General features: G+C 67.4%; 66 protein-coding genes and 1 pseudogene (1 of these 67 running past the window's edge). 9 read left to right on the plus strand and 58 right to left on the minus strand.

Annotation, left to right across the window (positions count from 1 at the left end; all coding sequences use genetic code 11):
* Positions 1–175 precede the first annotated feature (175 nt).
* The 36 genes and pseudogenes from AB0H82_RS25945 to AB0H82_RS26120 all read right to left on the minus strand — a co-directional run bounded on the left by AB0H82_RS25945 (position 176) and on the right by AB0H82_RS26120 (position 29,146).
* Positions 176–775, minus strand: coding sequence for a hypothetical protein (locus AB0H82_RS25945; RefSeq protein WP_362996656.1), 600 nt, complete (start codon positions 773–775; stop codon positions 176–178).
* Between the two features lie 18 nt (positions 776–793).
* Positions 794–1,075, minus strand: coding sequence for a hypothetical protein (locus tag AB0H82_RS25950; RefSeq protein WP_362996658.1), 282 nt, complete (start codon positions 1,073–1,075; stop codon positions 794–796).
* Between the two features lie 37 nt (positions 1,076–1,112).
* Complete coding sequence (locus AB0H82_RS25955) at positions 1,113–1,460, minus strand: hypothetical protein (protein WP_362996660.1); 348 nt, start codon at positions 1,458–1,460, stop codon at positions 1,113–1,115.
* Between the two features lie 88 nt (positions 1,461–1,548).
* Complete coding sequence (locus AB0H82_RS25960; RefSeq protein ID WP_362996662.1) at positions 1,549–2,052, minus strand: hypothetical protein; 504 nt, start codon at positions 2,050–2,052, stop codon at positions 1,549–1,551.
* A gap of 168 nt (positions 2,053–2,220) precedes the next feature.
* A complete protein-coding gene (locus tag AB0H82_RS25965; protein WP_362996664.1) occupies positions 2,221–2,904 on the minus strand; it encodes a hypothetical protein in 684 nt (227 codons plus the stop codon).
* A complete protein-coding gene (locus AB0H82_RS25970) occupies positions 2,901–3,125 on the minus strand; it encodes a hypothetical protein (protein ID WP_362996666.1) in 225 nt (74 codons plus the stop codon). Before AB0H82_RS25970 ends, AB0H82_RS25965 begins: the two co-directional genes overlap by 4 nt.
* A complete protein-coding gene (locus AB0H82_RS25975) occupies positions 3,122–3,466 on the minus strand; it encodes a hypothetical protein (protein WP_362996668.1) in 345 nt (114 codons plus the stop codon). Before AB0H82_RS25975 ends, AB0H82_RS25970 begins: the two co-directional genes overlap by 4 nt.
* Positions 3,463–3,897 (minus strand): hypothetical protein, encoded by a 435-nt coding sequence (locus tag AB0H82_RS25980; RefSeq protein WP_362996670.1) that lies wholly within the window; start codon positions 3,895–3,897, stop codon positions 3,463–3,465. Before AB0H82_RS25980 ends, AB0H82_RS25975 begins: the two co-directional genes overlap by 4 nt.
* Before the next feature lie 127 nt (positions 3,898–4,024).
* Positions 4,025–4,342 (minus strand): annotated as a pseudogene (locus AB0H82_RS25985) (HU family DNA-binding protein); the annotation flags it as partial.
* 41 nt (positions 4,343–4,383) lie between these two features.
* Positions 4,384–4,749 (minus strand): hypothetical protein, encoded by a 366-nt coding sequence (locus AB0H82_RS25990; RefSeq protein WP_362996672.1) that lies wholly within the window; start codon positions 4,747–4,749, stop codon positions 4,384–4,386.
* 18 nt (positions 4,750–4,767) lie between these two features.
* Positions 4,768–5,226, minus strand: coding sequence for a hypothetical protein (locus AB0H82_RS25995; RefSeq protein ID WP_362996674.1), 459 nt, complete (start codon positions 5,224–5,226; stop codon positions 4,768–4,770).
* A complete protein-coding gene (locus AB0H82_RS26000) occupies positions 5,223–6,722 on the minus strand; it encodes a DNA cytosine methyltransferase (protein ID WP_362996676.1) in 1,500 nt (499 codons plus the stop codon). Before AB0H82_RS26000 ends, AB0H82_RS25995 begins: the two co-directional genes overlap by 4 nt.
* Positions 6,723–6,786: 64 nt before the next feature.
* The gene (locus AB0H82_RS26005; protein ID WP_362996678.1) at positions 6,787–6,942 is read right to left on the minus strand and encodes a hypothetical protein; all 156 of its coding nucleotides are present in this window, start codon (positions 6,940–6,942) and stop codon (positions 6,787–6,789) included.
* Complete coding sequence (locus tag AB0H82_RS26010; RefSeq protein WP_362996680.1) at positions 6,939–7,154, minus strand: hypothetical protein; 216 nt, start codon at positions 7,152–7,154, stop codon at positions 6,939–6,941. The genes AB0H82_RS26005 and AB0H82_RS26010 overlap by 4 nt, the downstream gene beginning before the upstream one ends.
* Positions 7,154–7,807, minus strand: a complete 654-nt coding sequence (locus AB0H82_RS26015) for a hypothetical protein (protein ID WP_362996682.1) — start codon at positions 7,805–7,807, stop codon at positions 7,154–7,156. Before AB0H82_RS26015 ends, AB0H82_RS26010 begins: the two co-directional genes overlap by 1 nt.
* An 80-nt stretch (positions 7,808–7,887) precedes the next feature.
* Positions 7,888–8,316 (minus strand): hypothetical protein, encoded by a 429-nt coding sequence (locus AB0H82_RS26020; protein ID WP_362996684.1) that lies wholly within the window; start codon positions 8,314–8,316, stop codon positions 7,888–7,890.
* A gap of 101 nt (positions 8,317–8,417) precedes the next feature.
* Positions 8,418–9,398: a helix-turn-helix domain-containing protein gene (locus AB0H82_RS26025; protein ID WP_362996686.1), complete on the minus strand. Its 981-nt coding sequence runs from the start codon at positions 9,396–9,398 to the stop codon at positions 8,418–8,420.
* Between the two features lie 90 nt (positions 9,399–9,488).
* The gene (locus AB0H82_RS26030) at positions 9,489–10,619 is read right to left on the minus strand and encodes a PD-(D/E)XK nuclease family protein (RefSeq protein ID WP_362996688.1); all 1,131 of its coding nucleotides are present in this window, start codon (positions 10,617–10,619) and stop codon (positions 9,489–9,491) included.
* 31 nt (positions 10,620–10,650) lie between these two features.
* A complete protein-coding gene (locus AB0H82_RS26035) occupies positions 10,651–11,742 on the minus strand; it encodes an AAA family ATPase (protein WP_362996690.1) in 1,092 nt (363 codons plus the stop codon).
* A gap of 22 nt (positions 11,743–11,764) precedes the next feature.
* Complete coding sequence (locus AB0H82_RS26040; RefSeq protein WP_362996692.1) at positions 11,765–12,109, minus strand: hypothetical protein; 345 nt, start codon at positions 12,107–12,109, stop codon at positions 11,765–11,767.
* Positions 12,110–12,327: 218 nt separating this feature from the next.
* Entirely contained in the window at positions 12,328–12,915 is a 588-nt protein-coding gene (locus tag AB0H82_RS26045; RefSeq protein ID WP_362996694.1) for a hypothetical protein, read from the minus strand.
* An 821-nt stretch (positions 12,916–13,736) separates the two neighbouring features.
* A complete protein-coding gene (locus tag AB0H82_RS26050; RefSeq protein ID WP_362996696.1) occupies positions 13,737–13,991 on the minus strand; it encodes a hypothetical protein in 255 nt (84 codons plus the stop codon).
* Positions 13,992–14,019: 28 nt separating this feature from the next.
* Entirely contained in the window at positions 14,020–14,868 is an 849-nt protein-coding gene (locus AB0H82_RS26055; RefSeq protein WP_362996698.1) for a peptidoglycan-binding protein, read from the minus strand.
* Positions 14,869–14,907: 39 nt separating this feature from the next.
* On the minus strand, positions 14,908–15,228 hold the full coding sequence (locus AB0H82_RS26060) for a hypothetical protein (RefSeq protein ID WP_362996700.1): 321 nt from the start codon (positions 15,226–15,228) through the stop codon (positions 14,908–14,910).
* A gap of 1,006 nt (positions 15,229–16,234) precedes the next feature.
* Positions 16,235–18,160: a hypothetical protein gene (locus AB0H82_RS26065; protein ID WP_362996702.1), complete on the minus strand. Its 1,926-nt coding sequence runs from the start codon at positions 18,158–18,160 to the stop codon at positions 16,235–16,237.
* Positions 18,157–19,245 carry a hypothetical protein gene (locus AB0H82_RS26070; RefSeq protein ID WP_362996704.1) on the minus strand — a complete coding sequence of 363 codons (1,089 nt, stop codon included), beginning with the start codon at positions 19,243–19,245 and terminating at the stop codon, positions 18,157–18,159. The genes AB0H82_RS26065 and AB0H82_RS26070 overlap by 4 nt, the downstream gene beginning before the upstream one ends.
* Complete coding sequence (locus AB0H82_RS26075) at positions 19,245–20,177, minus strand: hypothetical protein (RefSeq protein ID WP_362996706.1); 933 nt, start codon at positions 20,175–20,177, stop codon at positions 19,245–19,247. Before AB0H82_RS26075 ends, AB0H82_RS26070 begins: the two co-directional genes overlap by 1 nt.
* 13 nt (positions 20,178–20,190) lie before the next feature.
* Positions 20,191–21,081: a hypothetical protein gene (locus tag AB0H82_RS26080; RefSeq protein WP_362996708.1), complete on the minus strand. Its 891-nt coding sequence runs from the start codon at positions 21,079–21,081 to the stop codon at positions 20,191–20,193.
* Positions 21,081–25,298 carry a phage tail tape measure protein gene (locus AB0H82_RS26085; RefSeq protein WP_362996710.1) on the minus strand — a complete coding sequence of 1,406 codons (4,218 nt, stop codon included), beginning with the start codon at positions 25,296–25,298 and terminating at the stop codon, positions 21,081–21,083. The genes AB0H82_RS26080 and AB0H82_RS26085 overlap by 1 nt, the downstream gene beginning before the upstream one ends.
* Before the next feature lie 440 nt (positions 25,299–25,738).
* Complete coding sequence (locus tag AB0H82_RS26090) at positions 25,739–26,281, minus strand: hypothetical protein (RefSeq protein WP_362996712.1); 543 nt, start codon at positions 26,279–26,281, stop codon at positions 25,739–25,741.
* Between the two features lie 62 nt (positions 26,282–26,343).
* A complete protein-coding gene (locus AB0H82_RS26095; protein WP_362996714.1) occupies positions 26,344–26,856 on the minus strand; it encodes a hypothetical protein in 513 nt (170 codons plus the stop codon).
* A gap of 132 nt (positions 26,857–26,988) precedes the next feature.
* On the minus strand, positions 26,989–27,303 hold the full coding sequence (locus tag AB0H82_RS26100; protein WP_362996716.1) for a hypothetical protein: 315 nt from the start codon (positions 27,301–27,303) through the stop codon (positions 26,989–26,991).
* A 119-nt stretch (positions 27,304–27,422) separates the two neighbouring features.
* Positions 27,423–27,842, minus strand: coding sequence for an HK97 gp10 family phage protein (locus AB0H82_RS26105; RefSeq protein ID WP_362996718.1), 420 nt, complete (start codon positions 27,840–27,842; stop codon positions 27,423–27,425).
* A complete protein-coding gene (locus tag AB0H82_RS26110) occupies positions 27,842–28,246 on the minus strand; it encodes a hypothetical protein (protein WP_362996720.1) in 405 nt (134 codons plus the stop codon). Before AB0H82_RS26110 ends, AB0H82_RS26105 begins: the two co-directional genes overlap by 1 nt.
* A 40-nt stretch (positions 28,247–28,286) precedes the next feature.
* A complete protein-coding gene (locus AB0H82_RS26115; protein ID WP_362996722.1) occupies positions 28,287–28,712 on the minus strand; it encodes a DUF6093 family protein in 426 nt (141 codons plus the stop codon).
* Entirely contained in the window at positions 28,709–29,146 is a 438-nt protein-coding gene (locus tag AB0H82_RS26120) for a DUF6093 family protein (protein WP_362996724.1), read from the minus strand. Before AB0H82_RS26120 ends, AB0H82_RS26115 begins: the two co-directional genes overlap by 4 nt.
* A 173-nt stretch (positions 29,147–29,319) precedes the next feature.
* On the opposite strand from AB0H82_RS26120, the gene AB0H82_RS26125 reads away from it, so the two are divergent.
* From AB0H82_RS26125 to AB0H82_RS26135, 3 genes are all read left to right on the plus strand, one after another.
* The gene (locus tag AB0H82_RS26125; RefSeq protein ID WP_362996726.1) at positions 29,320–29,754 is read left to right on the plus strand and encodes a hypothetical protein; all 435 of its coding nucleotides are present in this window, start codon (positions 29,320–29,322) and stop codon (positions 29,752–29,754) included.
* A gap of 96 nt (positions 29,755–29,850) precedes the next feature.
* A complete protein-coding gene (locus AB0H82_RS26130; RefSeq protein WP_362996728.1) occupies positions 29,851–30,078 on the plus strand; it encodes a hypothetical protein in 228 nt (75 codons plus the stop codon).
* Positions 30,075–30,290: a hypothetical protein gene (locus AB0H82_RS26135; RefSeq protein ID WP_362996730.1), complete on the plus strand. Its 216-nt coding sequence runs from the start codon at positions 30,075–30,077 to the stop codon at positions 30,288–30,290. Before AB0H82_RS26130 ends, AB0H82_RS26135 begins: the two co-directional genes overlap by 4 nt.
* 21 nt (positions 30,291–30,311) lie before the next feature.
* Here AB0H82_RS26135 and fxlM read toward each other — a convergent pair whose 3' ends face one another.
* From fxlM to AB0H82_RS26180, 9 genes are all read right to left on the minus strand, one after another.
* Positions 30,312–31,532, minus strand: coding sequence for a methyltransferase, FxLD system (gene fxlM, locus AB0H82_RS26140; protein WP_362996732.1), 1,221 nt, complete (start codon positions 31,530–31,532; stop codon positions 30,312–30,314).
* A 19-nt stretch (positions 31,533–31,551) separates the two neighbouring features.
* Positions 31,552–32,697 (minus strand): lanthionine synthetase C family protein, encoded by a 1,146-nt coding sequence (locus AB0H82_RS26145; protein WP_362996734.1) that lies wholly within the window; start codon positions 32,695–32,697, stop codon positions 31,552–31,554.
* Positions 32,694–35,597: a lantibiotic dehydratase gene (locus AB0H82_RS26150; RefSeq protein ID WP_362996736.1), complete on the minus strand. Its 2,904-nt coding sequence runs from the start codon at positions 35,595–35,597 to the stop codon at positions 32,694–32,696. Before AB0H82_RS26150 ends, AB0H82_RS26145 begins: the two co-directional genes overlap by 4 nt.
* Before the next feature lie 161 nt (positions 35,598–35,758).
* Positions 35,759–35,905, minus strand: a complete 147-nt coding sequence (fxlA, locus tag AB0H82_RS26155; RefSeq protein ID WP_362996738.1) for an FxLD family lanthipeptide — start codon at positions 35,903–35,905, stop codon at positions 35,759–35,761.
* Between the two features lie 236 nt (positions 35,906–36,141).
* Entirely contained in the window at positions 36,142–37,098 is a 957-nt protein-coding gene (locus tag AB0H82_RS26160) for an endonuclease/exonuclease/phosphatase family protein (protein ID WP_362996740.1), read from the minus strand.
* The gene (locus AB0H82_RS26165) at positions 37,095–37,688 is read right to left on the minus strand and encodes a DUF6624 domain-containing protein (RefSeq protein ID WP_362996742.1); all 594 of its coding nucleotides are present in this window, start codon (positions 37,686–37,688) and stop codon (positions 37,095–37,097) included. Before AB0H82_RS26165 ends, AB0H82_RS26160 begins: the two co-directional genes overlap by 4 nt.
* A complete protein-coding gene (locus tag AB0H82_RS26170) occupies positions 37,688–38,284 on the minus strand; it encodes a hypothetical protein (RefSeq protein WP_362996744.1) in 597 nt (198 codons plus the stop codon). Before AB0H82_RS26170 ends, AB0H82_RS26165 begins: the two co-directional genes overlap by 1 nt.
* A 436-nt stretch (positions 38,285–38,720) precedes the next feature.
* Positions 38,721–39,137, minus strand: coding sequence for a DUF6415 family natural product biosynthesis protein (locus tag AB0H82_RS26175; RefSeq protein ID WP_362996746.1), 417 nt, complete (start codon positions 39,135–39,137; stop codon positions 38,721–38,723).
* Between the two features lie 62 nt (positions 39,138–39,199).
* Positions 39,200–39,613: an ATP-binding protein gene (locus AB0H82_RS26180; protein WP_362996748.1), complete on the minus strand. Its 414-nt coding sequence runs from the start codon at positions 39,611–39,613 to the stop codon at positions 39,200–39,202.
* 292 nt (positions 39,614–39,905) lie between these two features.
* Here AB0H82_RS26180 and AB0H82_RS26185 point away from each other — a divergent pair, with 292 nt between their 5' ends.
* The 3 genes from AB0H82_RS26185 (at position 39,906) to AB0H82_RS26195 (ending at position 41,622) form a co-directional block, all read left to right on the plus strand.
* Positions 39,906–40,805, plus strand: coding sequence for a helix-turn-helix transcriptional regulator (locus AB0H82_RS26185; protein ID WP_362996750.1), 900 nt, complete (start codon positions 39,906–39,908; stop codon positions 40,803–40,805).
* The gene (locus AB0H82_RS26190) at positions 40,805–41,017 is read left to right on the plus strand and encodes a DUF397 domain-containing protein (RefSeq protein WP_362996752.1); all 213 of its coding nucleotides are present in this window, start codon (positions 40,805–40,807) and stop codon (positions 41,015–41,017) included. The genes AB0H82_RS26185 and AB0H82_RS26190 overlap by 1 nt, the downstream gene beginning before the upstream one ends.
* Before the next feature lie 257 nt (positions 41,018–41,274).
* Complete coding sequence (locus AB0H82_RS26195; protein WP_362996754.1) at positions 41,275–41,622, plus strand: MarR family transcriptional regulator; 348 nt, start codon at positions 41,275–41,277, stop codon at positions 41,620–41,622.
* On the opposite strand, the gene AB0H82_RS26200 is transcribed toward AB0H82_RS26195, so the two are convergent.
* From AB0H82_RS26200 to AB0H82_RS26240, 9 genes are all read right to left on the minus strand, one after another.
* Entirely contained in the window at positions 41,565–41,912 is a 348-nt protein-coding gene (locus tag AB0H82_RS26200; protein WP_362996756.1) for an STAS domain-containing protein, read from the minus strand. The two genes, AB0H82_RS26195 and AB0H82_RS26200, sit on opposite strands and share 58 nt — an antisense overlap.
* A 185-nt stretch (positions 41,913–42,097) precedes the next feature.
* A complete protein-coding gene (locus AB0H82_RS26205) occupies positions 42,098–42,904 on the minus strand; it encodes a hypothetical protein (RefSeq protein WP_362996758.1) in 807 nt (268 codons plus the stop codon).
* Positions 42,905–42,909: 5 nt separating this feature from the next.
* The gene (locus AB0H82_RS26210) at positions 42,910–43,236 is read right to left on the minus strand and encodes a hypothetical protein (protein WP_362996760.1); all 327 of its coding nucleotides are present in this window, start codon (positions 43,234–43,236) and stop codon (positions 42,910–42,912) included.
* Between the two features lie 70 nt (positions 43,237–43,306).
* Positions 43,307–43,594: a hypothetical protein gene (locus AB0H82_RS26215; protein ID WP_362996762.1), complete on the minus strand. Its 288-nt coding sequence runs from the start codon at positions 43,592–43,594 to the stop codon at positions 43,307–43,309.
* A complete protein-coding gene (locus AB0H82_RS26220; protein ID WP_362996764.1) occupies positions 43,594–44,649 on the minus strand; it encodes a major capsid protein in 1,056 nt (351 codons plus the stop codon). Before AB0H82_RS26220 ends, AB0H82_RS26215 begins: the two co-directional genes overlap by 1 nt.
* Before the next feature lie 13 nt (positions 44,650–44,662).
* Complete coding sequence (locus AB0H82_RS26225; protein ID WP_362996765.1) at positions 44,663–45,082, minus strand: head decoration protein; 420 nt, start codon at positions 45,080–45,082, stop codon at positions 44,663–44,665.
* A gap of 149 nt (positions 45,083–45,231) precedes the next feature.
* Entirely contained in the window at positions 45,232–45,918 is a 687-nt protein-coding gene (locus AB0H82_RS26230; protein ID WP_362996767.1) for a hypothetical protein, read from the minus strand.
* 106 nt (positions 45,919–46,024) lie between these two features.
* Positions 46,025–46,924, minus strand: a complete 900-nt coding sequence (locus AB0H82_RS26235; RefSeq protein WP_362996769.1) for a DUF4365 domain-containing protein — start codon at positions 46,922–46,924, stop codon at positions 46,025–46,027.
* A gap of 38 nt (positions 46,925–46,962) precedes the next feature.
* The gene (locus tag AB0H82_RS26240; protein WP_362996771.1) at positions 46,963–48,804 is read right to left on the minus strand and encodes a hypothetical protein; all 1,842 of its coding nucleotides are present in this window, start codon (positions 48,802–48,804) and stop codon (positions 46,963–46,965) included.
* Positions 48,805–48,966: 162 nt separating this feature from the next.
* Here AB0H82_RS26240 and AB0H82_RS26245 point away from each other — a divergent pair, with 162 nt between their 5' ends.
* Positions 48,967–49,899, plus strand: a complete 933-nt coding sequence (locus AB0H82_RS26245) for a hypothetical protein (RefSeq protein WP_362996773.1) — start codon at positions 48,967–48,969, stop codon at positions 49,897–49,899.
* Between the two features lie 17 nt (positions 49,900–49,916).
* Here AB0H82_RS26245 and AB0H82_RS26250 read toward each other — a convergent pair whose 3' ends face one another.
* The 3 genes from AB0H82_RS26250 to AB0H82_RS26260 form a co-directional block, all read right to left on the minus strand.
* Complete coding sequence (locus AB0H82_RS26250) at positions 49,917–50,303, minus strand: hypothetical protein (RefSeq protein WP_362996775.1); 387 nt, start codon at positions 50,301–50,303, stop codon at positions 49,917–49,919.
* Between the two features lie 644 nt (positions 50,304–50,947).
* Positions 50,948–52,486, minus strand: a complete 1,539-nt coding sequence (locus AB0H82_RS26255) for a terminase family protein (RefSeq protein WP_362996777.1) — start codon at positions 52,484–52,486, stop codon at positions 50,948–50,950.
* A complete protein-coding gene (locus AB0H82_RS26260) occupies positions 52,483–53,019 on the minus strand; it encodes a hypothetical protein (RefSeq protein WP_362996779.1) in 537 nt (178 codons plus the stop codon). Before AB0H82_RS26260 ends, AB0H82_RS26255 begins: the two co-directional genes overlap by 4 nt.
* A gap of 377 nt (positions 53,020–53,396) precedes the next feature.
* Here AB0H82_RS26260 and AB0H82_RS26265 point away from each other — a divergent pair, with 377 nt between their 5' ends.
* Positions 53,397–53,564: a hypothetical protein gene (locus AB0H82_RS26265; RefSeq protein ID WP_362996781.1), complete on the plus strand. Its 168-nt coding sequence runs from the start codon at positions 53,397–53,399 to the stop codon at positions 53,562–53,564.
* 414 nt (positions 53,565–53,978) lie between these two features.
* Complete coding sequence (locus AB0H82_RS26270; protein ID WP_362996783.1) at positions 53,979–54,284, plus strand: hypothetical protein; 306 nt, start codon at positions 53,979–53,981, stop codon at positions 54,282–54,284.
* Here the strand turns inward: AB0H82_RS26270 and AB0H82_RS26275 are convergent.
* On the minus strand, positions 54,273–54,518 hold the 3' portion of the coding sequence (locus AB0H82_RS26275; RefSeq protein WP_362996785.1) for a hypothetical protein. The gene runs 192 nt beyond the window's last position; 246 of the gene's 438 nt are visible here — the last part of the coding sequence; its start codon lies beyond the right edge, outside the window; it ends in the stop codon at positions 54,273–54,275. The two genes, AB0H82_RS26270 and AB0H82_RS26275, sit on opposite strands and share 12 nt — an antisense overlap.

Consider the following 54,518-nt stretch of genomic DNA (forward strand, 5'->3'; position numbering starts at 1 on the left):
ACGGGTGACGCGGACGGTGCTCCCGGAGACGGCGCCACCGGGGGTGATGCCGCCGGGCGCGCGCGGCGCGCCGCGCGGGCGGGGGCGGGGGCGGGGCGGGGGCGGCGCGCCCGCCGGGGGGGGGGGGGCGCGGGGGCGGGGGGCGCCCGCCGGGGGGGCCCCGCCACGGACGGGGTCAGCAGCCTGCGCGCCTCGTGCGACGGAGCATCGCGGCGGCTTCTTCGGTGCGCGCGGCGGCGGACAGGGCGGCATGTAGCAGCAGCTCGGCCAGGTCCTCCGCGGTGATCTGCGCGAGGATGTCGGCGAGGCTCAGGTGGCGTTGGTGGCGCGCGCGGAACGGGTATCCGGTGGCCAGCATGAGCACGATGCCCGCCACGAGCTGGTCGGTCTGCTCGTCGCCGAGGCCGAGTTGGCGGCCGATGCGGTGAATCGCGTCGGGGTTGCCCACGAGGACGGTCGCTGGGACGGCCTGGTGGGCGCGCTTCGCCGCTTCCATCTCTCGCTGCATGTGCGCCTCCCAGCTCAGGCGGGCGTCGGTTTCCCGGCCGTCGGCCATCAGGGCGCTGGCTATGAGGGTGGCCCTGAAGCGGGGCGTGGGCAGGGCCGCTTCCATGTATTCGTCGGGCGTGAGTCCGGCCCGGCGGACGGCAGGGTTGTGGGACTGGGTGCGGAAGTGCTCCAGAGTGGCGAGCAGCGCGCTTTCGGCGGCTGCGGGGTGGACGCCCAGTTGGCTGACCAGGCTCGCGCAGAGAATCTGCGATCCGATGGTGTGCATGTCCGTCTCCAAGGGGGTCTAGTTGGTGCGGTGGTTGGCGGCGTTGTGAGCGTTGGCGGCGGCCAGTCGCGCCGGGTTGGCGACGAGTTCTTCCGCCCAGATGCGCAGGGCGATGTCGCTCGCGGCGTCGGCGTCGGGCGCGGTGATGACGTAGGCGTGCTGTCCGGCCGCGGTGAGCTCGGCGCACCGGGCGTCCTGGGCGTCGGCGTCGGTGGGCGCGGGCTCGACGGCCTCGACACGCATCTCGGCAGGGTTGGGCTCTCGGTAGATGACCCACCACGTGGGAATCGGGCTGCTCACGGATCTCTCCTTTGGTTGCGGTGCCGTCGGGCGGGGTTCAGTCCTGCGCCTTCGGCGGGGCGTAGTGGATGAGGAGTTCGGCGATCTCCCGGGCGATGTGATCCATGAGGGTGCGGATCTGCTTCGTGTCGCCGCCCAGGTACAGGGCCAGGTCGAGGACTTGGGGGGCGGCGGCGTAGTCGAGGAGCTGCCGGTACTGGTGTCGGCCGAGCGTGCTGAGGTCGCCGGGGCGCAGCGCCCAGGCCGCGATCGCGGCGCTGTCCACGAGGTGTGCGGCGGCACGGAGGGTTGCGTCGTCGGGTGCGCGGGTGAGGATGACGAGGGACATGGCGCCGAGGTGGTGTTCCGGGGTGTTGATGACCGGCGTCGTGTGGTGGGTGGGCATGGGTGCCTCCGGGTCGGGGCGACCCCCAAATGCTTCTTTTCTATGGGCATTCGGGGTGTGGTGCGCCCTTGGTCAAGACGGGAGCGAACTAGTGGGGGGGCGCGCCAGAGCCGTGGCGCCGCCGAGCCCCCGGCCCGGCCGGACGGCCTTCACGCGCCGCTGATGCAGAGCGCGAGGGTTGCAGCGATCGCTGGAGCGTTCCGATCGTGCGCGGGGCGAGACCCCGCGGGTTGGAGGGCAGCGGTATCGCGATGCCGCGGGGGTCCGGTAGGGGGTGGACGTAGAAGTAACCGGGCGGGTGGGTGCGGAGGTTGGCCAGTCGGGCGAGGAAGGACACGTCCCCGGAGAGGGAGTCCCATGCCGCGCCCGGCTTCTTGAGCGGGTCGAACTGGAGGAGGAGTCGCCCGTCGTCGCCGTGCAGTCGCCACAGGGTGCACTTCCCGCTGTCAGTCTGCGTGGCGACGATCGTCCTGATGCGCGGCTCGATCCCGGCTGCGGTCACGCTGAGGCGTCTCAGAACCGCCCGCGAGAGGTCGCGGGTGGCCAGGCAGACCTGGCGGTCCGCGAGCGGACAGGGGTCGACCGGTGTCACGTGTGTCCTCCTTGGCGTAGGACCGCCCGGCGGCCGGGGTGTGATGTCACCGGCTGCCGGGCGGAGTTCGGGTGGGGGCTTCGACTTCCCCCTCTTTCGCGGTTCTATTCTATATGCATTATGGGGGTTTGCAATATTTCGGGTGAATTTTCTTTCTGGGGCGGTGAGCTATTTCCTCAGCTCAGGTGCCGATTCGCCCGGTGGCAGCTCTCGTACGTGAAGGACGAGGCGCGACCCGCTCACCACGTGTCCGATCCTCATATCCGGCCCGACGACCCGCGTGTGGTCGTCGTCCTCCAGGACACCCTGGTCCACGAGGCCGTCGACGCACGCCTTGAAGCTGGGGTACCAGTTCGCCGGGTCGCGGCGCTGCCGGTCCTCGGGGTGCAGTACGCCGATGATGTGGGCTCGCTCCAGCGACGGGAGTCCTCGCGACGCCGCCCAGGCCGCTCGCCTCAGAACCCTGGTGATGTCGGCGCGACGGTGGTGGAGCCGTTGGTTGGAGTTCAGCAGCAGCAGCCGCGGGGGCAGGGCCACTCGGAACCGTCGCCCCGGCATCCCGTCGAACCAGTCCGTCACCTCGGCGGCGGGTTCCTGGAGCTGGGGCGGCGCCGGCGGGCCGGTGGCCGGGGGTGCGTCCTCGGGCGCGTATCCGCTCTTGCGCCTGTTTCCCGTCCCGGTCACGGCTGTGGGGTGCAGGCTGGAGACGAGGATGAGGCGCTGGTGAGCTCCGGTGGCCGCGTCAGCGACCAGGGCGCGCATGTCCCCTTCCTCGTACCGAACGATGCGGATGCGGGCAGGGTCCTGCGGGTGGCAGGCCGCGAAGATGCGGCCGTTGCGTATGTGGTTCATAGGCGTTCCCGGTTGACCAGGGTGTCGAGCGTCCTGGCGGCGACGGCTGCGGGCCAGAAGACGATGACGACAGCGAAGAAGAGCGCGGCAGCAACGGGCCTCCGCTCGGCGGCCATGCGCAGCAGTGGTTCGTCAGCGACCACCGCGGTGACGCAGGCGGCCAAGAAGATGATCCCGACGAGCCAGGTGACGAGCACGAGCGCGCAGAGCAGTCCGGTCACGACCCGCTCTCCTCGTCCGGCCGTACGGGGACGATCCTCAGCACGCCAGCTCGGGCGAGGCGGAGCGCGAGGGAAGCCACCCGTCCTCTCGGGTGGGCGGCGAAACCCGCGCAGATCGCGGGAGCCTGGGTCCCCAGTGTCTGGTGGCAGACGATGTGTCCTTCCTCTGCCACGGCCTTCTTGAGCATGCTCGCGACGCGGCCCGGTTCCAGGTGCATGAGGTTGCCCGGCCGGAAGATGCACGTCGTACAGCGGTCGCCGCACACTCGGACGCTCCAGGTCTCCGGGTCGGCGACGTCATGGCGTAGCCCGTCGGCCGAGTACGTGTCGGCACGGTTCACCGGTCGGCTCCGCCGGTAGCAGCGATCACGGCTTCGCCGGTCGCCGCGAGGAGCGTGTGCATGCACACGGGCCACAACTCCGGGTCGCTGGAGGTGTAGGCGGCCTGGAAGAGCGCCAGGGCGGTGTCCGTGTCGTTGTTGAGGTAGGCGGCGATGAAGCGCGCCGCGAACAGATGGTGCGGCGGGACGACGTCCTCCGGCCGCAAGCCGCCGACGGTCCGGATGCCCCAGAAGCAGTCGTGGCAGTGGGAGCCGTGCATCTTCGTCAGAGCCGCCTTGGCGACGGTGGCGATGCCGCAGGCAACCCCGTACATCATCGACGGCGTCTGCGTGGCCGCCAGTCTGGCGAGGATCTGCGCGGACTCCTCGTGGCTCCCCTCCACCCAGCGTCCGACCGCTTCCCAGACTTCGTCCGCTATCTCGTCGTGCATCTGCGCACCTCTTCGTTCGTCTTCTCGTCGCGGTCGGCCGCGGTCGTCTCTCGTTCGTCGGGCAGCATGGGGGCCGCCCCGGGTCGTTCCCGGGGCGGCTGCGGCGGACAGGTCAGGCACGGGGCGTCTTCGGGGCCTTCTTGATGGCGCTGCCCTCTTCCGGGAGCGCCTTGGTGCCGTCGACCAGGGCCTTGAAGGACGCTCCGGGGCGGAAGCGGACCGCGCGGGTGGCGTCCACCTTCACGAGCATGCCCGTCTGCGGGTTGCGCGCGATTCGCGCCGGACGGTCCACGGGCTCTATCGAGCCGAAGCCGGTCACACGGACCCGCTTGCCCTCGGTCACCGCGCGGACGATGGAGTCGAAGACCGCCTCCACCGCTTCTGCGGCCAGAGTGCGGGAGCCGATCTTGGCGGCGACGTCCTCGATGAGAAGGTTCTTGTTCATGACTTCCTTGCTGCGAGTTGGGAGATGTGTTCGGTCGGAGGTCAGGCGGCGGGCTCACCGAGCGCCAGGGCCCAGTGGTGGGCGGCCTGCGGCACGTAGGCGACGGCCTCCACAGGGATGTCCGCGTACGAGCCGTAGGTGCGACGGCACAGGTAGCCCTGGGCCGTCGTGGCCGGACTGGTGTGCGAGTCCGGGTCGCTGCTGCCGATCAGGTGCGCCCACCGCTCGTAGACGCCTTCCTGTGGCTGGTGCATGTGCAGCCGCACGCCCATGCCGTACTCCACGCCGTCGTGGAAGATGGCGGCGAACTCGATGCTGGGCGCGGGCAGATCGGGGTTGAGCTGCGCGATGAGCGCCACGGCCGCGACCGGGCCGAGCAGTTCGCGCATTGATCGGTTCTGGGGCATGTGTCCTACTCCTGCAGATCAGGCGACGTCGGGGAATTCGAGCTGCTGAGCGTCGGAGTCGTCCTCGTCGTCCAGCGGGTTGGGCCCGGGGCGGTAGAAGGGCTCGCACTGCGGGCACTGCTGCTCGACGGCGCGGCGGTGTGCGCGCGACCCGGCAGCGGTACCGCACGACTTGCGGATGACCGCCGGCGGCAGCTCAGACAGGTCGGCGTCGGGGAGTGCGTGGATGATCACTCCGTTGAGCCAGATTCGGCCGCCGCACACGCCGTCGAAGTCGTTCTTGGCCGGCAGGACCTGCCGAATGCAGGCGGCTCGGTAGTGGCAGCCGCCGCAGACGTAAAGGACGGGTTCGCAGATGGCCACCAGGTCCTTGCCCGTCTTCCAGCGGTTGTCGGCCACGGCGAAGTCGGGATCGCCCCAGCAGGGGGCGTGGTCGGTGACGTGCGTCCCGGGCAGGGCGCTGCGAGATCCGGTCACAGGACGGGCTCCAATCGCTGGCCTATCCACCGCGCGACGTTGACGGAGACCGCGTTGCCTGCCTGCATGGTCTGTTCCGCCTGGTTGCCGTAGACGACGTACTTCGCGGGGAACCGCTGCCCTTCGAGCTGTTCGCGGGGCTTGAGCATGCGGAAGAAGCAGTCGTTGATGTCCGGGGCGGAGCGGACCAGTGCGGCTGAGTCACGGGTGGACAGGGTGTGGACAGGTTCGGCGGCCGTCTTCACCGCGCTCTTGCGGTACGGCACGACGAGGGTGTTCCGCGCCCGCTCGGGCACCCGGCCCGCGTGAGTGACCAGGCCGTGGTGGTTGCCCTGGGCGGTCACTCCGCTCAGCGGGTTGCTCGCTGGGCTGGCGGTGGCGTGGTTGCGGAATTCGACGATGAACGGGTCCACGGTCAGGAGGGCTTCGCTCTCGCGGGTGGTGCGGGTGCGCAGCGGCACGTCGACGGGAACCGCGTCGGTGTTCCATGAGCCGCCGGTCGGCACCAGGAGGGCGTCCCCCTGCTTGGCCGTGCGGGTCGGAAGCGGCCGGTCCTCGACGGCGTAGGCGCGGTCGCCGCCGTCCTTGCCGTGGGTGAGGGTGATCGAGCTGGGGCGGTAGGGGTATTTGGCGAGTCCCGCGCGGATGCGGTCCATCGTGGTGTCCACGAGGGGCTTCTTGCGGTCGCCGATGCGAGTGCCGAGGTCGTCCCAGTTGATGATGTCGCTGGCCGGGCGGACGTACGGCTCGACCATGGCGTGACGGCAGCGGCTGTTGGGGCAGCGATAGATGTAGTCCCGCCGGTACTTCCCGATCCGTACGCCCTCGACGTTCCACGACTGGACGGCGTACACGTCCTCTCCGCAGTCCACGCAGGGCGCGAGCGGCCTGGGCTCCAGGTCCGGCTTGCGCATGGTCTTGCGAGTGAAGACCACGTACATCCGGTCGCGCCACTGCGGGGCGCGCAGGTTGACGTCGTCACCGATGTGGGCGCTGCTGACGCACACGATCTGGTACTGGTATCCGAGCAGTTCCATCGCTTCGAGCCACTTCGGGAACAGGATCCAGTCCAGACCGAACTCGACCACGTTTTCCACGACGATGGCCTTGAACCGCTTGGCCTCGGCTGCCCGGACGACGCACCAGCCGGTGACCCTGGTCCGTTCGAAGGCGTCCTTGGTCAGGGCCTCCCAGTCCTCTCCGCCGTCCTCGATGAGGTCGAGCAGATCCATCTGGTTGGTCTCACGCCGCCGCCCGCCCGCGGGGCTGATCTCGGTGCAGATGACCGATGCCCACAGGACATCGGCGTTGGGCAGGTAGCGCATCGGGAAGCCTGAGATGTCGATGCAGGCGTGGTCGGCGGTGCGGTGGTTGGCGGCGTGTGTGTCGATGGCGAGCTGCCAGTGGTTGATCCCGAGGATCAGTTCGTAGCCGGCTTCCACGAGTCCGGTGCTGCTGCCTCCTGCGCCGCACAGCAGGTCGATGACTTTGGCCATGGTGTTGGTCGTTCTCCCAAGAGGTCTGCGAATGTCCGGCCCGGGGTGAGCGGGCCGGACAGGTTCAGCGGTGGGCGGCGTGGCGGTGGTGTTGCTCGCCGCAGGTGGTGCACCTGGGAAGCCGATTGCGGGCCTCCCAGCGCAGGTCGTCGACGACGAGCACGGCGAGGCCGGCGGCGGTGCCGATGGCGAACGCGAGCAGCGCGAGGAGGACTGTCATCGCGTCACCAGCTCGTCGCGGGCCGGGCAGGGCTGCATGAGCTGCAAGCAGGCGACCAGCACGGCGTGGGCGTCGTTGTTCTTCAGCGCGTTGTCCAGACCGGCTTGTACGCGGACTCGCTCCTCGTCGTTCTGCACGTGGGCGATCACGCAGGCGCAGGAAGGCTTGGAGGTGTCGGCCGCGCTCGGCTGGGTCGCCTCCGCACCGGGCATCAGGCGCTCACCTGGCCGACGTGGGCGAGGTAGAGGGTGATGATCTCGCCGTTCAGCTCCCAGACGGTCAGCGGCCAGTCGGTTCCGCCCTGCTCATGGATGCGCCGCCAGCCGCGCTTCGACAGCTCGTGGGTGAAGTAGCCGTACTCCTTGACTGCCGCGTTCCGGTCATCGAAGGGTCCGTTCACGAGCTTGCTGATACGCCTGTGCTTCGCCGTCACGCCGTCGAGCTGGACGGACATGAGGTCGATCAGCGTGGGGGCAAGACGGCGCTCGGTGACGAAGTTGGTGATCGCCTGGATGAGGGGGGCGACGTTGTTGCCGTGCTGGGAGTGCTCGCCGTCGACGGTGGAGTCGTAGACCTGCTCGTCGACGGTCGGGGTGTCCTCGTGGGCGCGCCTGACCTGCCAGCCCTCGACCTCCGTGGGGTCGAGAGGCAGTTCCTCCACCGAGGAGATCCACAGGTGCGATCCGTCGGTGAGCTGCGCGGTGATACCGAACATGCCGCCGCTGATCTCGACGTCGGCGACGAGCGGAATCCGCCGCAGCGCGGTGATGACCGGCTCGTAGGCGTTCCACAGCTTGCGCCACAGCGGGTCGTCGGTGTTGCCGTGCACGGGCATCGGGGCCATCTGCGCGAGGTCGTTGCTCACGGGGTTTCTCTCCAAGAGGTCTAGTGCGGCCCAACAGTACAGAGTTGGGATCTATTTCGGAACCGATTGAAACGCCTGCTTTAGCAGACGGGGGGCCTCCTGCGCTGCTCGCGCGCACCGCGGGCGACGGCGGTCAGGATCGCCAGCTCGTCGGCGCGCTGCTGGGCCGCGTCGGCGATGCACCGGGCCTGGTAGGCGAGGCTGCGCGCCTGCATGAGGGCGTGGTGGTTGTCGCGGGGGTCGAGGTGGATCTCCGCGCCGCCGATCTCGTTGAGGAGTTCTGTGATGATGTCGTCCCGCATGTGCTCGGCGTGCCCGAGTCCGTCGAGGTCGCGCTCCCGCTCAGCCTGGTCCTTGAGGTCGGCGATCTGGATGAGCATGTCACCGACGCCTTCGGGGTCGTCGCGATAGAGGTCGGCGAGGATGCGGATCTGCTCCTGCGCGGCGGCGCTGCTGTCGAGCACGATCGCGCCCTTGCGTGCGCGGCGGAGGGTGGGCAGGTAGCTCATGTCGTCCTTTCGGCCGGAGGGGCTTTCCCCCTCGTTCTGGTTCTATTCTATATGCAATACCAGGGATGTCCAGATTCCTGGCGAAATAATTGTTCGGGAGCCTAAGTTTTCTGCTGCCTGCGCGCCTTGGACCCGCGCAAGGCTTCACGCGCGGCCCTTCGCGCTGCCTCCACCGACTCCGGGCGCTCCTCGACCCGTTGACGGCGGCTGGCTGCCTCCTCGCGCCACTCGTCCCAGAAGCGCCCATGCTCCTGGTGCTCAGCAGCCTTGGCCTCCTCCCGCTCTCTCTCGCGCCCTGCGCGCGGGTTGGTGCCGCATCCACGGCAGGAAGCAGCAGGACAGCCACGGTGGCGTGCGCAGCCCTTCTGCGGCACCTCGCGGTCAGGCGTCGGGGTCTCTGCCGGAGCGTTCGCGGACTCCCCTACGGCGTCAGCCGTGGGGGCAGGGGGGAAAGGAAGGACAGAGGAAGGACCAGGAAAGGAAGGGGTTCCACCGCTGGAACCCAGTGGGTTCCCCCCGTGAAACTCATCGGGTTCCACCGGTGGAACCCGGCCCTCTTCTGCCTTCGGGTTCCCCCCGTGGAACCCTGCCTCTCCCTCTGGGTTCCCCTGGTGGAACCCTGCCTCCACCTGCGGCTTCTCAGCCCTTTGTTGCCGTTCTGCCTCACGCGCTTCGACGTCCTGGTACGTCATGGCGGGTTTGGCCGGAGCCGAACGCACCAAACCGGAGCGGGCCTTACGGGGGTTCTTGGGAGCTGCCTTACGGGCCTCCGCAGCCGCCTTGAGATCCGGCGTGGTCGGCGTGGGAGGTACACCGAGCGGGAAGACGCGGTAGACGGCGGTCCGACCCGCCTTGCCGGTCTCGACTCGTTCGACGAGGCCCTTGGCTATCAGCTCCGTGACGATGGTGATGGCGCGCTTGTCGGTCACGCCGACCCAGGCGGCAAGGCGGGTCAGGCCGGGACGCGCGAGACGCGTCTCATCGTCGGCGCTGTCCGCGATCTTCATAAGGGCGAGTTTCTGGCTCTGGCTGAGCACGTCAGGCGGCAGATACGCCGCGGCGATCATCAGTTGGATGGACACGGTTCCCCTTGGGCGGTACGGGCATGGCGGCAGGACGGGGCGCCCCGCCCGTGGTTCACGGGCGGGGCTGAGGAGTCAGGGGGTTCCGGGTCAGGCCGGCCCGACGTTGATGACCGGGGCCGTCTTCTTCCCGGTCTTGCGTCGAGGGACGGGCAGCCCGGCCGCCTTGAGGTTCTTCACCATGCGATCCGCGTCCGGCTTCATCGGCACGGGGATGCCAGCGACCTCATGAAGGTCGACCATCGCCTCCACGTCGTCCTTCTCCTCGTCGTTCCCGCCGCGCCAGGAGAGCTTGTTGGGCCCGTAGATCCCGGCTGGGGACTGGTCCAGCTTCTTGCGTGCGAAGGTCTTGATCCGGTTGCCTTCGCTCGCGAGTTCGTGACCCTTCACGTAGTCGATCAGCGCCTGTTCGCGGTCGGCGTCGTTGTGGATGAGCGCCGTCTGCTCCGGTACGCCTGGGGCCGTCCCAGGCCAGCACAGGGAGCGGAAGGGGCAGTAGTCGCAGATGGCGTCGAGGCCCGGCCCGTTGAAGTCACGCGGCATCTCTTCGGGGTCGCTGGTCTCGCGCACGCGCTCCACCCACCACTGGGCCTCAGCGGCCCGCTGGGGGTCGAAGTCGATCTCCTGAATGTGCTCTGCGCCGCTGTCGCGGTTGATGAACCGGAAGCGGATGCGCCCGATGTCCAGCGGTCCGAGTCGGGACAGGTACCGCTGGCCCGGCACGTTCTCGAATCCGACCTCGTGCAGCGCGCCCGCGTACAGGTGGACCTGGCGCAGCTCGGCGGCCGTGGCACCGTAGCGCAGGACGCGGTCCCACATGTACGTGGACTTCGTCTTCACGTCCTCCACGGTGAGCACGTCGGCGGGTATCACCGGTCTGTGTCGCGCAGGCAGGCGGGCGGCGGTTGCCGCGTCGAGCTGGACGACGTCGACGTGCCCCCTGATCAGGTCGTCCTGGACGCTGCGCTCGACCAGCCATCCGAATTCCGTGCGCGCCGACTCCAGCAGGCCGTAGTGGATGAACGTGCCCAGGATCGCGGCGCGCTTGTCGGCGTGGTCGGTCGGGGTGACGCCGTGGAGGATGTAGGCGGCCCGTCGGCCGCATACGGTGTCGGATGCCCCGAGCTGGGTCTGAAGAGAGCGGGGGCGACGGGCGTCGACGTCGTGGGCCGCGTTCCAGATGGACGGCGCGATGCCGTCGGCGATGGTGGCTACGGACATGGGAATGCTCCAAGAGGTGAGTGTGGGCCGGTCACTGCTCGGCGTCCGAGTCCTGCTCGGCGGCCTTCCGCTTGGCGGCGGCGCGGAGCTTGTCGGCGTCGGTCAGTGGGCCTTCGCCCATCTCCGAGCGGGGGTTGTCCAGCTCGGCCGCCCTTTGCTCGGCGGCGGCCCGAACGGTGGCGATCTCCTCCCGGCCGAGGCGGTTGGCCGGGTCCGGGACGGAGCGCCACAGCGCGCCGAGGGCTTCTTTGTCCTTGAGTTCGGCGATGCGGTTCAGCCACGGCTGGACCAGGTCACCGGTGAGCGCGGGCATGATGCGCGGCTGGGATTCGACGGAGCAGCCGAGCTTGTTGAAGACCAGGTCCTCGATGCTGAAGTCCCGCAGGCTCAGCGGCTTCCTCTGCTCGACGCGCATCCGCAGGGACCGGACCTTGATGATCTGCGGGTCGGCGTTGCGCTTCATCCGCACCCAGCAGGTGGAGTCGAAGCCCAGGTCCTTCTGGGCCGACACCTTCCACTCGCTCTTTCCCTGGATCGGCTGGCCGTTGTCGTCCGTGGCACTGACCTGCTTACCGCGGGCCAGCACGATGGAGATGCCGGGCAGGGTGCGCAGCAGGTAGACGATCCGGTTCCACCGTTCCAGCGCGTCGTTCCACAGGTTCCGGCCGATGTCGTATGCAGCGTCCGGGTCCTCCTGGAGCAGCGCACGGTTCTTCCGTGTCCTGCGGCCCCGCTCGTACGTCCAGTTGGTGAGCATCCTCCACAGGGCTGACCCCGAGTCGATGGTCAGGACGACCGGCGGCTCTCCGGCTGCCGCCGCGCGCCGCGCCTCTGCGTGCACGGCCTCGACCTGTTCGAGGATGTCCCGGTAGGTCCCGTCGTGTTCGATGATCAGGTAGTTCGCGCCCTCGATGGCCGCGTACTCGTCGGCCGATCCCTCATCGAGGTCGATCCAGTACATCTGGCCGATGCGCTCACTGCTGGAGAACTGGGCCGCCGAGTAGGTCTTGCCGGCCCCCTCCTCCCCCTCGATCAGGAGGAGAGGCCACGGGACGATGCCCGTGGGCTTGCGAGTCTTGAGTTTGATGACGGGCGGCTTGGTAGCGCCCGCTGCTGCGTTCACGATCTGGCTCCAAGAGGTCGTGTCAGTCCGTGCGCAGAGCCCGGACTTCAAAAAGCGGTGCCCACTCCGGGTGTTCGGCCAAGAGGAGCCGGACGTACCGGGAGCGGTAGTCGTTGTTCAGCGCGAACTCGTCGCCTCGGGTCGCCGCGCCGTACTGGTAGCGCAGGAGCTCGAACAACATCCCGATGCCGATGCGGCCGAACCCCTTCTCCGCGCAGTCGGCGGTCATCCGGACCAGCGACCGGAGCACCCAGGGGTTGAGTGCGTGGAACGCCTCGAACCGCTGCTGGATGGTCAGGTTGCCGACGTTGGCGGGGTGGCGAACGGGCTGGATGGTGCCGAACAACGGCGATTGTTCGATCAGCAAGGCTCTCCCCCTCAGAGATAGCACACTCACTCTGGAGTGTTGGAATCTATCTCTGGCCAAGAGGAATGTCGATCGACAACCTCCCCGATCCCACACCCGGCGGCCCCCTGGAAACCGGCATCCTTACCCCCAACAAGTAGAAGCGCACCCCAACGAGTGCGCTTCTATTCTATATGCAAATAGGGCTTAGAACAAGAACAAGTCGCCCCGTAGCGGGCTCAGTTGGTGGACTTACCGGCGGCCCTTCCTCGCGGCACGATCCTCGCGCCGGGGCCCTCGTAGGTCCCGTCGCGCAGCGCGGCGAGGACCGTTTCATCAACCGCCCAGTCCACGTTGCGGGCACCCGCCTGGAGCGCGGGCACATCCGCCATCACCGGCTCCAGGAGCCAGATCGGCGATCCGGAGAGGGTGTAGTCGGCGGCGCGAAAGCGACTCGTGCTCACCGCCTTCCTCAGCAGGGCGCCGGACGGCAGGCCGAACAACGCCACCAGCTCGGCTTGGCCCACCAGCGGCGGAAGCTGACTGACCTCGCCGACCCAGTAGCCCGGACTCTGCTCCTTCACCAGCCGCGCGAGGACCGTCTCATTGAGGTGCTTGGGACGCGGAGTGGTCTCACCGAAGCCTTTCGCGAACTGGAGTAGCCAGTAGGGTGATCCGCTGATGATCTTCGCGTACCGGTAGTCGAGCGTGTGGTCACGACTGATCCACTGACTGACCTGGAGGCGCTTGACGTCATACAGCTCGGCGAACTCAGCCCCGCCGGCCAGGTACGGCTTCCTCACCGATGGCCTCTGATCCTCGGTCACTCCATCGCCTCTCGCTCACGGTACGTCTGCATATAGATTGTAACCAGTGTGCGAGCGGAGTCTGTATCCCCAGGGGACCAGGTAGTGTGGGTGCTTCCAAGAGGTCGAAGGCCCCCGTCGCGAGACGGGGGCCTTCTTCCATGTTTGCTCAAGTGCCCGTCGGCGTCAGGAGCGGGTGAGGGCTGGGCGGGAGCGTGCTTGGCGTAGGGGAAATGCGCTCTCCCGGACCGTTCTGCCCCCTGTCCGGGGAGGAGGGTAGGGAGTAGGACGTTCCGGCTGTGTCGAGCTCCCCTCCGCGGCCGGTGCAGTCCGACCGTGGGTGTCGGCGTTGCGGGAATGCGTCGGCACCCACGGGAACTGGCGGCCCGAACCTGGCATCGCGCGTACAAGGGGCAGCGGCGGTGGGACGCTTATGTGTCCGGCCGCCGCCAGGTGCGGCGGCGGCCGGGTGCGCGAGGCACCGAGGCTCCCCCTCGGTCGGGCCTCGCGCGAGGTGCCCTCCGGGTGGCGGGGCCGCGGGAGTGCCCCGCCGCCGCCTGGAGGGCAGGGGCTGGAGCCGCGTCGTCGGCGATGCGGCTCCAGCTGGCCTCACAATGACGGTCACGGCCCGGGGTCCGGGAGCCTGGGCCGGGCGTTAGCCCGGTCCTCTGGATCGAGAGTAGACGGGCGACCAGCGTGATCGGTAGCGCAGTCCTGGTCAGGCCGTCTGGAGAGCCGTCACTGGGCGGAGAGCGGCCAACCAAAGCCCCGCGCCCCAGAGCCACACGCAGCCTCAACAACCCACGGCTGGGGCTCAAGTACACGTTTTCACGCCGGTCCGGTCAGGTCCTCGGCAGCGAGAACTGCGAGTTCTCGTACTTCGGCGGCCGGGCGTAGCCCAGCAGCCAGCCGAAGCGGGGCGACACGTGCTCCTCGGCGAAGCGGAAAGCTCCGTAGTAGACGAAGATCACGACCGGAGTGAGGACGCCGGATACGGCGGTCGCGTCCAGGTCGAGGCCGTGCCGCAGGGCCACCGCAACGAGCCAGCCGACCACGGCCGGCACCCCAGTGCGCAGAAGGGATGCGTACAGGTTCATGGGTTCTGCTCCTTGATGGGATCGTGGGTCAGCCGAAGAGGCGGGCCCAGGTCTGAGGGCCGGGGAGGCCGTCGGCGTCTGACCCGCTCCACTTCTGTGCGAGCTGGAAGTCCCTGACGTTCAGGCGGTCGGCCTCGCCCCAATCGCGGGTCGGGCCCACGCGGTAGTGCTTGCCGAACCCACGCCGGACGAGCTGCTGACCCAGGAGGAGGATCGAGGCGTTCGACTTGCCGGGGCCGAAGGCACTGCGGCCGGGGAACGGCGGCGGTCCCGGCTTGGGCCCCGGGTCCGTCCCGCCGGGCCACCTAGGCATCGGGCCCGGGTCGGTATGCCGGTTCTCGGGCACCTGGCTGTGACCGTAGTGCCCGCCCCGCGTCTCCCACGTGCGCTCGCTGCGGTTCGCGTTCCAGGTGGGCGTGCCCATCGGCCATACGTCGGGGACTCCCCAACTCCTGGCCCAGGCCAGGATCTTGTCGAGCCCCTGGGCCGGGGTGTCCCGGACGGTCGCGTACGTCTTCCCGCGCACTCGGCAGTAGGGGAAGAACAGCGTCTCGATCTGGAGGCACACCTTCCCGGTCCGGTTCGTACGGGTGCCGCCAGCGGCGTCGACGACCGACTTGGAACGGCTGTTGGCTGGGTAGAACTGGGCGGTCCGTCCGGTGAATGGGTCCCACAGGAGGTGGGGAGCGGCCCCGCTGCCGCCGCCCGTGAAGTACCGGACGAGCTGGCCGAAGGGGACGAGGTCGGCGGGCTTGGTCGCCGTGCCGTTCTTGTCCCAGGTGATGTGCCAGATCACGCGGGGCGCGTACTGCTTATCGGTAGGTGCGGTGTCGCCGAGCGGGTGTCGCTCGGCACCGGGGAGCCAGAGCTCCGGCATGGCGCGTCCTGCTTCTCCCCCGCGCCGTGGTGTGTTGGCCTACAGTTCGAGCACGCTGACGAGGATGGCGACAACGACGCCGACGACCACTGGGGCGACGAGGGCGGTGAGCGCCAGGCGGCGGGCACCGCGGGCTGCCTCCCGCTCCGTTTCCCAAGCACGACCCAGGCCCTCGACGTCATCTTCGAGGCTCTTGATCCGGATCTCGTCTGCGCGGCGGTCAGCGTCGTACTGGATCTTCGTAACCATCTCTGCAAGCCGGGCGCCGAGTTCAGCGAAGTCGGAGCGCAGGTCATCGCGCATCTGCTGCATGGCACGCAGCAGCTCCCAAGGAGTGGGGTCTTGGTTCGGCGCGGTCACGGAGGTCCTCCATCGTGGCCCCACGCCGTGCCTCAGTTTAGGCGCTTGCGACAACGCTCAAAACCCGAGTCTCCACCGAGGCGCGTGTACGAGATCAGCAGGGGTTCAAACAACCCGCCGCGAATCTGCCTGAGTAGAGCCGCCAACCAATGGTTGACGGCCCTTTCCAGCACCACCGCACCAGTCAGGAGAAGTTCCGCGGTCGAGTGCGTGACGCCGAGAGGCAACGGTCAATGCACATCTGCCGCAGGCCGGCTAGGGCAACTCATGTGCATTCACACGTCAAGATCGGCATTAGCACCTTTCGCTGGCATTTCGCGTTATCGAGTGCGACAGGTAATACTCGGATACCCAGCCGTTAATATCCGTTCCGGCGATTCGAACGTGCCACCAGTGGGGGTTGCCATGCACCGTGTTGCCGGTATCCCAGCAGTGCGCATAGACTTTCCTGTTACTGAAGGCACCGATTATGTCGCACATAATGTGCGGACCTTTACGCATATTGACGCCGGTAGCAGTAATCGTTCCCGAATCTGCACTAGCATTGCGCCAAGAATGACTACAGTCATTGAGTGGGGCAGGTGTTGCAGCTGTGGCCGTTGGCGCTATGGCCAGGGTCCCGACGGCGATGACTGTAGCGGCTGCGCCTGCCAGTAAGCGGTGTGCCACATTCCCTCCCGGGTGAGTACTTTCCGTCCGACAGTAGTTTCCGAAGAGGACAGTAGAGTGCCTCACCTCCGTACCGCAATAGGGCGGCCTCATACGGCAATAACGGCGCGATGCAGTCCACTTAGTGGCAGCCAGAGGCGGAGGATTCCAGCGTCAGTGCAGGTCCTCAATGGGGTGATTGCATCGCCCACATTGCCCCCGGTAGACGGGCGGCTCTTGGTTCTCGTAGTACAGCCCCTGATAGGGGATGCCCTCTGCCGGACAACCCGGAGTCCGGCAAACCGCTGTCAGGACCGCAGAGGGCCAGTCGGCCGGTTCGACGGAGTGCGTCAAGACTTCAGCTCCCGATGATGAGGTAGGCGATGGCGGTTGCTGTGCTGTTGCTGCGCTTCACCCACACCGTCAGACCCGACTCGCTTACGTTGGTGACAGTGCACTCGTCCACTGTGCCCGGGACCGAAGATGTCGCAGTGACGAAGCCTCGGTGATCGGTACCAGCGACATCGAGACCGCTGACAGTCACCGACGTGGGAACGTTCGCGGTCGGCGTGACCGAAGCAGTGCCCGTGACGATGTTGGGAGCGGTTAACACGCCCTCCCTGAAACGCATTTGGCGTGCCCCGCCATGAACGGTGATGCCACTCCCTTTGACGATGATGGAATGGAAACCTCGGCCCGCTCTACTGCCTCGTGCGCCGTACAGCGTGATCTCTGAATCCCCGTTGGGGCCACCGTTCTGCACGGTGATGTGCGCATGCCCGTCGAGCTGGTCGGACGGCTCGATCCTGACCCGTCCCTGGCCGTCCACTTCGGGCGACCTGAGCGTGATATCAGCACGTGAGCCACCGACGAGCGGAGATTCAACGGTGATTTCCGGTTGGAGCCAAGAACCCATGTTGAGGACGTCCGACCTGACACGTCCCGGTGCAACCTCTGCCTGGGAGCCGGAGTGCATCTCCAAAGCGGGTTGACCGTTGCGCGTCGCCGGATTCAGGACCAGGCGCCGACCGGTGCTTGCTGTCTGCACGATGGCGCCGGTGACGGTCTTGCCGTTGATGGCGTCAGCGTCGAGATGCTCAGCTCGGACGGAGCCTGCGGCCAGATGGTCGACCGTGACCAGCCCTGTCTGGACCGCAGTCACTGACACCCAGTCAACCTGCATCGTCCCGGTGCTGTTGCCGTAGTTGAGGCGCACGTACGGGCTGATGAACCGCACGTTGTTGTGCATGGTCCCGGGGGACCTCAGGTCCCGGTTCGGCCCTCCCGTGCCGACGTCGGCCCGGCCGCGCACGTATCCGGTGTACGTCGTCCATCCCGCTGAGGCAGCGACGCCGGCGCCCGCGGCCGCGCAGTAGTTCTGCGTCAGCAGAGACGGTTCACCGTTGCGGTTGACCGGGGTGGAGCCGTCGCCGGCGTAGCCCAGCAAGCCCAGGTACACGGTGTCGGGCGTGGCGGGATCGGCTTGGGCTGTCGTACGCACGCGTACGGACACGCGGTACAGCGTCGACGGCTCGTAGGGGATGCGCACGCGTCCGCCGAGGGAGACGGCGCCCGTGGCCTGCCCTACGGTTCCCCCACTTTGGGCCTCGGCAGATGCGACTACAGTCCATGAGGCGTTGGAACCGAGACCGGTGACGAACCAGCTGGTCGAACCGAACGACGCATCGGCGAAGCCTTGGGCGACGGAGTCAGCCAAGGCGCCCGAGAGGTGCGGCAGTTGAACGGCACCACCGGCAATGTCGCTATGTCCGGTCCGGCGGGGGACGACTGCGCTCGCTGCGGAGGGGCTACCGGGGATGCCGGAGGTGTTCAGGGCGATGAGGCGCACCCACACGGTCTCGTACGCGCTGACTCCGATCGTTACGGCAGCACCTGATGCGGCCTCGATCGTGGCGGTGGGATTGCGGACGTCCGGGGCGGCCGCCGCGTCGGGCAGCACGTGGACCTGGACGCGGGACAGGTCCAAGGGTGCCGACGCCGCGTCGGTGAAGGCCCCGTCCCAGGTGACCTTGATGGCGGCCAGACCTGCTTCGACGAGGGGCGGGCTCGGTCTGGGCGGGGGTGTCCCGTTCACCGCGGTGATGCCGGTCGTTCCGTCCGGTTGCACGCCGACGATGCCCGTGAGGACGCCGTCGCGGTTGTGCACCTCGACGGCCCCGTCCTCGATCGACGAGTAGGCCAGCTTGGCTGTTCGGGACGTGCGGGCGAGCTTCCGTTCCAGTGCGGCGACTCTGGCGGCCAGGTTGGCGATCTCCCTGCTCATGCGGCGCCTCCGTAGGTGAAGCGGTCGGCGCGCCGGAGCTGGATTACGGCACGCTCGCTTTCGTCCGCGCCGGGGCGGATCTGGTAGGAGACGATCCGCGACCACATGTCGTAGTCGGCCCACTCGTCGTGCACGCGCACACGCACCTCGTCGCCGATCTGCCATGATCCGATCGGTGCGGCGGGATGGTCGCGCACCGTGATCTCTGTGACCTCGCCGGTCACCTGTCGTGCGATGCGTTCGGTGCGGGCCCGCGCGGCGAGCCGGTCCTTGCCCTTTTCCGAACTCACCTCGAGTACGTGCTCCAGGCGCAGGCGGCCGTTGCGTACTGCGTTGATGGCCCGCCGCCGGTTGCGGCCCTCCCCCGCGCCGAGCCCGATGACGACCTGGGCGGCTTCGTCGGCGTCGTACTCCACGGAGACGCTTTCGATGATGTTGACACCGGTGGTGAAGGCGAGATCCCTGCGCCTGGTGCCGAGGCGGGGCCAGCCGATTCGGATGCGGTGACGGGGCCTGTTCCCGGCCCATGACACGGCTTCGGTCCATTCCGGGCCGCCTTCGACCTGGACCATGTCCTCGATGATGTCGCCGAGCACTGGCGCTTCCCACCAGTCGATGCTGTAGCGGTCCGCGGGGGTGCCGATCTTGGCCTTGGAGGTGGTGTCGTCCACGACCACGCCGAGGTCGCCGTCGGGCTGCTCCTGGAGGTACGCCCATACGTCGCGGATGACGCGGCAGGGGTCGGCGTTGACGTAAGGGCCGCGGCCGCCCAGGTTGCCGTGCAGATCGTGACGGCGGTGCGGGTAGGAGCCCGGCCCGGCAGCCTCCACCTGGAGTTCGGAGCCTTCCGGGGTCGCCCGCCAGACGAGGCCTCCCCACATCAGGCGCCCGTCGCGCTCCACGTAGAGCCAGGTGTCTCCCGCATCGACCTGGGTTCGTACGAGGGTGGCCAGCCGCGCTGCGACCGAGCCGGAGAACGAGCCCGCGGCCGACAGAGAGGGGCCGAACTCCACGCCGCTCATCGGCAGATCCCAGGCGAGCACGTCGCCCGTCAGTGCCCGCGCGGTGATGTAGCGGTAGGCCATCAGCGCAGGCCTTCGCTGAACTCGATGTCCAGGATGATCGACGTGCCGGCGTCGACCGACAGGTTCCCGGTCTCCTGCTTGTACATGTAGGTCTGCAGGTACAGCGTCTGTGTGGTGCCGCGCTGGCCTGGCGAGATGCTGATGTTGTCGGCGATGACGACGGTCTGGCGGCGGACCGGGGTGCCCTGGTTGTCGTCGATGAGGGTGTCTTGGCCGCGGTCGTCACCGATGACGATCTGCATCTTGGCCCAGATGTCGTTGTCGAACATGCGCAGTCCGGCGATCGTGACGATCGCCTTCGCCGATGTCGCCCACGGGGGAATCGGTATCTGCCAGGAGGCGGCGGTGGGCCACTTGTGCCACTTTCCGTCCTGGTAGGTCAGCTTGGACAGCGCCGACGGGAAGGAGGTGTGCAGCCGTCGGTCTCTGCGAGCGTTGGCTATGCGACGCAGATCGGTGATCATGCTGTCGGTGACGGTGGCCGTATTCGGCGGGAGGCTGATGCGGGCCAGCGGGATCGCCGTATGGCCGGACGGAGCGGAGGTCTCGGTGGAGGACACTCCGGACACCACCTCGTAGTGGCCGATCGCGTCGATCATCGGGTCCAGAGTTCCCTCGTACTCCGGGTCCTCCACCCGCAGGATGACCAGATCGGTGCGTGCGTTGCTGCCGGTGGGCGCGATGGGCACAGTGGTGTCGCCGACGTTGAACAGGGTGTAGGAGCCCTGGGACCTGGAAGTGGCGCCGGTGATGATCGCGGCGCCGTCCCCCACACGCACACCGTCGCCAGGCGTGACCAGTTGCCGCACCCGCAGATCGTCGCCCTCGACAACGCCTTGTGAGGCGCGGGCCAGGTTGCGGGCCATCATGCGCATCACGCGTGCTGAGTGGGTGGCCCCGTTGACCATCAGGGGCGGCTGGATGAGAGCCATTGCCGTGCTTCTCCTAAAGGGCGGTGTAGGCGTCGCGCCAGGCGACGGTCAGACGGGTGGCGTTCGTGTAGTCGCTGCCGGTCCAGGACATGCGCGACCAGCCGTCGGGGAGCGTGAAACGGTCCAGTCGTGACGTGCGGGTGAGGGCGAAGCTGGCGTTCGCGCCGTCGTGCAGGACCCACCGGGTCCCTGGCCGGGTCTCGATGCGCAGCGTCTCGTCCCTCTTGATCGAGTAGTCGAGGGCGATAGTGCGGCCGGTTGCCTCACAGTCGATGCGTGGGTTGCTCACGGGTCCCTGGATCGTCAGCGAAGGCCAGGCAGGAAGGTCACCGTCGTTGACCGCCCACCCATTGCGCCGCTCGGGTTCCACCACGCCGGTGGTGATCGGCGCAACGAGGGGGGCCGTGAAGCCGACGCGCTCGGTCGAGATCGACAACGGCAGGGAAAGGGTCTTCTCCGGCTCCCCGTGCCAGCGGGGGTCGGTCGCGGCGAACTCCAGCGTGATCGGGATCCACCCGAAGTTGACCTTGCTCATGGTGGCGGTCTCCACCCTGCGCACCCGTCCGTACAGCCGACGGGTGCTGTCCCGGCCCGGCCACCGCACGCGCAGCACCGCCAGGTCCCCCGCGTCGCGACGGATTGACGGGGTTGCTGCGGCACGGTGCAGTTCGGCCAAGGCATCAGTGGCCGCGGCCGGGTCTCCCGGTGTCCTGATGCCTGCCTCGATCGTCACAATTCTCGGCTGGTAGTAGTCAGCGCCTGGGAATGCTCCGTCGTCGCTGGCGAGTTCGACGTCTTGAGTGCGGAGTTCGGGAGTGCCAAGGCCGCTGATCTCCGAAATGAGGTACGGGGTTCCAGGCCCCATGGGGACGCCGGCGAAGTTGATGGCGATCGCGGTGGCCATCAGATACGGCCTCCCCGCTGGGCGTTGCGGAGGCGGCGCATGACTTCCACGCCGACTCTGTCGGCGGCCGAGTGGTCGGCGTTTCCGTTCACGGTGACGGGCATCGAGCCGACGAGCGCGGCGGGCCGCTCGCGCACGACGACGACTTGGGTGCCCCCAGTAGGGCGGGCGTCGATCAGGCGCATCGGGCCACTGACCCCGGTTCGGGTCAGCTCGTAGCCGAAGCGTGTGGCGACGTCGCGCAGGACCGCGGTCGCCGAGTTGCGTTGCGCCCCGCCCAGGGGGATGAACGCCTCTCCTTGCGTCTGGGGCTCGGCGAACTTCACCAGGCCGTTGCTGGTGGCGTAGATGCCGGGAGTGAGGATGCCGCCGTTGAGGTAGGCGAGGCCCTTGGATGCCTTGTCGAGGTCCTTCAGGAAGCGGCCGGCCTTGGTGCCGAGCGCCCCCTTGATGCGTCCTCGCCCCAGGGTCGCGACTTCGATGATGCGGTCCTCGTCCAGTTCGGTGGACTCGGCGACGTCGTGGATGCCGGTCTTGCTGCTCTTGATCGCCCGGATGATGGCCACGAGGTCCGGCAGGTCGTCGTCGGGGATCGCCTTGCCTGCTGCCTTCGCGGCCTTGTTCGCCTTCCGGGCCTTCGACTTGGACTTGACGGCCTCGGCCGCCACATCTTCCGCGTCCTCGTCCGCCTGGTCGGCGAGCATCTCCGCCAGGTCACCGAAGCCCATCGCGGTGAGCTTCGAGAGGTTCTTCTCGAAGGCGCTCTGATCCTTGACCGCTATGCCGAGCTGCCGAGTGAAGTCGCTGAGACTGGCCTTCGCGATCGCGCCCAGCTTCTCCAGATCCTTGGTCATCGACTTGATGTACTTGCTCGACCCGGTGGCCATCTTGCGAGTGAGCTGGACACCGTCCTCACCCATGGCCTCCAGGGCGTCGGCGACATCCTGGCCTGCACGTCTGGCGACCGTCGCAAGGTCCTTGCGCCATCGCGCGGCCTGGCGGGCCGCCCGGTCCAGGTTCTTTTCGAAGAGCCGGAGGTCGAAGATCTCGACATCCTTACGGTTCTTGCCCCTGCCTCGCTTCACCTTCCGCATGGAGTCCGAGTGGATCGAGGAGACATCGGCCAGTTCCGCGCGCCCGGAAGGCGAGTAGGACCATCCGGACAGGCCGCCTTCGGCGTACCACTGGACACCCTTGCCGCCCAAGCGCCGCACGGTCTCCTCGGCGATCGCGCGGGAGCGGCGGCGTTTGCTGTGGGCGAGCGGGATGTAAGCCTCGCCACCGGTGGATTCCTCCGCCCACACCCTCCAGGTGCCCGCTCGGGCGATCTGCGCGACATGGTTCTCGCGCTGCCGGACCCCGCCGTCGGCGTAATAGTCGACCACTCCGCCGTTGGCATGCTTTCGGGCCTGGATGGAGTCCGGGACGAAGTTGGCGTCGCGGTCCCACGAGGTGGGCGTGGCCTTGCCGATGATCGGGATGTGGATTGCGGCAGGCCGGTTGACGCTGAGCGTGATGGTCTTGCTGCCGGGGATCCTGCTCACGGACATGCCGATTCCGTCGAGCTGCGTTTGCACGGCCGCCATGTCGCCTGACAGCAGGGCGCTGGTCAGTGCGGCGGCCGCCGCGGTTCCCTTCTGCTGGGACACGGCGACAATCAGGCTGAGCATGCCGGACCACTCGGCGTTCGACTGCGAGCCAGCCGACCTGAAGGCGCCCACCACAGCCGTCAGGTCAGGGGCGCTGATCGGCATGTCCGCCCCGTACAGGTAGCCGAGCTGGGTGCGGATCTCCTCGACGTCGCCCTTCAAGAAGGACTGCGCGAGGGACGCGGACACCTCTTTGCCGTGCTTCGCGGCCACATCGGAGAGGAGCTTCATGCCCTTCTCCATTTGCACTGCGGCGGCTTTGGGGAGCTTCTTGGCGGCCTTGGACATGTCGGTGACCGTCATGTCCTGCATGACCCGCGCGAGCTTGCCCGGGTCGTTGGTCGCCGCCGCGTCAGACCACGCCTCTGCGACCTTTCGCCCGTACTTCGCGGAGATCGCGGGAAGTTGCTCCAGGCCGGCGCGGAAGGCGGGGGTGGATCGGGAGGCCGACTCCTGGATGATCGACTCCAGCTCGTCTGCGACTCTGCCCTTGCCGTTGTGGAGCTGTTTCACCAGCTCGTCGAGGATCGGCGCCGAGTCCGGCCCGAGTTTGGAGAAGTGGTCGGCAAGGTCCAGTCGTCCTTCGGCCGCCAGCATGCCAAGGTTGTGCTGGAAGTCGCGCTGCGCCTTGAGCTGCTTGCGGAGCTCCTTCACGTAGTCGACGAGCGATGCCTTGGAGGCGTCGGCGGACCGTCCGGCCTTCCGGTTGGCTGCCGCGACATTGTCCTGTGCGGCCTTCCACGCCTTCGCCGGGTCGACGATCGACTCCAGAGTCTTGGCCATCGCCTCCATCTGCTCGGTGAACTGCGGTGCGCCGTTCTTGTCCGTCGGCAGTGACTGGGTGATGTCCCAGGCCCCGGCTGCTTCCCGCCGATTCGCCTTGATCTTGTTGTTGACGATGGCCATGTTGGCCGCGAGTTCGTTCTCCTTCTTCACCGCGTTCGACCAGATCTTGTGCTGCTTGTCCAGCACGTCCTTGGCCCGGTCGAAGTCGATGTCGTAGGTGTAGGTGCCGCCAACGACCTCCCACGAGGCGGCCTTCTTGGACGCCAGCTCGTCCTTGAGGGTTTGTAGCTTCTTGCCGCCGGACGTGATGGCGTCGATGGCGGTGTTCACATCGACACCGGCGTCCTTGAGCTTCTTCACGTCGTCGCCGTTGGTCAGCTGCTCAGTGAAGATGCGCAGGCCCGCCCCCTGCTCGCCTTCCTCCCGTTCCTTGCGGAGGGCACCTACGAGTTCTTCCGTCGCGGCCTTCGCCTTCTGCTTGCTGGCCGAGTACATCGCGTAGGCGCCGACGCCCACCGCCAGCAGCGTGGTGAGGCCCGCAACGGCAATCCCGGTGCCGCTGAGCACGGCCGGGAGCATGGAGCCGCCGGCGCGCGCGGCGGCGAGCTGGGTGCGGAATGCGGCCAGCTGAGCCGAGAACCGCAGGAACGCGGCCTTGCCCAAGAGAGCGACCGCCGACAAGGTGACCAGGACACCGATCAGGGACTTCACCGGGCCAGGCAGGTCGTTGATCGCTCCGGCCACGACATTCGCGGCCTCGCCGATGCTCTGCAGAGCGGGGAGCAAGGCACGGGCCATGTCAATACCGAGAGCCTGCGCCTGGTTGCGGAAGAGACTCCACTGCCCTGCCGTGGTGTCCATCTGGATCGCGTACGCCCTCTGTGTCGCGCCCGCTCTCTCGACCTCGACGCTGATGCCCTTGTAGGTGGCCGCGTAGTTCGCCCCGTCGGCGGCGGACAGCGCCAAGGCGGCTCGCACCGCGCGGATGTCCTTCAGCAGAGGGACCAGCTTGTCGGCGCTGCCACCGGTGGCATCACGGACCTTCTGCATGACGACGTACAGGCCGTCCTGCTCAAGAGCAGCAGCTGCGGACTCGTAACCGAAGCCCTTGATCATGTCGTTGAGCTCGCGGGTGGGCTTCATCATCCGCGTCATCAGCATGTTGAGCGCGGTCACGGCCTCTGCCGCGGGGATACCGGTCAGCGTGACCGCCGCCAGCGCCGAGCTGATGTCGTCGAATTCCACCCCCGCCGCGGAGGCCATGGGTATGACGTCGCCGAGCTGCTGGGCCAGCTCGTCGAAGGACACAACGCCGTAATTGACGGTCTGGAACATGACGTCCATGACGTCAGCGGCGTGGGAGGCGTCCATGCCGTACGCCTTGAGGACGCCCAAGAGGGCGCGGGCGGACGTTTCTGTCGTGGTCAGGCCGGCTGCGGCGCCGCGCGCAGCGACCCGCAGGATCGTCATCGCGTCGGAGCCGTCGAAGCCGGTCGAGACGACCTGGTACAGGCCCTCGGCGAGCTGATCGGCGGTCTGTGGCAGCTGTGTGCTCAGCTCGACGATCTGGTCAGTGAACTGCTGGATGTTGGCGTTGTTGATCTCCTTGGAGATCGTCATCACGTTCGCCATCCGCTTTTCGAGCTCGATGGCGTTCTTCACACCGATCAGGAACGCGCCACCCAGAGCTGCGCCCATCACGGTGAAGCCAGTGACCATGGCCCGTCGCGTCTGGTCCGATCGGGCGGCCAGCTGGTTGAGGTCACCGTCCAGACGGCGCACGTGACCGCCGAATGCGGTCACGTGGCCTGCCGCCGTCCGAAGACCACCCACCAGGCCTGACACGCCAGCGTGAATCGAAACGTAAAGGGAGTAGGCCCCGGCCACCGGTCATGCCTTCTTCCTGGGCCGCAGCCCAACCTTGACCCCACGCCCTTCAGGTCCCTCAGGAACCTGTTCTTGCTCCATGGCGATCAGCTCGCAGCCGAGGCACCGATGCGTCTCGGTGACGTACGCGAACCGATCACCACCTGCACTCTCGTCCCATTCGTCGGACCGGGTGCCGCACGAGTCACAGACCGACCGCGAGTAGGCGAGGTAGGCGATGGCCTTCGCACGGTCGAGCGCCGTCCACCTGCCTTGCCCGGAGCCGGTGAACTGCGAATGCGGAATGCCATACGAGGCGCAGACCTCCATCTCCGCCCGGAATCCCGCGTCGGAGATCAGCCTTTTCCCAGGTCGGCCCTCAGCGTCTGGTTGACCAGGAGCGCGCAGGTGAACAGGGCCTTGGCCTCGCTGTCCGGCCAGGCGTCGAGGAGTTCCTGCGCGTCGCGCTCCGTCATGCCTGGGACCTCGACGCCGTCCTGGTCCCGCTCGATGTGGCAGGCCGAGATCAGCGCCGCTGGGTAGGTCTCGATGTTGTATTCCATGCCCTGGTCGGCCTGGGCTTCGGTGGGCGGATGGTCGCGCAGCAGCTGCTCCCAGGCCGGCCGGGGCAACGCGCGGAAGGTGAGCACGAGGGTGACGTCCGCCAGTGCGCGTTCGGCGTCATCGAGCTTGAGCTGCGCGGCAACGACTTCGGGCTGGGAAATGACCCACTGCTCGCGTTCGGCCTCGACAACACCTTGTTCGACAGACGCCGAGCGGGCGGTCGTGCGAGCCTTCGCCAGCTCCAGGGCGGCGTCGGTGGCGTTCTTCTTCGCCTCGTCGTCGTCACACAGCCTCAGTGCGCGTTCCGGCAGCTTCCGCGCCTTCAGCCGGGCCATCTTCGCCGACCAGTGGGGGTCGCGGGCGACAGCAGCCGCAGGCGGCCCAGCTACCGCCGCGGTCACGTGGTGCCGCCAGTTCCGGTGCTCTTGGCCGGGACGGGGGCGTCGAGCGTGGGCTCCTCGGTGATGCCGAAGGTGACCTTGAACTTGGCGGGCTCTGAACCCGTGCTGTACGAGGGGCTTCGGCTACCCACACGGACGGGGAAGACGTCGAGGGACTTCGAGCCCGGGACGTCACCCTTGCGCAGGATGACGACGAACCCGACAACGCCCTTGAACAGGAGGGTCTCTACGGTGTCGGTGACCTTGTCCTCGTAGAAGGTCAGCGACGAGTTGTCGGCCTTGTCCTCGCCGGGGATCGACGTGGCGAAGGTGCTGCCCATGTCGGGGGTATCGATCGGGGTGTTTTCCAGCGACCAACCTTCGACGTCGGAGATCGTGCTCGACAGGTCGGTGGCGTTTCCTGCGGCCAACTCCGCGCGCGTGGGCACGTTGTTGTCGGCTTCGATCTTCTGAAGGAAGTAGAAGAGGGTGGTCCCTCGGCGCATGAAGCGTTGCTGCGTGGTAGCCACGCGACTCTCACTCTCCGGGGCCCGGACCGGCCCCGGTACACGGCAGGCCCGTCCCCAACGAAACAAGCTGGGAGTCGGCCCGTGCCGAGTGGCCGGGCGTCCGCGATGGGCCTCCGCGGTGAGGTTGTGCTGTCACGCGACGAGGGTGGTGACCTCGATCGCGAACCGCTGAATGTAACTGTATACGCCGCTCGCAGCAGTCACGCCTTCCTCCTTGTCCAGCTCGCGGGACATGACCACGTAGCCGGAAGGAGTGATCGGATGAACGTAGCCGCGTGCGGTCTGGGCAAGCATCCCGACACGGACCTTGTCCGCCATCCACTCGACTTGCTCGGCCGTCGTCGCAACCGACGTCACCTGATAGACGATCCGGGCGTCGGCACTGGCGTCCCCGAACGGCGGCCCGTCCGAGGTAGAACCGACTGGATACAGCACGCTGTACGGCACCCCCGCGCCGGTCGGAGTGCTACTGGCTGTGGGCGCCGATCCGTACCCGCAGGATCGTCCCGTCGCACTGCTGAGCATGGACTGGACAGCAAGGCTGATGATGCGTCCCGATACTGCCATCAGTCACCCAACGCCGCGCCAAGAGCCGACAGGAAGACGGGGCGAATCTCCTCAACAGCCGGTCCCACATGAGGGAACGGGGGCTGGTTGTAGATCCGGCCGAGGCTGTCAGCCCCCACGAAGCCGTACTCGAGACGCCGCGCCTGAGGCTTGTTCGTCCCAATTACCGCCTCGACGGACACACCGGACGTGGTGATCTCGTGAGTCCAGGAGCGCCGGTAGTCACCTGTCGGCGCGTTCGGGCCGGGACGGCCGCTGGCGTGGGCCTTGATTCTGGTCTCCAACAGCATGGCGTGGTGCTGCACCACCCCCGCAGCGGTGGGCAATGCCGCTGCGGCACGGGCATTGAGCTGGGCCGCGATCTGTGCGGCATTCGAGGAAGCGCCGACGCCTCGGTGCCCGCGTCCTGATGGCGACATCAGCCGACCTCCTGAGCTTCGCTGAACTCGCCCCGAGCCCACTCCCCCAGCTGCGCCAAGACCGCTTTGGTGAAGCCGTGCTCGCCACCGTCAAGGTCCGGCCGAGCGAGCGCCGACTTCTCCAGGAGTCGCGCATCGATGGCCGACAGGAACTGTGCGGCAGCATCCCCAGGCTCGTAGGGGACACCGACTGCGACCCGCGCGTACCCCTCGAACGCGGCATCGGCCCGTCCACGCGCCAGCTGAAGGACCACCTCCGCTGGCTCTCCCGCCAGTTGGCGGATGGTGTAGGCGGAGACAGCGCGCGAGTGGTCCACCCCGTCGACCCGAAGTACGGCTCTTCCGCCCTCTGCTGTAATCCTGACCTGCCGGATATCGGCGGCCGGAGCATCAGTGATCTCCATGCATCGAGCGTAGGACGACTCTCGGAAACCCCGATTCGTCTCAGGACGGAGGCGTAATCTCGTCCAGCCGCGTCACCCGCACCAACTCCACCGTCGAGGCCTCCGCCGGGTCGAGAACCTGCCACACGCGCCCGCTCGTCGCCGCGCTCCCCGAGTGGGCCACCGTCACTTCCACCCGGTCGTAACGAGCCGGAACAGGAGCTCCGAGCGGCGTGAGAAGTCGGTACCAGGACACCGTGTCGTCCAGCCATTGCCGACCGACGATGCCTTCCGCGGTGACCTGCCCGTGCCCCGACAGGAGCGCACCGGGCCCTTCATAGATCAGCTCCACAGGGATGTCACCAAGCAGCCCTGTGCCCGGATCCAGCGTCGGAGTGCCGGTCGGGCGGGTGATGCGTACGGCGTCCAGGAGAAGCTTGGCCTCCAGTTGCTTCCGTACTTCCTCCGGATCGATCGCCGTCGTCACTTCGCACTTCCCGTCGTCTGCGTGTCCTGGTCCACCCATGTGGTGCGCACGATCAGGAGAGTGGAGGTCTCACCGAGATCGAGGACACGCCAGGTGCGCCCCGTGGCCGACTCGTCCTCGGACTCCAGCACCGCGACCTTGTCTTCCCGGGAGGCCACTGGCGCGGACAGCGGGGTCAGCAGTCGGTACCGCGACGGGGTGTCGTTCACGTACGGCTGCCCGGCAAGGTGAAGGACCATGGATGGCCCGCTGGCCGGAAAGACTGCACCCGGTCCCTCGTAGACAGTGACGGGAGGACCTGGTTCGTACTGGCCGGTGTCGGGGTTGAAGACCGGTTCGCCCGCCCTGAAGATCCTGATCTTGTCCGTGAGGATCTTCTTCTCGACGATCGCGCTGATGGTGTCCAGAGCCAGCCCTGCAGCATTCTCGCTCACGAGTTCGATCGTAGACATCACGGCAGGAACTCCCGAGCGTCACCAGTGATCACTCTCCGCTGTCCAGCGCCATCGAGCCTTAAGCGCGAGTCAACGAGGCTTCAGCGCCTCTGCACCTGGCAGATGCGCCAACTGGCTCGGATGCTTCCGTTTGTGGGGGGAATACCCAATCCATGGCAACCCCGGAAGAGGAACCAACGGCTCAGCGCCGCGCCCAGGACGAACGTTTGTGGCAGCACGGGATGCACGAAGACGGCATGCTGTTCCAACGAGGCAACCTCTTCCTACTGGCCCAGTCGCTCCAAGTCGTGGCCTACGCCACCGTGATGTCCGCAAGTACCGGCGACGGGTCGGCAGGATCCCCGAGTCTCACTGCAGCCCGAGTCATTGCTGCTTTCGGGATTGTGCTGACGTTGTCGTGGCTCTATGCCGGCCACCGCCACTTCCGGTACACAAAGGCCGTTCAGGGCCGGGCCGAAGAACGACTACCAGAGTTCAGAGAGTCGCGCCTGGCGAGCCGCTCTCCTGGCCTCAGCCACATGCCTCTCATCGTCTACGCACTACCGATCTTTGCCTCGATCATGTGGTTGATCTTGCTGCTCCTGTAGTGGGCGCATCGATCAACCTTGGATGGCACGAGCTCAACGTCTGGCGCAACGCGTCGTCAGTTGCCCCGAAAATCGAACATGCGCTCTAATCACGGCATGGACCGCAACACCTTCCCCCCGGACCTCCTGGAGGCCCAGACAGCTTGGTATGTCACGTACGGGCGCCTGGCCGCCGAAGCGGCCGATGGTGCGGCCGCGCACCGGAGGCAGCTGCTGCATCTCTCCCGACTGATCGCGGCTCATCCGTACTGGCAGACCTCGGCGGGAACACCGGCCGCCCGAGTCGCCCTCAAGGAACTCGGGCGCAACAGGACTCGGCCGTGAACCTCACCGAGCGTCAGACCCGCATCATGCGCAGTGCGCGAGCCTGGGTCGCCGAGCACGGCGAAGCTCCCTCCCTGAAGGAGCTCGCCCAGGCGGCCGGCCTGTCTTCCGCCTCGTCGGCCCACTACCAGGTCAAGCGCCTGCGTGCTCAGGGCGTGACGGTGCAGACGCGAGGGCGCCCCAGTATGCGGTGCCCACACTGCGGCCAGTGAGTGACGCCCCCACCGCTGCCCTCATGCCCTTCGGCGAGGATCTTCCTCGTAGGAGATGACGACGCGGCTCTCCCGCTTGTCGAAGGAGTGGCCCGCGGGCAAGTCCCGATCCGAGGACTTACCGGGGTAGATACTCAGACGCGGGACTGCTGTTCGGTCCGGGCTCCAGGCAGTAATGTGGGCGACCATCCTGCGGGCGAGTTCAGTCCCGTAACTGCCGTAGCCGACGGCACCGAGTCGTACGGGCCGTTCGGCGTCGGCGTCGTCTCGCTCAGCGATCAGGTAGGCCAAGGAGTCACCCTCAACGAGGGCTGGGCTGCGGACCGGAATGACCGGTCGCCGCACTCCCCTCGCCAGAGCCTGCTTAGTGACCTCGATGCGACAGATGGTGTCCTCGAAAGCGGTGATGCGGAGCCAGAGGCCATCGAAGGGTTCCTGACGGCCGACTCGGACGTCAGCCCACTCGATGGTCTCGGGGCTGGCGAACACCTCAGCGAGCTGTTCGCTGTCGATACCTTGGTCTTGATCGTGGTGCAGGCGGACGATGCCGTCGGCGAGCTCAACAATGCGCTCTCCGTCTTGGCCGATGATGGGCACGAAGCCGCACAGTTCCATGCCGTCGGAGGTCAGCGTTTCGCCGCGGCGGTGGAAGGCGACGGAGCGGGTTTGGCCTCGCCAGCGCAGCGGCAGGACGAGTCTGCCTCCCTCGGCGAGTTGCTGGCGGAGGGCGGCGGGAACGTCCCAGAATCCGACGGTTCCGATGATCCGGTTGTAGGGCGCGTGCTCGGGTGCACCGACCAAGCCGTCACGCTCGATGACGCGGACGTGCTCGTATCCGGTCCGGTTCAGGGCCTGGCGGGCGTGCAGGGCAACGTCGGCGTCGATATCGACGGTGGTGACTTCGCCCGTGGGGCCGACAATCTCGGACAGCAGGGCGGCGTTGTAGCCGGTGCCGGCGCCGATTTCCAGGACGTGATCACCGGGTTGCGCGTCGAGCTGCGCCAGCATCATGGCGACGGTGGATGGTACCGAGGCGCAGGACAGGGCGAGCGGGCCGTCCGGGTTTTCCTTGATCGTGACGGCGTTGTTGGTGTAGGCGTCGGCAGGGTCGAGCCCGGGAAGGTGGGCATCGCGGCGGACCGTCCGCAGGGCGTGCTCTACGGCAGGCGGCAGGGAGTGCTGGCCAAGGATTTCGTCAACGAGTTGGTTACGGAGTTCATCGACGGTGGACGCATCGTTCACAGCGAGATTCCCTTTCGTCTCAGGCGAGAAGGAGGCAGGTGTCCCAGCCTGGTGCAACGGCTGGGACCAGGGTGAGGGTGTGCATGGTGAGCTGGATGCCGTCTGCTCCGGTGAGGAGTCCGGGGGTACGAGGAAGCGGCCCCTGCACCGTGAGAGCGCGCAGCCGGGCGTGCACTGTTGCGCCGAGCTGGCGAAGGGCGCTCCCCTCGCGGGCGTCGGCTGCTGCCCGGTGGAGGACCAGGCTGAATCCGGACCACCCGTGGCAGACCGTCATATCGTCAAGGAGTGCCAGCTGTTCGGGGTCACTGGCGCAGACAGTGAGGATGTCCTCGGCTTCGTGTTGCAGGGCGGTCTGCTGGCAGGCGAGGGCTGCCAGTTGCAGGCTCCGGGCGATGCCGGGGGTGCCGTAGCACCACGAGGGCCTGCCAGGACGCGGTCGCTGGGGCTCCTTGGCGAGCCACTGCGGCGCGGTGACGGTTTCGGGCCAGCAGGCCCTTCCCGGCTGTGGCCGTGCCCATTCCTTCAGCACCCGGCAAGCATGTACCAGGGCCTGGCGCTGTCCCGGTACCTCGTGTCCGGCGCGGGCGCACAGGGCCAGCAGCGCGATAGGCCCAGATACGCCGTGTGCCATGCCGAAGTTGCCGTGCCCCAGCGGTCGGCCTTCTTCAGGTTTGCCTCTGGGGCCGTCCGACGTCCACCAGCCCGGCAGCCGATTGCCGTGGAGCTGGACAGGTTCCTCGATGAGCCGGACCAGGTAGCGCAGCACTGCATCCAGCAGGTCAGCCTGCGTCCCGCGGTAGTGCAGGTATGCCCCCAGTCCGGTGAGACCGCTGATGAGGTCGTACTCCCTCATGCATGGCGGCGTGTGAGTGTCCATCCGACGGTGAGCGTCACCCAGGCGGCTCTGGATCAGGCGCCTGATTCGTTCATCCAAGGCGGCGAGCGCCGTCCGGTAAGCAGGGTGTCCAGCAGTGTGGAGAGCGAAGGCGACAGCAGGTGCGCCCCGGTACAGGCTGGCACCGGTCCGGTGCGTGGTGGCTGGCTGCGACGCCATGGTTCTGGCGGCCGAATGGGCCGCCTCCCATCTGCCGCTGCTGCGCGCGGCCACCGCCTCGTAGAGGGCGGTGCCAGCGAGGCCTTCGCCGAGCTCGTGGAGAGCCGTCACGATTTTCCCCTTTGGGCGAGTAGGGAACGGCAGGCCTGACGGGCAGCGTGACGGCACACCGCTTCCACCTCTCGGTCTGGGCCTATGAGCCGGATGTGGTGCATGTGGAGCAGGGACTCCAGCACCACGCTCGTGCGCTCTGCGTCGAGGTAGGCGCGATAGGCATGCAGAGCCCCTCGCCGTTGTTGCCACGCTTCACCAAGGTCCGGCGCCGGGCGCGCGGCACTGCCCTGAAGGTGCCTGAGGGTCTGGCGGGAGACGGCCGAGTCGGGGGTCCCTCCGCGGGGAGCGGTGGTGGCCATCCACTGTGTGCCCTCCTCCTCACCGAGCAGACCGCGGGCGATGTCCAGCATGCCCAGAGCACATAGGACGCGGCGGTCCTGGTCTTTCACGGCAAGCGTTCCGCAGACGGCCTCACTGTCGGCGACGAAGACAGCCTCGGCCGCGGCGAGTGCGTCCCCCGTGCCATAGCGGCCGAACTCAGGGCGGTAACCATCTAGGACGAGCCGTGCGGCGAGACCTTCCGCCTGAAGGCCTGCTGCCCACCGGGCGAGGGACCGCATCGTCTCCGCGTGCGCGGCCGCGCCATGAGCAGCGATCCGCAGCCGAAGATGATCCTCTTCCTGGACAGTGCGATAGCGGATGAACCAGCAGGCTGTGTCGCCAAGGCGGTGGAGGAGGCCGGGGAGTCGCCGGGTGAGGATCTGGTCCATCGTGGTGGGGTGGGTGAATAGCTTCGCCTGGACCCACGGCTGCAGATCGTCACCGGGGTTCAGCAGCATCTCATTGGTGACGACCGGCGCCGTGGTGACGTCCGGATGAGGCAGGGGCGGGCGGGTCGAAACCAGAGACAAAGTGACTTCGTGAGCGTGGCCGATCCAGCCCTGTTCTCCGTCTTCAGGCCCTTCCGCCAGGTCGGCATACCCGTACCGCTGGAGGTGGCGGTGCAGGATCCGTGCATGCAGGGGTTCTCTCAGTTCCAGGCGCAGGGTGCGGTCGTCGTCCCGGAGTTCGAGCGGTGGCGGGCACTTCCAGGTTCGGGCCCACGCCAGCAGGGCCTCATGCCAGGCCGGTCGGAAGACGCTGCGGGGCAGGTCATCCGCGGTAAGCCGCCATCGCGCGGGTGACAGGATCGCCTTGCGGTAGCGGACGCGCGGCAGGTACGGCAGCCCGGCTGCAGACGGGCCCCAGTCGAAGTGGGTCCACGCTGTGGCGAATCCTCGCCCGAGCAGGGCGATGAAGCGGGCGAGGGGCGGCGCCTGCTTCTCCAGCGCAAGGGGGTGGAGTACCACCGGTTCCACGACGCGACGTCGTGACAGGCTGATCAGGTGCAGTCGTCGGTTGGTGGACAGCACGGCCAGGTCGTCGATCGGAATGGCGCCGGCTGCTGGGGCCCGGTGTTCGCCGACCGAGATGGTGTGCGGCAGGTAGGCCGGCATGCGAGCGACGTTCTCGGAGTGCGGATGGTTCGGTGTGAAGGACAACTGGGCTGGCAGTGCGCCGTCGACGCCGGTGGGCAGCTTCTCGCACAGGGACCTCAACGAGCCGTTCCCTAATGTCGCGGCGAAGCGGCCGGTGAGGGTTCCCGTGCTCCAGGCGGGCCGCACGCCGAGCGTGAAGGCCCCCGCGCCAAGGGCCTTGTCGGTTGCGGCATGTACGCGGACTGCCATTTCCATGTGCGGCGCGATCGCAACGTCCTCGGGGATTGAGCGCCCGCACAGTGCGTCGAGGTCTGCGTCAGTGAGCCGGACCTCGTCTGCACCGGACATGATCGCCTGCCACGCTTTGGCCAGCAGCAGCTCGTCGCGCGGCAGTGCCTTGATGGGCTGGGGTGGCCACAAGGACATGGGGAAGTCTGCGGGTAGCCCCACCCCGGCGGCGAGGTGCGCGGCCTCGCGCACAGGCACGAGGCATCCGGCTCCATACCGCTCCCAGAAGAGCGTGTGGTAGGCCGCCCACTGGGGCTTTTCGCCTTGGTGCCGTGTCAGGCGTAACAGTGCGTTCGCAGCCAGCTCGGCCTCGTCCAGCACGTGTTCGGGAAGTTGCACGGTGGCGTCCAGACACAGGTCTACGCTCAGGCGCACCCGGCCCTGTGGGCTGATGTGGCTCATCCGGTCTTCAGCGGTGCGACGAAGCTGCCGGGCCGTGGCTGGGGGCGCCGTGTCGTGGTCGGCGAGGAGCTGGTGGATGGCATCGAGCTCCTGGAGCAGATTGTGCGTCTCCGGTTCGAGGTACGACACGAGCGGGGTCAGGGACCGCAGAAGGTGACCCAGCGGGTCGCGGTCGGTCATGGGTGCCGCGAGTGCGCTTGTCAGCAGGCCCGCTTCCAGCGCGTCGGCGATCAGCTGCTTCGCCCGCTCCTCCGTGCCTCCCATGGTCACCAGTCGTTGCGTGAGGTCCGTGCAAGGCACCGGGGTGGCGGCTGCGTCGATAAGGGCGGCGAGTGGCCGCGTGACACGCACAGCCGCCTGGCGGCCACCGGGCAGAGTTCGAACCAGCGAATCCCCCTGGCGTTCAACGAGGTCGCTGACCTGAAGCGCCAGGTGGGGCAGGACATCGCGACGACCTTGGAGATCCCGCCGTACGTGGTCGAGCCAGAGCGTGTCCGGCCGCACGACCGAACGGTGCTCGGTTCCTACCCGCGCGAAGGCCGGGCCGGATCCTGCGACGGCCACGCCCGCAAAGAGACCGAAAGGCGTCGGACGCCCCGTGGCGCGCAGCAGATAGCGGGTCACTGCGCTGGTGGCCTTTCGTATCTGCCGGGCGGAACCACCCCCACTCCGAATGATGTTTTCAACTCGTGCGGCAAATTGAGGAGATGCCGCCTGCACGGCCTCGGCAAATGCTGGCACGGCCCACACCTCGTGCAACCACTGGCGGCAGTCCTCCAGATCATGCACCGACGGCCACCGAGTGGGACGAGCGCCCAAGGGGACTACCGCCGCCCGTAGCAGGAGAGCTTCACCACGCCGAAGGATTCCGCTCCGCGTCATTGCTGGATCCCAGTCTGGTAGGCCTGTGCGGGCCAGTGGCCTGACCCGCACAGGCGTGAATGTTCGGATCAGCTAGCGCAGGACGAGTCGCACGTCGACTCACACCCGTCGCTGGTGTCGCACTCGTTGGCCACCACGACTGGTGCATCCGTGATGGTTACCTCGAGTTGCCACTCCTCCTCGGCGAGTGGCGTCGCGCCTAGAGCTGTGCTCATCCCAGCACCTCCGACTTGCGGTTGGCGTCATCCGCGCGGCGCGGACGGGGGATCGCGGGACCCCCGCAGTCGCCTGCTGCACCTCGTGCAGTCGACTGCGCGAACACCGCGGGCAGGCCGCCGCTGCCGATACTCGCCCCCTCTCCCTGATCGGTATACGGGTGGCATCGGTGCACGGCCGGTTCGCGGGGTGGCCGTGCACCGGAAGGTTCGGGCGCTATGCCGGAAGCCGAGCATCAGGCGGCGTGTACTGCTCCGGACCATCCAAGGATGTGGCGCAGCTTGGCGAGGCTGAAGATGGCGACGACAGGCGCATGGTCGGAGGCCGCGCGGACCTCGTCGCTGACGATGACCTCCAGGCGGAGCAAAGCTGCAGCAATCTGCGGGGTGGCATAGATGCGGTCAATACGCTGCATGGAGCCCTGGTCAGTCCTCCACAGGGAGGCAGTGGGCGCCAATGGGTCGCTGGAGTGCTGACGCAGCTCGGTGGCCGCGTAGTTGCCCAGCTCCCGGAAGACCGACGGGCGCCCGGCGTGCTCGCCAGACAGGATCTCGTCCGGGTAGGTGTCGGACACGCGGAGACCGTCGCGCTCGATGGTGCGGTGCTCGAAGTGGGAACGGTCAGCGACAGCAGCCCAGTCAGGGAGCGGGGCTGTCTCGACAGGGGTGTGCGGGTAGGAATTGCAGTCGCCGCCGATGATGGCCGCCATGCCCGGCTTGCCGAGTGTTGTCAGCCTCTTCGCTTCGGTGGCCCGCTTGTGAGGATCGAACGAGCACAGATGAACCGAGGCGACGCTGAGCTTGGTGGAGGTTCCTTTCAGCCGGACTACCGGGTTGCAGACCGGGTGCCACATGCCCGTGCGGTGCTCGTGGTACTCCACCACTTCGAAGACCCGCGGGTCGGCGTACACCCCGGTCGGGTTTGCCGATTCTGGCGTAGCAGCGGCGAGGAAGGGAATGTGATCACCCAGGTGGAAGGCCTCGGCCCACACCGCTCGGTAGCCGTACATGTGCGCGCGGGTGAGCTCCTGGCGCAACAGCAGATGCGGTTTGAGGTCGGCGAGCACCTCCATAGCGGTGCTCCACCGGGAGGCGTCGCCACTGCCGTCGATGCCGTTGTGTTCCACATTCCAGCTGACCACCCGAAGCTCGTCTGGCTTCTCCGCAGGGTCGTTCTTCACTGTCGCCGTCACGCCGCCACTCTCCTGTCCAGGTTGGTTGCTTCGGTGTCGTCGTGTGGGACAACCCCGGTCTGCACGGCCCCGACGGAGAGGCGGCGACGCAGGTGATCGAGTGCCTCTGCTGCGGGCCCCAAGCCGACGCCGGCACGGCGCACGTCGAGCTGCACCGGGTCCCATACGGGGAGGCGTTCGATGCCGGTGGGCCCGTACTGGTACTGGGTGCCGTAGGTCTGGGCAGCGTCGCGGCGGACGCTGCACCGGTCGTGCATGTGCGCCCACTGCTTGCGCGAGACCGTTCCGCTGTCGGCAGCGGCACGGATCAACCGCAAGGCGCTGCGTTGAAAGTCCGGTAGGTGATCGGCATGCAGGGCGATCCACCAGGCAGCCTCCGCAGCCTCGGCGCCGACGAGATGAGCATCGGGCCACTCGTGGGCGGCCACGATCCGTTGCAGCACCTGCGTGTTGGCATGTTCGAGATGACGTCCTCGGCTGATCTGCACCTCGTCGAGGAGCCCCCGCATGAGGCTCCCCCGATAGGAGCGGCCTTCGGCGGCACGGTCGAGAAGCGTGCGGGCCAGGTCCGGCCTAACCAACGCGCCCATCACGCGGCCCCCTCGGCGGCTCGCAGTGCACCGGCCATGCGCCGCGCGAGCTCCGGAGATATCGCTCCGAGCGTGATGTGCGCCTCCGTGTTGCACCGCAGGCAGGCGGGATGGTGCTCCGGGTCCAGGAAGCCGCCGCCGGTCGCCTGGCGGAAGGCGGTGCTGAGCCGGGCAACGAGCATCTGTGTGTGGGGCCAGTAGGCAAGCTCTCCTTCTGACCCTCGCTGCGGCGGGGCGCCGAGCAGGCAGGCCAGCCGGTCGGCGGTTTCCAGAGTCACATCACCCAAGCAGATCTGCCGGTTGGACACGTGAGGGTCAGGGATTTCGAGGTCGTGGCTCTGGAAGGCGGCCTTCAACTGTGCAGCCGCGCGGAAGGCCGACTTCGCTCTCCTGCGGATCAGCGTGGCGAGCTCGCTCGCGACTTGCGGGCTCACGCTGCTGATGTCGACCTGCCCGGTTCGGCTCATGCTGGGCAGCGCCGACAGGTTCAGTCCGGCGGCTCGGGATGCCCGTTCCAGGGCCAGCGAGGCATTCGCTGCTGCGGCGCGGTGCGCCTGTTCGTCACTGTCATCGGCTAAGGCGGAGTAGGGGTTCAACGGGGTTCTCCAAGATGGTCGTGCATTAGGGAGGGAATTCAGGTGCGTCTGGCCAGAAAAGCAATCGGGGGCAGTCCTCGCCTCTGACTCTCGGGGCAGTCCCCGGCAAGGGGCAGGCGGGTGACGGGATGAATGGACCACCGCCACGTCTCGTACTCGGCGCGCAGCTCGAACTGGAACGGCTTCTGCCTACGAAGGGCTTGCAGCGTCCGTTCGGCACTGCCCTCCAACCAGGCCAGGGCCGCCTCACTCGACGCCCCGCCCAGCTCGCCCGCCACGACGGCTAGCTCCCCTCGCAGCCAGCTCAGGGCAGCGCCCGGGTATGGCGTGGTGATCCCGCCGAGCAAGGGTGCATCCATGAGAGTCGGCGCCGGGTGCGTTTGGTCAGTCGAAGCGTGGTGGAGGTGGCACCAATAGGTGTGGGGCAGCACGCTGGTCACATCGGCCTCCGTAGGCTTGCGGAGGCCGGATGGAACGTGGGCCAGGGGTTGATGTCCTCATCAGGCTCCAGGCGCTCCAGCAGTTCCAGGATGAGCAGGGCCAGGCGGCGTGCGAAGCCGAGGCTCGGCTTGAAGTCCTTCGACGCCTTCTCGGCGTGGAGGCGAGCGGCGATGTCGATCTGGGTGACCAGGTCCGCGTCGGGACGCCCGCGGGCGCGCTGCAAGACGTCACTGACCAGAGGCCACATGCAGCCGCCCAGGACGCGGACTTGGTACCCCACCTCCTCACGCGCCGGCGGGAGTCCGCCGTCATTGAGCACGCGGTCCAAGAAGTCGTGAACCCCGTCCAGCGCCGAAGCGGCCCGCTGCGCGTTCAGCAATTCCCGGGCAGCAGCAGGAGACGGCGATGCCATCCGCGTGGCCTCCTGAGGTCCACTGCCAGCGTCATTTCGCGCAGTCGGAGGAGCGAGAACGTTCACGCAGCGGCCCCGTCGTGGCCCGCGCGGAATTCAGCCCACACGTCCTTGCCAGCGTCCGTCGGGTCGGCCCCCCAGGCGTCGGCGCTAGCGACGATCAGCGACATCCCGCGCCCACCCTCGGCAAGTGGTTCGGCCTCGCGTACGACGGGGAGGTCGTGGCTTCGGTCGCTGACGACGATGCGCAGCACAAGGGGGGAGGCCTCCAACCGGAGCTCACAGTTCTCGCAGCATGCGTGTCTGAATACGTTGGTCAGCAGCTCCGTGACGCACAGCAGGGCGGGGTCTATCTGCTCGTCCCATCCCCAGTACCGAAGAAGCGCGGTGACGATACGGCGAGTCCGTCTGATCTGGACTGGGTTCGCGGTGAGGTGCTGCTGATACTTCGTTCCTGCCCTTGCCATGACGGCCATGGCTCCTCCAGCGCATGAGCGGGACGGCGCCCAGCGGAACGACACCGTCCAAGATCACAGAGGGTTGGCACCCGGAACTCAATGCGTTCGGGTCTGAGCCAGCATGCCAGCAGAACGGCTACGGTGAAAGCCGTCAGGCAGAATTCTGCGGGAAGAGTTGTGACGCGAACGAGCGTGCTACGCAAGGGAGTTGGCGCAAGCCCGCAAACGTTGCACGTGATGGCGGAAGATACGTTGCGGAGCGCGAACGTTCGCCGTCAGACTGTGTTCGATGTACGGGAGGGGTACGGGGATGAGCGAGACGTCAGAGTCGGCCACACCAACGTTCGAGGCAGCCACACCAGCCCTATGCAGACTTCAGCTGGGCAGCGAGCTACGCCAGTTGCGGACTCGCGCCGAGATGAAGGCCGCTGAAGTGTGCCGCATACTCTCCTGGTCCGGCTCGAAGCTGACTCGCCTGGAAACCGCTGACAACGGGATCGTCGAGCCTGCGGACGTGATCGCGCTCTGCCAGATCTACCGGGCGTCACCCGAGATGCAAGACACCCTCACGGGATACGCGACTGTCACGAAGACCAAGAAGGACTGGTGGCAGTCCCCAGATATTCGGGACGCCATCTCACCGGGGTTCAAGGCGTTCCTGGGCCTTGAAGCCACTGCGGAGAAGCTGGAGAACTACTCAAGCGAGTACGTGCCTGGTCTCTTGCAGACGGAAGCGTACGTGCGCTCCATCCACGAACGCCGTGGCCTTCCCATCGAGCAGATCGAGCGCAGCGTCGCAGTACGTATGACTCGTCAGGAAGCCCTACGCCGCGAGACCAACCCGTTGGAGTTCACCGCGATCATCAATGAAGCGGTGCTTTGCCGGAAGATCGGCAGCGCGAAGCTCATGAAGGAGCAGCTGCGCCACATGGCCGACCTCGCCGAATCCAACCCGCACGTCAAGATCCAGGTTGTGCCGTTTGCGCTCGGTCACCACCCAGGCATGAACGGACCCTTCACCGTGTTGAAGTTCGGCCCACGTCTCGGGCTGAAGCCGATCGTGTACCTGGAAAATCTTGTGGGCGCTGGCGTCTCACGTCGCGAGGACGACGTGAAGAGATACGACGCGGCGTTCAGCGATCTCCAAGCACTTGCTCCGGGCTACGAAGAGTCCCTGAGCTTGATTCACACAGCAAGCAAGGAGTTCTGATGCATTTCCGTGCCGATGACCTGAGCGTCGACTGGTTCACATCGAGCTACAGCAACGATCAGGGTGGCGAGTGCGTCGAAGCGGGCAGGATGCGCGACGGCTCAATGGCCATCCGCGACTCCAAGAGCCCCCACGGGCCCGCGTTCGTGTTCCCTGCACCCACCTGGGGGAGCTTCCTCAACGCGGTTCAGAGCGGTCAACTTCTCTCCTGAACGAGTCGAGGAGCGCCCCTTCGCAGCCGCAGGCGAAGGGGCGCTCTGTCCCTGGCCATGCCATCACCGTACGGCTGCCAGCCCCACCCGCCCAGCCAACGTTTGTGGCCGACCGCCCACCAACGTCAGACTCCCGACCTGTACCGACACAGCACAACTAGACCTACACGTCCGGCACCTGCCACCATAGGCGATGCGGGTTTCAGGTATTCCGCACCATGTATTCGCCGGGCCGGAGCGGAGGGCAGCCGATCACGATGACTCACCCCGCCCGGCAGTACACCTTCCTGACCAACCACACCCGGGTGCTGCGGACCATCGCGCAGGACCCGCGTGCACGCGTGCGCGCCATCGCCGCCGCCTGCCAGATCACCGAACGCACGGTCCAGGCGATCATCGCCGACCTCGAACAGGCCGGCTACCTGCGCCGCCGACGGGCCGGACGACGCACTCAGTACGTCGTCGACCTCGATCAGCCGCCCAGGCACCCCGCGGAAGCCGAACTCCCCGTTCGAGCCCTCATGGAACTCGAAGCCGATGACAGCTCTCAACAGCCGAAGAACGCTTCTGCGTCGGCGACGGTGTCACAGACCCGCAAACACTGATCCGCCCCGGTCATCTCAAGGATCCGCCGCAGATGCTCGGGCACACACACCAGCACCAGCACAGCCCCGACCGCATCCGCCCGCCGCCACGCTGTGATCAGCTCGTTCAACCCAGCCGAGTCACAGAACGGCACCCCAGCCAGATCCAGCACAAGGAAGCGGCCGCCACGCGCGATCAGCTCCCGGAACCGCGCACGGAACCACGGACCGGTCACGTAGTCCATCTCGCCGCCGACCCTCGCCACCAGGCAGCGACCTGAGGCACTCCTCTCGACCGAAAGATCAGCCACAACGCCCTCCCCGCCCCCACCACAAGACCATGGCGGAACCTCGACCAGCTGCCATCCACTTGCCCCGCCCTGCACGCCTCACTCCACCGGCATTCCAGGGCCCACTCCCACGGCCAAGCGCATGTCATGACTGGATCAGGAACAGGCACTCATGCGGGCTCGGCGCTCCCTGTTCCCCGGAGGTTCTATGCGTCGGGACGAGGACCGAAGGCGCGGCGGCACCGCGGGTGGCTGATCGGCCACTCTGCCGCCTCGTCGACACTGCGCAACGTTCCAGCCGCTTTATCGAGATCCTGGTGCGAGGTCCAGCCGCAGTCTCCTCCGTCGAAGACCTCGACCTGTCGCACGCCGGCCTGCCGGGTCCGGTTGAGCGTTCCGGCGTTGTACGCGACAGCGGACTTGGTCAGTGCCGCGGCCTCAGCCCAGGCACGGACGGGCACACGGGCACCGTTGCGGTAAACGACGTGGGTCAGGCCGTGCTGGTCGGCGAGCCTGTCGGCTAGGTTCTTCGCGGCCTGTTTTCCGGTCATGTCGCCAGCGGCGAGCAGCGGTACCTCTTCGCGAGCGGCCTTGCGGACGGCTCGGTAGAAGCGGTTCGCCATTCTCTCTGCTTCCTGGGAGCGACGCAGAAAGTCAGCGTAGGAATCAGCAGCGAGCGACTGGAGGGCATCCCGGTGGAACGTTGTCCAGGTGAACGACACTCCTAGGGCCTCGGCAGCGGCCTGCGCGCCTTGTTCGTATAGGGACGGGAGTTGGAGACGGGTGAACTCCTGGGCTTCTCCGTCAACCCGCTGTCGGAACGCGCGAATGGCCCGCTTGAACTCCTCCAGCGTCGCGGCGGTGTGCCGTGCCCGGGGGTTGGTGGCGAGCTGGTTGAGCACGGCCTGTTGCTGCTCGGCGAGCCGCTGCCAGGCCTGGTCGAGTACAGCCGCGACGCGGCGGGCGATCTCTTCAGGGTCGCCCGGAACCAGCGGTGGCCATGGGTACGCCATGTCGGCTACCGGGTGCGGCGCACGGGCGTGAGCGGGGCGGTGACGAGGTCGGGTCCCGCGTCGCCTGGTGCCGGGTCATCGGGGGCGACGAGATCTTCCAGGGCGGCGATCTGCCGTTCGAGGCCCGCGAGGTTGTTGGTCTGGTCGATGGTGACGACTCCGTCGACCGTCATGCGCAGCGGCTCGGCGAGCAGCCTGGCCCGGCGTTCGGCCAGGATTTCGGCGGCGACGGCGCGGGCCCGGCCTAGGCGCTCATAGCGGCTAGCGAGGTCCTGTTCGTCCGTGGCGGTGCCGAGCTGCGCTCGCAGCCAGGCGAGGAGAATCGGGTCCATCAGTGCTCCAGGATGGCCGTCGCCCGCCCCCGCCCGGGGAAGGGCGGGGGCGGGCTGTGGCGTCGGCTTCTTACGCGTCGGGGCCAGCGGTCTTCCTGCGGCGGCGCGGTGCCGGCTGCGCGGGCTCGGCCTCGGCTTCGGGTGGAGTGGTGAAGCCGAAGGGCTGGGGCTCGTCCGTCTCGGATTCCCCTGGCGAGGACCCCTCCGGGGCGGACGACGGCTCGTCGTCCGCCCATGCGTCCGGGTTGGTGATCTCGGCGGCCACGTCCTCGTCGGGCTCATCACCCGGCTCCAGCACGATCCACTCGCGCGACTTCGGGTGCTGGACGTGCACGGCGGCTGCGAGGCGGCGGCCCATCAGATCACCTTCGCCACGATGTGGGCGTCCGGGGTGTGCAGCACTGGCATGCCGACTGCCGCTCCCTTGGTCCAGATCTGAACAGGGTCATCCTGGGCACCGCGGGTGATGATGATGCCCGGCCGGTCCTCCTTGGTGATCTCCGGGTTCGTTCCGCGTGACAGGGCCAGGCCCTCGGCGGTCACGCCGAAGATGGTCTGGCCCCACTTCGTACGGTCCGGCGGCAGCATGATCCACCGGTCTTCGGGGAGGACCTTGGTCTGAACGCCGTCGACGCGCACCTGCCCCTTGTAGAAGGTGATCGGGGGCAGGCTGTAGTTGTCGCGCACCACGTTGATCTGCTGGGGCGTGAGCGTGGCGGTCGGGGTGTTCGAGGGGTTCACCGAGCCGTAGTACGCCGCCCTGTAGGCGTTGTTGGCGGCCAGGAAGGAGAACGCCTTGCGGCTGGTGACCACCAGCTCCGGGAAGGGAGCGCCCCGGTCATCGAGGTACTGAATCCAGCCCAGTTCGTCCCGAATCGGGTCGGACGTGGGGTCGGACCAGAGCTTCGGCACGGTCGGCAGGTTGCCCGCCGGCACGCCCCAATCGACCTCGGTGGTCAATCCGTTCTCCGCGACGAGCGAGAACTTGCCGTCGAGCAGGACGTCCCCCCAGGCCAGCTCCACACGGGAGCGGATCGCCTCGACGTGCCGCTCGGTGTCGTCGTACAGCAGCTCGATCAGCCGGTCCTCGTCGGCGCCCCGGGACGCCTCCAGCAGGATCTGCTCCTGCTCGCCCACGAGGAGCTTCTGACCGAGGGGAGGCAGCATGCCCTCGCGGGTGGTCTGCCACGCCTCGCGGGACGCGAACGGCACGCTGGCGTCGAAGGCCCGGTACTTGGCGACGTTGACGTACCGGCCGTTGTCCTTGACCCGCCACTTCACCTCGTCCTGCTCCAGCGTCGGGATGATCCCGCCGTCCTTGGTGAACAGGTGGTCTGCCTGCGAGGGGATCGCACGGGCGAAGGTCGTGAGGTCGCGGGCGGCGACGTTCTTGATCAGGTCCTGAATGGTCATCGTCGGCCGCCTCTCACACGTACCGGATCTGGGGGCCGGTCACCGACGGAGTGACCTTGGAGGGATCGATGCCGCCGGGGACCTTCGCGGCGGCGACGACGCCGTGCCACAGCAGCGCGGCGGGCACCTTCGTGGCCGTCGGCGCGAACAGCGCCTCGGCGAAGACGTGACCGGCGAGGTTCTGGCGGCCGTCGGTCGCCGTGGGGTCGAAGGCTCCGTACAGGCCGCTCGCGGTGATCTTGCCGACGGGCACGCCGGACAGGACACGGCTGTACGGCTGGCTGGTGTCGGTCGACGCGGCGGTGTGCGTGCCTGCGGTCAGCTTCGACACGTCGAGCGTGATGGTCTCGGTGGAGTCGGTGCCGTGCAGCGCCGCGAGCCAAGCCCGGTCGGCGATGTACGACGTCGACGTGGTGATGGGCTGGAGTGTCACAGCCGTCCTCCCGTGGACGTGAAGCGAATCGGATTCGCGCACTCACCTGGTGGTGGTGCCGTCCACGGGAGGTGTGAGGGGCGTGGTCCCCATGTCCGGCTTTCCCTCCGGTGGGGTCATGGTGTGCGCCATGACGTCGCTGGGCTCGGTCAGCCGGAGACGAATCCCCGGCGCCGCGCCATCTCCAGTCCGGCCGCGCCCGGCTTGGGCGGTACACCGCCACGCGAGGGCGGCCCGCCTGCGGGAGAACCACCGGGGGCGGGCGGTGTGGCCTCGCGGACCTGTCCGAACAGCTCCGGCCTCCGGTCCTTCAGCTGCTCGGCGGCCGTGGCGACCGCGCCCTCGTCGGCATCGGGCTGATCGGCCAGGGCTCGTTCGATGAGAAGCACCGCGTCGTTGAGGTCGTCCCCGGCCGCGCCGAGCCCGGCGAGGGCGGAGCGCCGGACGGCTGCACGTTCCCTGGCAGCGGCCTGCACCTCTCGCTCCTCAGCGGCCCTCAGCTTCTCCTCGGCGGCCTGCTCCCGGCGTTCGATCTCGGACAGGGCGGCCTGCTCGGCCTCGCGCTTGGCGGTGATGAACTCGGTCAGGGCCTCGGAGTTGTCGAAGCCGAGATCGCCGAGCAACTTCTTCACGGCCGCGCGTCCGCCTTGCGTCTTCTCGCGGGCCAGCAGCCGCGACAGGTCCTCCTGTGTGACCGTGCCGCCAGCGGCGCCGCCATCGCCCTCGGGCTTGTTGGAGTCGTCCTCGGGAGAAGCACCGAGGATCGGATAGATCGGCCGCCCGTCACGGCGGTGCCCGACCGGTTCGAGCGGGTTGGGGAGCGAGGGGCGCGTCATGCGTGAACCATCCACAGGTCTCCAGCGCCCCCGCGCCGGTGATCAGTCTATCGGCAGGTGACAACAAGCTGCTTTCCTCGCGGATCCGGAACTTCGCGCCAGGCGCCTACTCCTTCGAGTCGGGCTGCGAACACCACAAGAGCACGCTGTTCAGCGTGCTCCGCAGGGACTCGTCGTACCGGCCGTCTGCGCTCCACGGAGTGACGAAGACAGGTGGAGCGCCGAGGTTGGGAGACATGTCGTCGGGCCGTTCATCCACAACCACGATCATCAGTGGTGCGAACCTATCTCTTCTCCCAAACTTGGCGATCAATCTTGCCGCAGTGAATATGGATGTAACGACTTCAACGTCAAACATGAGTCCCCGGAGTTGAGGGACGTCGGGGTTTGCAAGCTGAACGGTCATCCTAGGGAACTCGTCCCACTCACGGCGCAAGATCCCACAATCGGGGAACATGGCCACCAAGCGGGCAGAAAGCACAAGCTCGTGGAACGCCTTCCGTGTCAGGTCATCGGCATTATCAGCGAGCCACTGACTAACCGCTGGCACGTCTGCCTGTGACCGAGCGAGTGGGCTGAGGTCGAGCGTGGAATTGGCCGCCAACCTCTGATTTTTGGGGACATGGATTTTGGAGCCCTTCCCCGTGGACACGATGGTGCGGTCGTTGACGTGTTGCCAGTAGACCTGCTTAGTCGCTGGGTCGTAGAGCATCACGACGACAGGAAGTGAATGCCCAAGCCAGTAGGCAACATGTTCAGCACTGCAGTGGAACCACCAGCCGCTGCCGGTGGCCGCCTTGAAGTAGCTGGAACCGGACTTGATCTGCACACCCAGTAGTCGCCCTGTGGGCTCAGCGGGATCCCCATCGACAATCTCCAGATGAGCATCGATTCCGAAATCAGCGATGTCCTGCGGCCGGAACAGCCAGCACATATCGGCTGTGACCAGATGCTCGATCCAAGAGACACCTGCCCGCTCGACCTGGTGTGTTCGCTGCACTCGCATGCTGGCCGCCCCCGTATGCCCGGTGATCCGTCGCCATCCTATGAGGGGTCCTCTGCGCGTTGGTCGCTTGGCATCAGCGGCACGGAAGGGATCTCGCGTCCCTCCTGAGGAAGCCCAAGGTACTGACGCACTGCGGCGTTGTCGCCAGTCGCGTCGGCAAGGCGGGCTGCGGCGTCGAAGGCCCTGGACTGAATACGTTCGATCTCGGCTTGGGCGTCGTCGATCGGGTATCCCGCGTCGATCAGCATGCGCACGCCGGACTCGACCGACAGGACACCGGCCCCGACCCCCTTGACCACCTCGTCCAGGACGGCGGCGCGGTCGGTTGGGGTGTGCGGACCCCACATGAGGCGAGCGGGCAGCGACTCGCCCGCGGGCCATCCCTCGGCGTGCCCGGCCTGGTGGAGACGTTGCACCATGCGCAGCAGGACGGCGTACTTGTGGGTCCGGGCCAGGCGCATGGCGGCGACCAGCGAGTCCAGTGGGCCGAGTGCGAGTTGCAGGGCGTAGCCGGACGGCAGGGCGGTCGGGTCGAGCGTGCCGAGCCCGGCCGCTGTGAGACGGCTGTTCGCGGCGATCCGGTCGAGGATGTGGTCGACGCGGGCACGCAGTTCGGCGAGCTGGGCGGAGGTGTCCAGGACGTCCATGCGCCCGTTGTCGTTGAGCTGCCAGACCGTTCCGGCCCTGACCTTGACCGGGAGGGGCTGGCCGGTGGCGCGGTCGATGGGAAGCCGTGCCCCGGCCAGGCCGATGATCGGCGAGCCGGTGGTAGCTGAGGCTCCGGAGCTGTCGGTGTCGGTGGCGGACAGCTCGTCCAGGGCCTGGAGGACGGTGGCGACGGTGGGCTTGCCCCAGTGCTCGCCGCTGGACGGGATGGAGTTGGTGACGTGGACGAGGGGGATGAAGTCCACCATCAGGTCGAGGCGGTCGAGGACTTCGCCGTCTGACCGGATCCGATAGGTGGCCTTGTGCATGGGCAGGTCGTAGAGGATGTCGGCGTACTTGAGGTCGTCCAGCTCCCATTCGGCGTCGGTGAGGTAGCACGTCCACGGGGTCGGTCGGCCGGGAGCCCACGGGTAGGTGCGGGTGATCACTCCCGTCTCCCTGTTGAAAGAGTCGCCCTTGCTCAGGACCGGCTCTCCGTCTCCGGCGTAGATGTACTCGCGTACGGCGGTGCCGTCCTTCGCCGTGCCGCGTCGCGTGGCGGGGGCGATCGGCGCAAGTTCGTACGTGATTCGGCGGAGCCTGGCTTTCAGGCCGCGCCGCTTGTCTTCCGGCAGCTCCCAGGCCAGATGTACGCGCATCGGGAACTCGGCGCCGTCCTGCTCGCCGTCCTCCGGCCACTCGGGGAAGTACAGGCCCGGGTCCCAGGTCCGCAGCAGGACGCGGCCCTTTGCCGGTTCCCAGGCGAGGCTGTAGACCGCGTCGCCCAGCAGGATCGCGGTCCGCTCCGCCTGCTGGATACGCAGGGGCAGCAGCTCCTTGTCGGCCCACGCCCTCAGCTTCTCCTGAACGGCGAGCGCCGCGGCGGCCTCGTCGGTCGGCTCGTCGTCGGCGTGCTCCGCGCCCGTGACCGTGATGGTCTGCTCGGAGCCGAGAAGGTAGCCGAGCGCGGTGTCGACCAGCTTCGAGGCGTCGCCGAGTTCGCGCCGCTCGGTTCCGGCTTCGTCGTCTCCGGTTATCGCGGCGACCTGGCCGGCCTGGTTGGAGTCGTACGCGGCCAGCAGACGGTAGGCGGCCAGGCGCCGCAGGTCCTCGTCGGGGACCCACGATGAGGTCAGCTCCGCCCAGACGTTGCGGCCCGGTCGGCGCGGGTCGGCCATGACTGGCTTGTAGTCCAGCCAACTCCAGACGTCGGTGATCAGCTCGCGTAGGCCCACGGCGCCCCTCCAGGCAGTCGGCCCCGCGCCGCGAGATCAGGTTACGGCGTAGACGCCCTGAGCCGCCCTCAACCTGACGAATCTGTCACTCCGACTGGGTAGCGTCATCATCTCGGGAGGACGGCAACGGCGCTGTCCTCCGTTGTCCAGGGCGGGGGCATCTTGACGTCTAGGCGAGCGCGGAAAATCGAGCCGGCGGCGTACGACGCCCTGACCGAGGCATTGGCCCGGATCTACTGGTACAAGCCAGACCTTGCCCGGTTCCTCCAAATCCGCGCGTCGGAGCACCCCGAGCTGGTCAGCGGACTGGACTTCACGAACTACAAGATCGTCTTCGCAGGGCAGTTCGTGGACCGGCTTCGGCTCGGGGAGGACCGATACCAGGACCTCACGCTCTCTCTCATGCTTGAGATCGCACAGATGGAATCGTTCCCCACCCTCAAGCGACAGCCCGAGGCCGAGAAGTTGCTAACTCAAGCCAGAGATGCCGTGGCCGAACTCAAGACCTGGACTGAACGCTTCCGGGGCCTTCTTGAAGAACGGGCAGCAGTCGAGGAGCAACAAGCACAACAAGCGGAGCGGGAGAAGCATCGTCGCGGCTTCTCGCAGCGCCTTAGCGAGCTGAAGGAGGAGTTCCTGCGACTGCAGTCGGACGCCGACCGTCAGGGGGCTGGTCGCGCCTTTGAGTCGTTCCTGTTCTCACTGTTCGAGCTCTTCGACATGCAGCCCCGCCTCGGGTTTGACCTCGGATTCCAGCAGATCGACGGGTCCATCACGTTCGACACAGACGACTACATCCTGGAAGCGAAATGGCTGAAGGGTGCTGTCGAGTCCGGACCGTTGATGCTGTTCAGCGAGAAGGTGCGCCGGAAGGGGAAGAACGCGCTGGGTCTGTTCATCAGCGTCAACGGCTTCAGCTCGGGAGCCCGGTCCGCCTTCAATGAAGGGACCGCCTTCCTCACGATCGACGGCACCGACCTGTTCTACGTCCTCGATGACCGGGTGCGGCTTGACGAGCTGCTCATGCGCAAGAAGAGGCACGCAAACGACACAGGAGACTGCTACTTCCCCGCGCATCTGATGATCGGCGACTAGGCCGCAGCCCAGCTGCGTTACGGTCTGAGCGTGCTTCCGCTGGCTTCGGCCACCGCCTCGTCGTAGCCGTGCACTCCTGGGGCAGGGAACGAGGAGCACGCGGATAGGAAGCCGCCCCGGTCGCCCGCGCTCTGCTGGCGTTCGCCGAGCTGGTCCCACCGGTCCGCGCACTCCTTCTCGTCCGGACTGGAGTAGGCGGGTGGAGCGCCGTCGGCGATCTTCTGCTTCTGCAAGGCCAGCCCTTCGCTGCGCCCGAGCCGGTACGTCTCGCGTACGCGGTCGAGGTGCGCGGCGCGCTGCTGCTCAGCCGTCGGCTTCTCCGCTCCGTACGAACAGCCCGTAAGGCACGACGCTGCGAGGGCGGCGGCGCACAGGGCTGTGGTCCAACTCCCCCTGGTCCCCATGATCGCGAGGCTAGCAGCGGGATCGTCGGGCCGTTTCCTGATCGGGCCGTTTCCTCATCGGACCGCTCCGACAGGGCTACCCGCAGGACGATGGATATCCACAACTCGCTTCGCGTCAGTCATGGTTCTCGTATCGTGGCTTCCGAGAGCATCAACTCCCTTGCCTCCTCGGCTTATTCATCGACAGGCACACCAGCCGAGGGTGCCGTGAAAGTGAGGGAGCGTGGTGGACTCGCGAGGGTCCGGGGAGCCTAGGCAATCCGACCCGCCGAACAGGGGAAAGTGGGGCCAACTGGCCACTTCGGTAACGATCCAGGTGCTCTTCTGGATGATTGACCGCTGGACCAGCTGACCACTCACCCATCCGGACAGACGAGACAAGGCTGTGGAGGCAACGTCTCGGCTATCCAATGGCGTCGGGCTGCTGATCAACCGGCAGTCCGGCGCCAAACTCCTCTGTTCGTGGTCGTGAGCGGTTGCTCTCCGCTCTGCACTCTCACATTCCAACTTGAGGTGTGCGTGCCCCTCACGGTAGCAACCGGTTGACATTATGAGGGCGTGATTGACCCTTTTAATTGTCAGCCGGGTACAGCCTGAAGCAACTCTAAGTGTGCTACCTCAGCCGGTGTTGCCTGGTCAAGGGTTTACCTGCGCCCTTCGAAGCGCCCGTCATCGAATCCCTCCGGCAGGGTGTCGAGCTGGTCGGGGTCGGCGAGTTCGGTTAAGCCATGGACGGCGGCGTCCATGCGGTCAGGACTGTCCATGCCTTCAACCCACGTGACCATCTGGTCTTCCAACTCGGAGTACTCGCCGACGTGGTGGACGAGCTGCTGTTCGTAGAGCTGGGCCACGGGGGCAGCGCGCAGGCGCTTTCCGACCTTGGCGGTGACCTCCAGGATCATGGGCATGAGCAGCCCCTTGGTGACGCCCTGGCGGCGTAGCTGCTCCCATGCCTGGGTGACGATCTGCCGAGCCATGTCCCCGCCGTAGTTCTTCTCCACCACGATGGCGTCTGCCTTGAGTTCCAGGGCCAGTCGGCAGGCGGCAAGGCCCCAGTCGTTGGCGCCCATGGAGCCGGATCGGTCGGCGAGGACGTAGAGCTGCCGGTCGAAGTCCCGGCCGACTCCGACCACGCCGGTCTCGTCGCCGACGGTGGACTCCCCGCCGGCGGGGTCGACGGCCACGACGATGCGCGCCATGTCGATACCGGAGAACTGGACGGCGTTGATCCTCGCGGTGTCGATCCACTCGCGCTTCCAGACACCTCCCTCTGGTGGTCTCGGCTTCTGCATGTAGAGAGCGCCCCAGACTCGTTCGCCGACGCGCTTGCGGGTTCGGGCGTGGTGGGCAGCGTCGAATCGCTGGGGCCACAGCGGCTCGCCGGATGCCCGGCCGAGCGGGTCATCAGGGCTGTCGGCGAGCGCCGGGAGGTCGATGACGCGCCAGGCGTCTCGCTCGGTGGCGAGGATGCGCCCGGCGAGATCGTCTTCGTGCCAGCGTGTCTGGATCAGGCAGATGGCTCCGGTCGGTTCGAGTCGGGTCTGTATGACGGAGGTCCACCAGTCCCAGGCGCGTTTGCGCATGGTCGGCGAGTCGGCGTCGGCCATGTCCTTGACCGGGTCGTCCACGATGGCGATGTGGGCGCCGCGTCCGGTGAGGCCGCCTCCGATGCCCGCTGCGAGGAGCCCGCCTTCGCCGCCCATGATGTCGAAGCGGTTGGCGGCCTTGCTGCCGGGCGCGAGCTGGATGCCGAGGTCGTCGCCCCAGGTGTAGATGGCGTCCCTGATCCACCGGCCGTGGTCATCAGCCAGGTCGGCGGAGTAGCTGGCGATCATCATGCGGTGGCCGGGGTTGCGCCGCAGGTACCAGAGCGGTGCCCAGCGCGAGGCGCGTCGGCTCTTGCCGTGCCGCGGGGGCATCGTGAGCATGACCCGGTCGCACCGGCCCTCGGCCATGTCGATGAACGCGCGGTCGATCAGGTCGAGGTGGGGCGCCTGCATCTCCCGGCCGCCCGTGAGGACGGCAGCGAGGGCGCCTGGCGAGCGGTCCATGGCCAACTGCCGTTCCGCGCATGCCAGCTCGGTCCTCAGCGTCGGGGAGGCGGACCGGGCGATCACACGGCGTTGGGAAGGTGGGAGCGTCTTGTAGTGGGCGATGACGCTCTCGTTGTCGCGGGGCCTCATTCGGCGTCCGGGTCGGTCAGGGCGATCAGCGCGTCGAGTTCGTCGGCGGTGACGTTCTCGATCTGCACCGGCCCGCCGTCGAGGCCGGACAGCTCCGTCCTGACGGGCATGTCGAGACCGAGCAGCCGGGCGCGCCGCTCCATGATCCGCAGGGTCCGGTCGATGGCCGCGAGGTCCTGGTCCCGGACCGCCTTCTTATAGGCCACGAAGAACAGCCGGTCGAGCCGGTCGGCCTCCAGTGCGCGCAGCTCGTCAACGTCGTCGTTCAGCTCGGCGCGGCGGTCGGCGAGTGCGGTACGCACGTCGCGGCAGGCGGCGTGGATCAACGCCTCGTCGGTGGGCGGGTCTTGGTTCTTGCGGTACCGCTCGATGCCGTAGCCCTGGGGGTAGGCGATGCCGTCGGAGTTGGCGGTCGGGTCGGCGGCGAGTTTGCGGGCGATCGTGAGCCAGTCCACGCCGGCGAGGCGGAGATCGATGGCGTCCGAGCGGCGGCGCGCAATGGCCGCACGCGCGGCCTTGTCGGGGCGTCCCACGTTGGGGGTCCTTCACGGCTCGGGTGCGCCCCCGCGCCCGCCTCCATGATCGCACTCGTTGTACACGCCGGAGAAACCACAGCTTGGTCGACTAAGTAGCCTGCCCTGGCCAAGAGTTGCTAGGGTGCCGCCAAGCTTTTCATCCTCTACGGGGTCCAGGTACCGACGATCTGGGCGTGTCATGGGGTTGCCCCAGGCCGTTCCCACGGAGCTCATGTAAGAAAGAGGGCCCGTCTCAGCAGGCGCTAGCACCGCTCCGCTTCTGAGTTCTGACGTCGGCAGAACCCAGTCAACCGTACGCATTTTCGCGTGGCGGTTGGCTGGGGTCTGCCCACTGGCCCCCCGGTCGATCGCCCTTCACAAAAGGATTCGAACCGGTGGACTCCGCCATCATCTGGCTCCTCGGCGCTACGGGCGTCGTCGCGGTCGCGTTGTACGTGACCAAGGGCCTCCTCGACCAGATCCCGGACCTGGCTCAGTCCTGGCGCCGGGCCCGGGACGCCTTCCGTGAGACGGAGCGTTCAGGATCAGAAGACGAGGTGTGACTGCTGTGGGCCGCCGACAGGTCGGCGGCCCACAGCAGGGCCTCGACAGTTCTAGCCCTGCACCCACCCATCAAGCACCGTTCGACGAGAAGGTCCTCGCTGCGACTTCTTACATTCTCCGGGCGGCGCCACCAAGGATCGGTATCCTATCGAGTGGAGTTCTGGGAATGGCCCGCCCGTGATACTGGCGACCGTTACTAACCTAGGTGCACTGACAAGGCGAGCGGATCCAGCGACCTGCTCGGCCCGCCACGGTGCACGGTTGGCACCGCTCCATCACACGCTCGAAACCAACCAGAAGAGAAGATCCTGAGTTTCCATCGCTGGTACGGAACTCAGTTCAGCCACAATCCGTGGCCGAGCTGAGTAGGCGTGCCCGCGTCCAGTTCGGCCCTGAGTAGAAGGGATCGAACTGTGGACTCGTCTGCGGTTCTGTGGATTCTCACTTGGTCGGGCGTGGTCTCGATCACGATCTTCGTCCTGACCGGGATTCTGGGACAGCTGCTCCCGTTGGTCGAAGCGTGGCGCAGGCTGATTGGTGCCTTTCGGGGTGACAACACGCAGGGCGCTTCAGACTGCAGCGAGCCAACGACCGGTCAGGAAAACACGGTGCCGTCGGTCGCCGATCCGGTGCAGCTCGAAGCGGCCGGGTCGGCGACCGGCGGGGAGCAATGCGAGGAGTTGGACTCCGCCGCATCGGCACCGCCGTCACATCAGTGACATCTGCTCACCTTCTCCGGACTTCTTGGGCGGGACGAACTCCGGTGGCGCGTCCGGTGCATCGCGGTTCGCGCGCAGCCACCAGGCGAACTGGTAGTTGCGGCAGGTCCGAAAGCGGACGGAGTTGCGCCGGGGTTCGGTAGCGGGGATGTCGCGCTCGCCCCATCCGGTGATGGGGCGAGCGTTCTCCAGCCGGACCTGGAGGCCAGGAACGAGGGCGGGCCCTTCCCAGTC

It is taken from the genome of Streptomyces sp. NPDC050732 (assembly GCF_040654255.1).
In the GTDB taxonomy this organism is placed as follows: Bacteria; Actinomycetota; Actinomycetes; order Streptomycetales; family Streptomycetaceae; genus Streptomyces.

What these genes read in the sequence shown, in the direction of transcription:
- AB0H82_RS25945 (WP_362996656.1), bottom strand. Translation starts at nt 775, where the DNA reads ATGCACACCATCGGATCGCAGATTCTCTGCGCGAGCCTGGTCAGCCAA.
- AB0H82_RS25955 (WP_362996660.1), bottom strand. Translation starts at nt 1,460, where the DNA reads ATGCCCACCCACCACACGACGCCGGTCATCAACACCCCGGAACACCAC.
- AB0H82_RS25965 (WP_362996664.1), bottom strand. Translation starts at nt 2,904, where the DNA reads ATGAACCACATACGCAACGGCCGCATCTTCGCGGCCTGCCACCCGCAG.
- AB0H82_RS25980 (WP_362996670.1), bottom strand. Translation starts at nt 3,897, where the DNA reads ATGCACGACGAGATAGCGGACGAAGTCTGGGAAGCGGTCGGACGCTGG.
- AB0H82_RS25990 (WP_362996672.1), bottom strand. Translation starts at nt 4,749, where the DNA reads ATGCCCCAGAACCGATCAATGCGCGAACTGCTCGGCCCGGTCGCGGCC.
- AB0H82_RS26000 (WP_362996676.1), bottom strand. Translation starts at nt 6,722, where the DNA reads ATGGCCAAAGTCATCGACCTGCTGTGCGGCGCAGGAGGCAGCAGCACC.
- AB0H82_RS26005 (WP_362996678.1), bottom strand. Translation starts at nt 6,942, where the DNA reads ATGACAGTCCTCCTCGCGCTGCTCGCGTTCGCCATCGGCACCGCCGCC.
- AB0H82_RS26010 (WP_362996680.1), bottom strand. Translation starts at nt 7,154, where the DNA reads ATGCCCGGTGCGGAGGCGACCCAGCCGAGCGCGGCCGACACCTCCAAG.
- AB0H82_RS26020 (WP_362996684.1), bottom strand. Translation starts at nt 8,316, where the DNA reads ATGAGCTACCTGCCCACCCTCCGCCGCGCACGCAAGGGCGCGATCGTG.
- AB0H82_RS26030 (WP_362996688.1), bottom strand. Translation starts at nt 10,619, where the DNA reads ATGTCCGTAGCCACCATCGCCGACGGCATCGCGCCGTCCATCTGGAAC.
- AB0H82_RS26050 (WP_362996696.1), bottom strand. Translation starts at nt 13,991, where the DNA reads ATGAACCTGTACGCATCCCTTCTGCGCACTGGGGTGCCGGCCGTGGTC.
- AB0H82_RS26055 (WP_362996698.1), bottom strand. Translation starts at nt 14,868, where the DNA reads ATGCCGGAGCTCTGGCTCCCCGGTGCCGAGCGACACCCGCTCGGCGAC.
- AB0H82_RS26065 (WP_362996702.1), bottom strand. Translation starts at nt 18,160, where the DNA reads ATGAGCAGGGAGATCGCCAACCTGGCCGCCAGAGTCGCCGCACTGGAA.
- AB0H82_RS26070 (WP_362996704.1), bottom strand. Translation starts at nt 19,245, where the DNA reads ATGGCCTACCGCTACATCACCGCGCGGGCACTGACGGGCGACGTGCTC.
- AB0H82_RS26075 (WP_362996706.1), bottom strand. Translation starts at nt 20,177, where the DNA reads ATGGCTCTCATCCAGCCGCCCCTGATGGTCAACGGGGCCACCCACTCA.
- AB0H82_RS26080 (WP_362996708.1), bottom strand. Translation starts at nt 21,081, where the DNA reads ATGGCCACCGCGATCGCCATCAACTTCGCCGGCGTCCCCATGGGGCCT.
- AB0H82_RS26090 (WP_362996712.1), bottom strand. Translation starts at nt 26,281, where the DNA reads ATGGCCCGGCTGAAGGCGCGGAAGCTGCCGGAACGCGCACTGAGGCTG.
- AB0H82_RS26105 (WP_362996718.1), bottom strand. Translation starts at nt 27,842, where the DNA reads ATGTCGCCATCAGGACGCGGGCACCGAGGCGTCGGCGCTTCCTCGAAT.
- AB0H82_RS26110 (WP_362996720.1), bottom strand. Translation starts at nt 28,246, where the DNA reads ATGGAGATCACTGATGCTCCGGCCGCCGATATCCGGCAGGTCAGGATT.
- AB0H82_RS26125 (WP_362996726.1), top strand. Translation starts at nt 29,320, where the DNA reads ATGGCAACCCCGGAAGAGGAACCAACGGCTCAGCGCCGCGCCCAGGAC.
- AB0H82_RS26130 (WP_362996728.1), top strand. Translation starts at nt 29,851, where the DNA reads ATGGACCGCAACACCTTCCCCCCGGACCTCCTGGAGGCCCAGACAGCT.
- fxlA (WP_362996738.1), bottom strand. Translation starts at nt 35,905, where the DNA reads ATGAGCACAGCTCTAGGCGCGACGCCACTCGCCGAGGAGGAGTGGCAA.
- AB0H82_RS26165 (WP_362996742.1), bottom strand. Translation starts at nt 37,688, where the DNA reads ATGGGCGCGTTGGTTAGGCCGGACCTGGCCCGCACGCTTCTCGACCGT.
- AB0H82_RS26175 (WP_362996746.1), bottom strand. Translation starts at nt 39,137, where the DNA reads ATGGCATCGCCGTCTCCTGCTGCTGCCCGGGAATTGCTGAACGCGCAG.
- AB0H82_RS26180 (WP_362996748.1), bottom strand. Translation starts at nt 39,613, where the DNA reads ATGGCCGTCATGGCAAGGGCAGGAACGAAGTATCAGCAGCACCTCACC.
- AB0H82_RS26185 (WP_362996750.1), top strand. Translation starts at nt 39,906, where the DNA reads ATGAGCGAGACGTCAGAGTCGGCCACACCAACGTTCGAGGCAGCCACA.
- AB0H82_RS26190 (WP_362996752.1), top strand. Translation starts at nt 40,805, where the DNA reads ATGCATTTCCGTGCCGATGACCTGAGCGTCGACTGGTTCACATCGAGC.
- AB0H82_RS26195 (WP_362996754.1), top strand. Translation starts at nt 41,275, where the DNA reads ATGACTCACCCCGCCCGGCAGTACACCTTCCTGACCAACCACACCCGG.
- AB0H82_RS26205 (WP_362996758.1), bottom strand. Translation starts at nt 42,904, where the DNA reads ATGGCGTACCCATGGCCACCGCTGGTTCCGGGCGACCCTGAAGAGATC.
- AB0H82_RS26210 (WP_362996760.1), bottom strand. Translation starts at nt 43,236, where the DNA reads ATGGACCCGATTCTCCTCGCCTGGCTGCGAGCGCAGCTCGGCACCGCC.
- AB0H82_RS26215 (WP_362996762.1), bottom strand. Translation starts at nt 43,594, where the DNA reads ATGGGCCGCCGCCTCGCAGCCGCCGTGCACGTCCAGCACCCGAAGTCG.
- AB0H82_RS26220 (WP_362996764.1), bottom strand. Translation starts at nt 44,649, where the DNA reads ATGACCATTCAGGACCTGATCAAGAACGTCGCCGCCCGCGACCTCACG.
- AB0H82_RS26230 (WP_362996767.1), bottom strand. Translation starts at nt 45,918, where the DNA reads ATGACGCGCCCCTCGCTCCCCAACCCGCTCGAACCGGTCGGGCACCGC.
- AB0H82_RS26235 (WP_362996769.1), bottom strand. Translation starts at nt 46,924, where the DNA reads ATGCGAGTGCAGCGAACACACCAGGTCGAGCGGGCAGGTGTCTCTTGG.
- AB0H82_RS26250 (WP_362996775.1), bottom strand. Translation starts at nt 50,303, where the DNA reads ATGGGGACCAGGGGGAGTTGGACCACAGCCCTGTGCGCCGCCGCCCTC.
- AB0H82_RS26255 (WP_362996777.1), bottom strand. Translation starts at nt 52,486, where the DNA reads ATGAGGCCCCGCGACAACGAGAGCGTCATCGCCCACTACAAGACGCTC.